The 57,671-nt window shown below is 42.9% G+C and carries 46 protein-coding genes and 1 pseudogene (1 of these 47 only partly in view); 28 read left to right on the top strand and 19 right to left on the bottom strand.

What is annotated here, in order from left to right; translation table 11 throughout:
- From PREMU_RS12415 to PREMU_RS12385, 7 genes are all read left to right on the top strand, one after another.
- Window positions 1–568 carry the 3' portion of a DUF3822 family protein gene (locus PREMU_RS12415; RefSeq protein ID WP_007575792.1) on the top strand. The gene continues 233 nt to the left of window position 1, outside the view, so the window shows 568 of its 801 coding nt (coding positions 234–801); the start codon falls outside the window, past its left edge; its stop codon occupies window positions 566–568.
- Entirely contained in the window at window positions 565–1,095 is a 531-nt protein-coding gene (gene rsmD, locus PREMU_RS12410; protein ID WP_007575790.1) for a 16S rRNA (guanine(966)-N(2))-methyltransferase RsmD, read from the top strand. The genes PREMU_RS12415 and rsmD overlap by 4 nt, the downstream gene beginning before the upstream one ends.
- A complete protein-coding gene (locus PREMU_RS12405; RefSeq protein ID WP_007575788.1) occupies window positions 1,092–2,528 on the top strand; it encodes an ATP-dependent DNA helicase in 1,437 nt (478 codons plus the stop codon). Before rsmD ends, PREMU_RS12405 begins: the two co-directional genes overlap by 4 nt.
- Window positions 2,529–2,689: 161 nt before the next feature.
- The gene (locus PREMU_RS12400; RefSeq protein ID WP_007575786.1) at window positions 2,690–3,574 is read left to right on the top strand and encodes an electron transfer flavoprotein subunit beta/FixA family protein; all 885 of its coding nucleotides are present in this window, start codon (window positions 2,690–2,692) and stop codon (window positions 3,572–3,574) included.
- A gap of 30 nt (window positions 3,575–3,604) precedes the next feature.
- Window positions 3,605–4,627, top strand: coding sequence for an electron transfer flavoprotein subunit alpha/FixB family protein (locus tag PREMU_RS12395; RefSeq protein WP_007575785.1), 1,023 nt, complete (start codon window positions 3,605–3,607; stop codon window positions 4,625–4,627).
- A 26-nt stretch (window positions 4,628–4,653) separates the two neighbouring features.
- Window positions 4,654–6,348, top strand: a complete 1,695-nt coding sequence (locus tag PREMU_RS12390; protein ID WP_007575784.1) for an acyl-CoA dehydrogenase family protein — start codon at window positions 4,654–4,656, stop codon at window positions 6,346–6,348.
- A gap of 183 nt (window positions 6,349–6,531) precedes the next feature.
- On the top strand, window positions 6,532–8,790 hold the full coding sequence (locus PREMU_RS12385; protein ID WP_007575783.1) for an AAA family ATPase: 2,259 nt from the start codon (window positions 6,532–6,534) through the stop codon (window positions 8,788–8,790).
- Window positions 8,791–9,333: 543 nt separating this feature from the next.
- Here the strand turns inward: PREMU_RS12385 and PREMU_RS12380 are convergent.
- Window positions 9,334–9,534, bottom strand: a complete 201-nt coding sequence (locus PREMU_RS12380) for a helix-turn-helix transcriptional regulator (protein WP_007575782.1) — start codon at window positions 9,532–9,534, stop codon at window positions 9,334–9,336.
- 1,135 nt (window positions 9,535–10,669) lie between these two features.
- Here PREMU_RS12380 and PREMU_RS12370 point away from each other — a divergent pair.
- The 5 genes from PREMU_RS12370 (at window position 10,670) to PREMU_RS12355 (ending at window position 19,615) form a co-directional block, all read left to right on the top strand.
- Window positions 10,670–11,962, top strand: a complete 1,293-nt coding sequence (locus PREMU_RS12370; RefSeq protein ID WP_007575780.1) for an ATP-binding protein — start codon at window positions 10,670–10,672, stop codon at window positions 11,960–11,962.
- A gap of 232 nt (window positions 11,963–12,194) precedes the next feature.
- The gene (locus tag PREMU_RS15160; protein WP_156804019.1) at window positions 12,195–12,347 is read left to right on the top strand and encodes a hypothetical protein; all 153 of its coding nucleotides are present in this window, start codon (window positions 12,195–12,197) and stop codon (window positions 12,345–12,347) included.
- Window positions 12,348–12,371: 24 nt separating this feature from the next.
- Window positions 12,372–12,998, top strand: coding sequence for a hypothetical protein (locus PREMU_RS12365; RefSeq protein WP_007575773.1), 627 nt, complete (start codon window positions 12,372–12,374; stop codon window positions 12,996–12,998).
- Between the two features lie 22 nt (window positions 12,999–13,020).
- A complete protein-coding gene (locus tag PREMU_RS12360) occupies window positions 13,021–16,350 on the top strand; it encodes a helicase-related protein (protein ID WP_007575771.1) in 3,330 nt (1,109 codons plus the stop codon).
- A gap of 10 nt (window positions 16,351–16,360) precedes the next feature.
- On the top strand, window positions 16,361–19,615 hold the full coding sequence (locus PREMU_RS12355) for an Eco57I restriction-modification methylase domain-containing protein (protein WP_007575769.1): 3,255 nt from the start codon (window positions 16,361–16,363) through the stop codon (window positions 19,613–19,615).
- Between the two features lie 51 nt (window positions 19,616–19,666).
- Here the strand turns inward: PREMU_RS12355 and PREMU_RS12350 are convergent, their stop codons facing one another.
- Window positions 19,667–20,923, bottom strand: a complete 1,257-nt coding sequence (locus PREMU_RS12350) for an ATP-binding protein (RefSeq protein WP_007575766.1) — start codon at window positions 20,921–20,923, stop codon at window positions 19,667–19,669.
- A 203-nt stretch (window positions 20,924–21,126) separates the two neighbouring features.
- On the opposite strand from PREMU_RS12350, the gene PREMU_RS12345 reads away from it, so the two are divergent.
- Window positions 21,127–21,453: a hypothetical protein gene (locus PREMU_RS12345; protein ID WP_156804018.1), complete on the top strand. Its 327-nt coding sequence runs from the start codon at window positions 21,127–21,129 to the stop codon at window positions 21,451–21,453.
- Here the strand turns inward: PREMU_RS12345 and PREMU_RS12340 are convergent.
- The 6 genes from PREMU_RS12340 to PREMU_RS12315 form a co-directional block, all read right to left on the bottom strand.
- Complete coding sequence (locus tag PREMU_RS12340) at window positions 21,446–22,297, bottom strand: TaqI-like C-terminal specificity domain-containing protein (protein ID WP_244863887.1); 852 nt, start codon at window positions 22,295–22,297, stop codon at window positions 21,446–21,448. The two genes, PREMU_RS12345 and PREMU_RS12340, sit on opposite strands and share 8 nt — an antisense overlap.
- A 62-nt stretch (window positions 22,298–22,359) precedes the next feature.
- Window positions 22,360–22,971, bottom strand: coding sequence for a master DNA invertase Mpi family serine-type recombinase (locus PREMU_RS12335; RefSeq protein ID WP_007575760.1), 612 nt, complete (start codon window positions 22,969–22,971; stop codon window positions 22,360–22,362).
- 227 nt (window positions 22,972–23,198) lie between these two features.
- Window positions 23,199–25,139, bottom strand: a complete 1,941-nt coding sequence (gene dnaK, locus PREMU_RS12330) for a molecular chaperone DnaK (protein WP_007575759.1) — start codon at window positions 25,137–25,139, stop codon at window positions 23,199–23,201.
- Window positions 25,140–25,278: 139 nt separating this feature from the next.
- Entirely contained in the window at window positions 25,279–27,807 is a 2,529-nt protein-coding gene (locus PREMU_RS12325) for an alpha-L-arabinofuranosidase C-terminal domain-containing protein (protein WP_040558435.1), read from the bottom strand.
- 270 nt (window positions 27,808–28,077) lie between these two features.
- Window positions 28,078–28,707, bottom strand: a complete 630-nt coding sequence (locus tag PREMU_RS12320) for a BamJ family beta-barrel-assembly machinery protein (protein WP_007575757.1) — start codon at window positions 28,705–28,707, stop codon at window positions 28,078–28,080.
- 32 nt (window positions 28,708–28,739) lie between these two features.
- Window positions 28,740–30,299 carry a glycine--tRNA ligase gene (locus PREMU_RS12315; RefSeq protein ID WP_007575756.1) on the bottom strand — a complete coding sequence of 520 codons (1,560 nt, stop codon included), beginning with the start codon at window positions 30,297–30,299 and terminating at the stop codon, window positions 28,740–28,742.
- A gap of 457 nt (window positions 30,300–30,756) precedes the next feature.
- Here PREMU_RS12315 and PREMU_RS12310 point away from each other — a divergent pair, with 457 nt between their 5' ends.
- From PREMU_RS12310 to PREMU_RS12300, 3 genes are all read left to right on the top strand, one after another.
- Window positions 30,757–31,599 (top strand): LytTR family DNA-binding domain-containing protein, encoded by an 843-nt coding sequence (locus tag PREMU_RS12310; protein WP_007575755.1) that lies wholly within the window; start codon window positions 30,757–30,759, stop codon window positions 31,597–31,599.
- Window positions 31,600–31,720: 121 nt separating this feature from the next.
- Window positions 31,721–33,781, top strand: coding sequence for a TonB-dependent receptor (locus PREMU_RS12305; protein ID WP_007575754.1), 2,061 nt, complete (start codon window positions 31,721–31,723; stop codon window positions 33,779–33,781).
- On the top strand, window positions 33,762–34,280 hold the full coding sequence (locus PREMU_RS12300; RefSeq protein ID WP_007575753.1) for a hypothetical protein: 519 nt from the start codon (window positions 33,762–33,764) through the stop codon (window positions 34,278–34,280). The genes PREMU_RS12305 and PREMU_RS12300 overlap by 20 nt, the downstream gene beginning before the upstream one ends.
- Window positions 34,281–34,900: 620 nt before the next feature.
- Here PREMU_RS12300 and PREMU_RS15155 read toward each other — a convergent pair.
- The 3 genes and pseudogenes from PREMU_RS15155 to PREMU_RS12275 all read right to left on the bottom strand — a co-directional run.
- Window positions 34,901–35,298: pseudogene (locus PREMU_RS15155) on the bottom strand (group II intron maturase-specific domain-containing protein); the annotation flags it as partial.
- Between the two features lie 167 nt (window positions 35,299–35,465).
- The gene (locus PREMU_RS14290) at window positions 35,466–36,101 is read right to left on the bottom strand and encodes a hypothetical protein (protein WP_156804015.1); all 636 of its coding nucleotides are present in this window, start codon (window positions 36,099–36,101) and stop codon (window positions 35,466–35,468) included.
- Between the two features lie 208 nt (window positions 36,102–36,309).
- Window positions 36,310–36,519 carry a hypothetical protein gene (locus PREMU_RS12275; protein ID WP_156804014.1) on the bottom strand — a complete coding sequence of 70 codons (210 nt, stop codon included), beginning with the start codon at window positions 36,517–36,519 and terminating at the stop codon, window positions 36,310–36,312.
- Window positions 36,520–36,810: 291 nt separating this feature from the next.
- Between PREMU_RS12275 and PREMU_RS12270 the strand changes: the two genes are divergently transcribed.
- The gene (locus PREMU_RS12270; protein ID WP_007575749.1) at window positions 36,811–37,890 is read left to right on the top strand and encodes a sensor histidine kinase; all 1,080 of its coding nucleotides are present in this window, start codon (window positions 36,811–36,813) and stop codon (window positions 37,888–37,890) included.
- Window positions 37,887–38,639 carry a LytR/AlgR family response regulator transcription factor gene (locus PREMU_RS12265; RefSeq protein WP_007575747.1) on the top strand — a complete coding sequence of 251 codons (753 nt, stop codon included), beginning with the start codon at window positions 37,887–37,889 and terminating at the stop codon, window positions 38,637–38,639. The genes PREMU_RS12270 and PREMU_RS12265 overlap by 4 nt, the downstream gene beginning before the upstream one ends.
- Before the next feature lie 240 nt (window positions 38,640–38,879).
- Here the strand turns inward: PREMU_RS12265 and PREMU_RS12260 are convergent, their stop codons facing one another.
- The 6 genes from PREMU_RS12260 to PREMU_RS12235 all read right to left on the bottom strand — a co-directional run bounded on the left by PREMU_RS12260 (window position 38,880) and on the right by PREMU_RS12235 (window position 44,567).
- Window positions 38,880–39,371 (bottom strand): ferritin, encoded by a 492-nt coding sequence (locus tag PREMU_RS12260; RefSeq protein WP_007575746.1) that lies wholly within the window; start codon window positions 39,369–39,371, stop codon window positions 38,880–38,882.
- Window positions 39,372–39,396: 25 nt separating this feature from the next.
- Window positions 39,397–39,999: a nitroreductase family protein gene (locus PREMU_RS12255; RefSeq protein WP_007575744.1), complete on the bottom strand. Its 603-nt coding sequence runs from the start codon at window positions 39,997–39,999 to the stop codon at window positions 39,397–39,399.
- A 44-nt stretch (window positions 40,000–40,043) separates the two neighbouring features.
- The gene (locus PREMU_RS12250) at window positions 40,044–40,373 is read right to left on the bottom strand and encodes a cupin domain-containing protein (protein ID WP_007575743.1); all 330 of its coding nucleotides are present in this window, start codon (window positions 40,371–40,373) and stop codon (window positions 40,044–40,046) included.
- Window positions 40,374–40,575: 202 nt separating this feature from the next.
- Window positions 40,576–42,810, bottom strand: a complete 2,235-nt coding sequence (locus tag PREMU_RS12245) for a peptidase associated domain and porin domain-containing protein (RefSeq protein WP_223918611.1) — start codon at window positions 42,808–42,810, stop codon at window positions 40,576–40,578.
- A 74-nt stretch (window positions 42,811–42,884) separates the two neighbouring features.
- Window positions 42,885–44,222: a radical SAM/SPASM domain-containing protein gene (locus PREMU_RS12240; RefSeq protein WP_007575739.1), complete on the bottom strand. Its 1,338-nt coding sequence runs from the start codon at window positions 44,220–44,222 to the stop codon at window positions 42,885–42,887.
- A 60-nt stretch (window positions 44,223–44,282) separates the two neighbouring features.
- Window positions 44,283–44,567 (bottom strand): hypothetical protein, encoded by a 285-nt coding sequence (locus PREMU_RS12235; RefSeq protein WP_007575737.1) that lies wholly within the window; start codon window positions 44,565–44,567, stop codon window positions 44,283–44,285.
- A gap of 340 nt (window positions 44,568–44,907) precedes the next feature.
- On the opposite strand from PREMU_RS12235, the gene PREMU_RS14285 reads away from it, so the two are divergent.
- The 6 genes from PREMU_RS14285 to PREMU_RS12210 all read left to right on the top strand — a co-directional run bounded on the left by PREMU_RS14285 (window position 44,908) and on the right by PREMU_RS12210 (window position 50,855).
- Window positions 44,908–45,372, top strand: a complete 465-nt coding sequence (locus PREMU_RS14285) for a transposase (protein ID WP_050796436.1) — start codon at window positions 44,908–44,910, stop codon at window positions 45,370–45,372.
- Window positions 45,372–45,794, top strand: a complete 423-nt coding sequence (locus tag PREMU_RS12225; protein WP_050796435.1) for a transposase — start codon at window positions 45,372–45,374, stop codon at window positions 45,792–45,794. Before PREMU_RS14285 ends, PREMU_RS12225 begins: the two co-directional genes overlap by 1 nt.
- 143 nt (window positions 45,795–45,937) lie before the next feature.
- Complete coding sequence (locus tag PREMU_RS12220) at window positions 45,938–48,568, top strand: TonB-dependent receptor (protein WP_007575735.1); 2,631 nt, start codon at window positions 45,938–45,940, stop codon at window positions 48,566–48,568.
- Window positions 48,569–48,628: 60 nt separating this feature from the next.
- Window positions 48,629–48,865, top strand: coding sequence for a TIGR04149 family rSAM-modified RiPP (locus PREMU_RS14705; protein WP_223918612.1), 237 nt, complete (start codon window positions 48,629–48,631; stop codon window positions 48,863–48,865).
- 87 nt (window positions 48,866–48,952) lie between these two features.
- Complete coding sequence (locus PREMU_RS12215; RefSeq protein WP_007575732.1) at window positions 48,953–49,792, top strand: GLPGLI family protein; 840 nt, start codon at window positions 48,953–48,955, stop codon at window positions 49,790–49,792.
- Window position 49,793: 1 nt separating this feature from the next.
- Window positions 49,794–50,855 (top strand): radical SAM peptide maturase, encoded by a 1,062-nt coding sequence (locus tag PREMU_RS12210; protein ID WP_223918613.1) that lies wholly within the window; start codon window positions 49,794–49,796, stop codon window positions 50,853–50,855.
- On the opposite strand, the gene PREMU_RS12205 is transcribed toward PREMU_RS12210, so the two are convergent.
- Complete coding sequence (locus tag PREMU_RS12205) at window positions 50,849–51,799, bottom strand: IS1595-like element ISPrmu1 family transposase (protein WP_007575731.1); 951 nt, start codon at window positions 51,797–51,799, stop codon at window positions 50,849–50,851. The two genes, PREMU_RS12210 and PREMU_RS12205, sit on opposite strands and share 7 nt — an antisense overlap.
- Before the next feature lie 326 nt (window positions 51,800–52,125).
- Between PREMU_RS12205 and PREMU_RS12200 the strand changes: the two genes are divergently transcribed.
- From PREMU_RS12200 to PREMU_RS12185, 4 genes are read left to right on the top strand one after another with little or no spacing between them, the layout of a single operon-like run.
- A complete protein-coding gene (locus tag PREMU_RS12200) occupies window positions 52,126–53,343 on the top strand; it encodes a hypothetical protein (RefSeq protein WP_007575730.1) in 1,218 nt (405 codons plus the stop codon).
- Window positions 53,334–54,392, top strand: a complete 1,059-nt coding sequence (locus PREMU_RS12195) for a hypothetical protein (RefSeq protein WP_007575729.1) — start codon at window positions 53,334–53,336, stop codon at window positions 54,390–54,392. Before PREMU_RS12200 ends, PREMU_RS12195 begins: the two co-directional genes overlap by 10 nt.
- Before the next feature lie 3 nt (window positions 54,393–54,395).
- Window positions 54,396–56,573, top strand: coding sequence for a peptidase domain-containing ABC transporter (locus PREMU_RS12190; RefSeq protein ID WP_007575728.1), 2,178 nt, complete (start codon window positions 54,396–54,398; stop codon window positions 56,571–56,573).
- A 1-nt stretch (window position 56,574) separates the two neighbouring features.
- The gene (locus tag PREMU_RS12185; RefSeq protein ID WP_007575727.1) at window positions 56,575–57,048 is read left to right on the top strand and encodes a hypothetical protein; all 474 of its coding nucleotides are present in this window, start codon (window positions 56,575–56,577) and stop codon (window positions 57,046–57,048) included.
- A 206-nt stretch (window positions 57,049–57,254) separates the two neighbouring features.
- Here PREMU_RS12185 and PREMU_RS12180 read toward each other — a convergent pair.
- On the bottom strand, window positions 57,255–57,671 hold a 417-nt coding region (locus tag PREMU_RS12180), incomplete at its 5' end, for a group II intron maturase-specific domain-containing protein (RefSeq protein ID WP_040558418.1).

Here is a 57,671-nt window from a genome sequence, read left to right as displayed (position 1 = left end):
CCCTTTGGATGAATATAAAGAGAGTGACAACGAGACACTCTACATGCATTCATTCCCCTCAACAGAGGGGAGCATCGTCCTTAGCAATGTATTGCCCGACTTGAATGCTGTAGCCTTGTTTGCTGTCAACCGTGATTTAAAACTTGTCATTGAAGACCATTACGAAAACGTGAGATACCTCCACCTCATGCAACCGGTGTGGGACTACCTCCATCGCAGAAGCTTTCTGGGAAACCGCCGGAAACTGTATGCGTATTTTCATGATGAGGCACTGGAGATATTCAGCTTCGAACGTAACCACTTCATATTTTTCAACCGTTTCAATGCGCGCTCTCTAAAGGACATGACCTATTTTATACTCTTCGTTTGGAAGCAATTAGCCCTTGACCAACTGCATGATGAACTCTTTCTGGTCGGAGCCATTCCCGATAAAGAGAACTTGCTCAAGGCTCTTCGCATTTATGTCCAGATGGTAGCAGTAATCGGCACCTCAGCAAGTTTCAACAATGCGCCACTGACACAAGAGAAGGGAATTACGTTTGACATGATAACCGCACTACTTGCATGAGAATCATTACCGGACAATATAAGGGACGGCATTTCTCCATCCCCCGGACATTTAAGGCGCGTCCTACCACAGACTTTGCCAAAGAAAGCATCTTTAATGTCCTTAACGGCTATCTCGATTTCGATGGCATCGCAGCCCTCGATCTGTTCGCAGGAACTGGAAGTATCTCGCTCGAGATGCTTTCACGCGGTTGTAGACCCGTGGTGAGCGTAGAAGGAAACAGAGAACATGCCGCATTCATCACACAGTGCATGAAAAAGATAGGCACCACCGATCATATACTCATCCGAGGGGACGCCTTCCGTTTCCTGAAGAAATGTCACGAGCAGTTCAACTTTGTTTTTGCAGATCCACCCTATGCATTGGATGCTCTTGATACTATCCCCAGTCTCATCTTCCAATATCAGTTATTGAAACCGGAAGGCGTTTTAGTGCTTGAGCATGGCAAAAACTACAACTTCTCTGAGGAACCACACTTCATTGAGCACCGGAGCTATGGGAGCGTCAACTTCTCATTATTTAGATGAAAACACACGAATTTGTTGACCGCATCATTGGCAACTTCGGCTTCACTCCGACTATCGACCAACAGAATGCTCTCAACATCTTCGCCCGTTTCCTTGCGGATCGTACCCATAATGTGGTAATGGTGATGAGAGGGTCTGCCGGCACGGGGAAGACATCTCTTGCCTCAGCTATGGTCTATACGTTGCATTCCCTTGGGCAAAAACTTGTACTCATGGCACCAACAGGCCGTGCCGCTAAAGTATTCTCCCTTGATAGCGGGATATCCGCCTCAACTATCCATCGGACCATCTATCGCGAAAGGAGTTTTACGGGTATCAATGGAAGTTTTGAACTCAACTTCAACGTTCATAAAAACACACTATTTGTCGTCGATGAGGCATCGATGATCGGCAATGGCACTGCTGGCGAGTCTGGATTTGGCTCCGGCAGTGTACTCTATGATTTGTTGCGCTTCGTCTATAACGGAAACAACTGCAGACTTATGCTCATAGGTGATAAAGCTCAGCTGCCGCCCGTGGGCGAAGAGGAGGCTGCGGCACTGTCGGCCCAAGAGTTGGAAAGTTATGGCCTTCATGTCTATCAATGCGACCTCGACACAGTACTCCGACAAGGCCAGCACTCCGGAATCCTTTTTAATGCGACCATTATCCGCAAAATGATCACTCACAACGAACTGACACAATTACCCAAGATACGTTTTACCGGATTTGCAGATATTGTCCTTCTGACAGGCAATGAGCTCATTGAAAGTCTTGCTTCGAGCTATAGCCAAGTAGGAACTGACGAAACCATTGTCATCACGCACTCAAATAAAAGGGCCAATATCTACAATCAAGGCATCCGCAACACTATTCTTGACCGAGAAGAGGCACTTTGCCAAGGTGACATGTTGATGGTAGTGAAAAACAAATACATTAGTAATGAGAACCGTGAGGCGAATGCTTCCAAAGAAATCTTTATTGCCAATGGCGATCGTTGTATGGTACGACGCGTAAGCCATTTCATGGATCTATATGGTTTTCATTTTGCGGATGCCACGCTTCTGTTCCCCGACTTTGATAATTACGAACTCGATACCAAACTTATATTGGATACACTCACCAGCGAAGCTCCTTCATTGTCCAGAGGCCAAAATGAGCAGCTGTTCAATGCCGTGATGGAGGATTATCAAGATATCTCCAGCAAGCTCGACCGCATGAAAGCACTCAGGAAGAACAAGTACTTTAATGCTTTGCAGGTGAAGTTCGCCTATGCGGTCACCTGTCATAAAGCCCAGGGCGGACAGTGGCGCCATGTCTACCTCGACCAGGGATTCATGACCAACGACATGCTGACACCCGATTATATCCACTGGCTCTACACTGCGTTTACAAGAGCAAAGGAGAAACTTTTTCTTGTCAATTGGCCCAGGACACAGATTGAAGACCCATAGACTTGTTCTTCAACCAGTTTATGCACAATACACCATTATTTGTGCAAAAAGGGACTGTTTTCATGCCTTTTCTTTGGTAGGGAAGTAAAAATATAGTAATTTTGCCTCGTCTTTTAAGGCGTAACTCATAGAGTATAACACAATTATATTATAAAGATTACATGAAATTGAACATTGTAGTACTTGCCAAGCAAGTACCCGACACGCGCAATGTCGGTAAGGATGCCATGACAGCAGAGGGCACGGTGAACCGTGCGGCGCTGCCTGCCATCTTCAACCCTGAAGACCTCAACGCGTTGGAGCAGGCACTACGCCTGAAAGATCAGGATCCGGAGAACGTACACGTAGGTGTTGTCACGATGGGTCCTCCCCGTGCCGGCGAGATCCTGCGTCAAAGTCTCTACCGTGGCGCTGATGAGGGTTGGCTGCTTACTGACCGCAAAAGCGCGGGAGCCGATACCCTCGCCACGGCTTACTTCCTTTCCAAGGCTATCGAGAAGATCAACAAGGACATCTTCCATGTCGACCTCGTCATCGGTGGCCGTCAGGCTATCGACGGTGATACGGCACAGGTCGGACCTCAGGTAGCCCAGAAGCTCGGTCTCAATCAGGTGACCTATGCAGAAGAGATTAAAGAAATCAAGGACGGCAAGGCTACAATCATGCGTCATATTGATGGCGGCGTGGAGACCGTTGTGGCTCCGCTGCCGGTGATGGTAACCGTGAACGGCACGGCAGCTCCCGCACGCCCCTGCAATGCCAAGCGCGTGATGAAATACAAATATGCTACCTGCCCCATGGAGCGCAAAGGTGACGAGCCTTGGACGGCACTCTATGAGACACGTCCCTATCTCACACTGGGCCAGTGGAGTATTGCCGACTGTGGTGCCGACTGCGAACAGTGCGGTCTGGCAGGATCGCCCACAAAGGTGAAGGCAGTGAAGAACATTGTCTTCCAAGCAAAGGAGAGCAAACAGCTTACTGCTTCTGACAACGATGTAGAGAGCCTCGTGAAAGAATTGTTGGAAGAGAATATTATAGGATAATTTAGAAGTTCAGAAGTTCTTTATATAAAAATGAACAACGTATTTGTATATTGCGAAATAGAGGGCACCACCGTTCAGGAAGTGTCACAGGAACTGCTCACCAAGGGCCGTAAGCTCGCCGATACCCTCGGTGTGGAACTTGAGGCCGTTGTGGCAGGCACCGGTATTAAAGGCAAGGTGGAAGACCAGATCCTGCCTTATGGTGTCGATAAACTCTTTGTTTTCGACGGTGAGGGCCTTTCCCCTTACACGTCTGCACCCCATACAGATCTTATTGTCAATCTCTTCAAGGAAGAGAAGCCGCAGATCGCTCTCATGGGCGCCACAGTCATCGGACGCGACCTCGGCCCCCGTGTGTCGTCCTCACTGACCTCAGGGCTCACTGCCGACTGCACACAGCTCGAGATCGGCGACTACGACGACAAGAAGACCGGCAAGCACTACGAGAACCTGCTCTATCAGATCCGTCCTGCCTTCGGCGGCAACATTGTGGCAACGATCGTCAACCCCGACCATCGTCCGCAGATGGCTACCGTGCGCTCCGGCGTCATGCAGAAAGCGCTTTATGAAGGCAAAGCCAAAGGAGAGGTCGTCTACCCGAATCCTAAGAAGTATATTAATCCTCTGTCTTACGCCGTTCAGGTTATTGACCGTCACGTGGAGGCAGCCAAGAACAACCTTAAGAGCGCCCCCATTGTTGTGGCAGGTGGCTATGGCATGGGATCTAAAGAGGGCTTTGGCATGCTTTTCCAGCTCGCCAAAGAACTTCACGGTGAGGTTGGCGCAAGCCGTGCTGCAGTGGATGCAGGATGGGTTGACCACGACCGCCAAGTTGGACAAACAGGTGTCACTGTTCATCCGAAAGTCTATATAGCCTGTGGTATCAGCGGACAGATCCAGCACATCGCCGGCATGCAGGATGCAGGTATCATCATCTCTGTCAACAGTGATCCGGATGCTCCCATCAACCAGATCGCCGACTATGTCATTACTGGCACCGTAGAAGAGGTCGTACCGAAACTCATCAAGTATTACAAACAGAATTCTAAGTAAAATAGAAGTTCAGAACTTCTTTTATTATGATTGAAGCAAAGAAATTACAATATTATCTCGACTCGCCTCTGATGAAGCGCATTGTCGAGCTCAAGGAACGCGATTTCACCGACAAGGATCAGTTTGACTATGCTCCCGTTTCCTATGAGGATGCCATTGAGAACTACAAGCGCGTCGTTGATATCACCGACGAAGTGGCACAGAATATCATCGAGCCCAACTCAGAGAGTGTGGACCTCGAAGGCCCGCATCTCGAGAACAACCGCATGGTCTATGCCTCCAAGACCTATGAGAACCTGGACGCTACCCGTAAAGCCGGCTTATGGGGGGTCACTATGCCGCGCCAATTTGGCGGACTGAATCTCCCTATGACTGTCTTCTCCATGCTGTCAGAACTGGTGTCGGCAGCTGATAGCGGTTTCCAGAATATCTGGTCACTGCAAAGCTGCATCGACACGCTCTATGAGTTCGGTACACCTGAGCAGCAGGCAAAATACATTCCCCGCATCTGTGCCGGAGAGACCATGTCGATGGATCTCACTGAGCCCGATGCAGGTTCTGACCTTCAGCATGTTATGCTTAAGGCGACACAGGATGCCGACGGCACCTGGAGACTGAATGGAGTGAAGCGTTTCATTACCAATGGCGATTCAGACATACACCTCGTTCTTGCACGCTCTGAAGAAGGAACGCGCGACGGGCGTGGCCTCTCAATGTTCATCTACGACAAACGCGACGGCGGCGTGGACGTGCGCCACATCGAGAACAAGCTTGGCATCCATGGCTCCCCTACGTGCGAGCTTGTCTATAAAAACGCTAAGGCAGAGCTCTGTGGTGAGCGGCGTCTCGGCCTCATCAAGTATGTGATGAGCCTGATGAACGGTGCCCGTCTCGGCATCGCTGCCCAGAGCGTAGGCCTCCAGCAAGAGGCATACGACCAGGCCTTGGCTTATGCCCGCGAGCGCAAACAGTTTGGAGAAGCTATCGTCAACTTCCCCGCTGTCTACGACATGCTCTCACGCACAAAGGCCAAGCTTGATGCCAGCCGCGCCATCCTCTACCAGACATCGCGCTATGTCGATATCTACAAGACGCTCGGAGATATCTCGCGCGAACGTAAGCTCACTGCCGATGAGCGCAAGGAAATGAAACAGTACAGCCGTCTGGCCGACGCTTTCACTCCTCTGGGCAAGGGCATGACTTCAGAGTACGCCAACCAGGCTGCCTACGACTGCGTGAGCGTGCACGGCGGTTCCGGATTCATCATGGAATACAAGGCGCAGCGCCTGCTCCGCGACGCCCGTATCTTCTCCATCTATGAGGGTACGACACAGCTGCAGGTAGTGGCAGCCGTCCGTTACATCACGAACGGTACATACCTGAATATCATGAAAGAGATGCTGACCGATGAGGTTTCCGAAGCTGTCGAACCGCTTCGTGGCCGAATTGTCAAGTGTGTGGATCTCTACACTGAAGCTGTGGAGAAAGTCAAAGCTGACGAGAATCAGGAGGAGCATGACTTCCTGGCACGCCGTCTCTACAATATGACAGGCGACATCATTCTCTCGCTTCTGCTCCTCCGTGACGCCACAAAGGACGCCGGGGAGTTCGAGAAGAGTGCCAACGTCTTTGTCCGCATGGCTGAGGAAGAGTGCATTGGCTCGCACGCATACATTATGAATTTCAAGGCAGATGACTTGAAGAACTTCGTCGCAGAGTAAGCAAGTCGAAACACGTTATCATAGACTTACTATAAAAATCACACTGGCTTTCTGCCAGTGTGGTTTTTTGTTAGTTACAATTCATTTATCTGACAGAGTAGAAAGCGCATCATAAAATAAACACTCCCATAAGTATGATGTATGCAAAGTTTTCCTTAATTTTGTAGGAAAATACGGGCATACATGGAGACGAATAGAGAACTACGGGAAGCATGGGAGTTTATAGAGCATACCGGCACCAGCATCTTCCTTACTGGAAAGGCTGGTACAGGGAAGACCACCTTTCTGAAGACTATCAAAGAAAAATCTTCGAAGCGCATGATTGTCGTGGCACCAACAGGTGTGGCGGCCATCAACGCCGGTGGTGTAACCATCCACTCTTTTTTCCAGTTGCCCTTCACTCCGTATATTCCTGGTGCAACCATTCGTGACCGCTATGACTTCTCCAAGGCAAAGCGCCGTATCATCGCCTCACTGGACATGGTAGTGATTGACGAGATCAGTATGGTACGCGCCGACCTGCTGGATGCTGTCGATACGGTGCTGCGCCGTTTCCGTGACGCTTCACAGCCTTTTGGTGGCGTGCAGCTCTTGATGATAGGTGATTTGCAACAGCTCACGCCCGTGGTGCCGCCACAGGAGGAACACATCCTCAGCCAATATTACGACACACCCTATTTCTTCGGAAGCAAGGCACTGAGGCAGATCAATTATGTCACTATCCAGCTCACACACGTCTACCGGCAGCATGACCCCACATTTATCAATATCCTAAACCACGTACGCGATGGCAAGCCGACATCGGAAGATTTAAATAAGCTCAACTCACGCTGCAATCCCACCTTCATTCCCAAACGGGAAGACGGGTATATCCGCCTCACCACGCACAATCGTATGGCTGACAGCTACAATGAGAGCGAACTCTTGAAACTCCCCGGGCAGCGCTACAGCTTCCATGCCGAAGTGAAGGGAGAGTTTCCAGCCGCCAGCTATCCGGCTGAAGAAATCCTACTGCTGAAGTTGGGAGCGCAGGTGATGTTTATCAAAAACGATCCTTCCGTCAAACATCAATATTTTAATGGCAAGATAGGCCATATTGTAGCCATTGATGCGAAGTCCATCTCCGTGAAGTGTCCAGGCGACAGTGAAACCATCAATGTGGAGCAAGATGAATGGGAAAATACCAAATACGCCATCAATCCAGAGAAGAAGACCATAGAGCCACAAGTAGCAGGTACCTTCAAGCAGTATCCTCTGCGATTGGCATGGGCCATCACCATTCACAAGAGCCAGGGTTTGACGTTCGAGCATGCCATCATCGATGCCGGCTTTTCGTTTGCCTCTGGACAAGTCTATGTGGCGTTGAGCCGCTGCAAAAGCCTTGAAGGCATGGTACTCGCCTCACGCATCGGTGCCAGCAGCATCTTCAACGATCCACGCGTGGCCAACTACATCTCACACCAACAGCAAATGACAGAGGAAAGCATCAGCCGACTACCTTCACTCAAGGAGGACTATTTCAAAGAGCAACTCCTCGATATGTTCAATTTCAATCTCCTCTTTAGTGCCGAGCAGATGCTTAACCGCACCATGATAGAATATTTCAGGACCTTCCCACGACTATGCGACTATCATCGCACAGTGATGGAGACTGTCAAGAAGAAAGTCATTGACGTGGCCTACAAATGGCTCAGTGTCATCCGGAAAACCATGACTGAAAACCTCCATACAGAGACTTTTCTAAGACGCGTACAAAGTTCAGCTGACTATTTCGCGGCAGCACTGAAGGAGCAAATTCCCGACTTGCTCGAAAAGACAAAGATGGTAAAAGGAAAGAACAAGCAAGGAATGGAACAGCTTGAAGAACGCTATAAAGAGTTCTGGCTGCAATATCTCTCCAAAGAGAAAATGCTGGATGTAATGGCAGAAAGCCCGTTCAGTGTGGCCGCGTATCTTCACAAGAAACAGGAAGCCTTACTGGATGCTATGGATACCATTGACCCCGCCAACAAACGACCACGCTATAAGTTCAAGAGCACTGTTGAGAACCCATATGCCGAAGAGCCCGATCCTGAAAGAATACAGGAAAATCGTCTACGAAAGACGCAGAAGACGCAAAAAAATAAAGATTCGCAGAAGCACACGACGAAGAAAGGAGAGTCGGCCAATGTATCTATAACCATGTTCAACAGTGGATTGCAACCAGATCAGATAGCTAAGGAGCGCGGACTTGCAGCCAGTACAATCATGGGGCATCTCGCCCAAGGTGTCAAGACGGGCAAGTTAAGTGCTGACAAGATTATTCCAGCCGAACACGTACGCGCCATCCGTCATGCTTTCTCACAGTTTGAGGAGTATGCTGCCGTTGATGAAATCCTCGCCAAGTGTCCTAAAAGCATCTCCAAAGAAGAGGTCTACTTCATGCTAAACAGCATGAAATAGATATTGACTAAAGCTTTCCGCCCCCCCTATTTTATTGTTTCAACCTTAGCTCTAAAGAAAAGGCAATTATAATCATATTGTCTCACGTAGTGAAATGGGGAACTCATTTCAAGACCGGCAAGGAGCGCTGGATCTTGAATGGAATAAATTCAGAAACCATCAAGGACTGCTATAAAACTATACACGCAGCATCTCTCTGCAAGTCACCTATAACTTCAATGCCAAGCGTAGCAAGTATAAGGGGACAGGTGCCGGAAATGAGGAGAAGAGCCGACTGACTGTATCTGAAAGACAGGACGGCACCCCATTGATGGCTCGGGTATCAGTGCAGGGTAGGGCCCTGTGCCCTACCTCAAACAATGTCTCAACCGATGAAATCATTATCTGAGGTAGGGCACAGGGCCCTACCCTGCACTGAAGAATGTTGCAACCAATGGAAAGAAAATGTTTTTAGCAGAAAAACAGTCCCTCGTAAATGTGCATTTTAGAGCAGTAAAGAAGGAGACAAAGGAAACGCAGAGCACACGGATCAGCATTCCTGTCTTAATCCGTTTCTTCCAACATAAAGATGTCTTCCACAGGTTTACCAAACACCCGTGCTATCTTAAGACTCAATACCGTGGATGGAATGTATTTGTCACTTTCTATTGCCACGATGGTCTGGCGGGAGACCCCTATCCTCGCGGCAAGGTCTGCCTGAGTCATCCTGACAATTGCTCTCTCCACCCTTACACTATTCTTCATTGTTATGCCTCCTTGACCTATAAAGCAAATACCTGAACCTCACGATAAAAATGATCAATGTTGATATCATGAATACCTCCATCAGCACCAAATAGGTTATTCCAAAGACAAACCAGGTGGAGATGATCACCAGAATAGTTTGTACACGAAGTGCCCACACAAGCGATGACAGGCGCAAATGCTCAATGTACTCGTCCTCCTGTCTCTCGCTTGCAAACGCAATCATGTACAACGAGACGAGTAGCAGACAAATGGTGATTTCGTTGAGCATACCGGTTCTTGTCCAGCTTATGATATGGTTAGCGCTAAACAGTTCTATACCAATATTCAACGTACGGAATGAGACACTGTCATCGTCAATGAACGATGTACCACAGAGTTGCAAAATACCCAAGATCAACATTGGGATGAAGATGCACCAACCAATTGCTGCGCACCTATTCGGAAGTAAATAATGCTGTTTCATAATTGATGTGTTATTTAGTGATACATTATATCTGCTTTTGTTTGCAAAAGTAATGAATACTTTTCATTATGTCAAGTTTCTAATACACAAAGAATGCTACACTTAACAATATTTATCTCCAACGAGTCTATGGGCAACAGCTCTATCATTTATCTGAGGCCGTCAAATCAGAGATGATGGGAGACCACGTCCTCTTTCATCTTGAAAGTGTTGATGATATTCCGAGAATCCTCTGCCACATTCTAAAACGGAAAAGAGGTGCAAATCATTGATTTACACCTCTTTTCTTATTAAATCTTATCAAGTATTTATCTTGTCTTACTTAACCTCCTCGAAATGCACACCACTTATAAACAAGCCGTTTGCGTGAGCGTGCTACAAATGTACTGCAATTATGGGGATAAGCAACGATAAGCAAACAGGCACTCAACGAGTGCAAAGGTAGTATTTTTTACTTGTAAATACCAAACGTATTACCGCAAAAACTACAAATAAAATACAGCGAAAACTACAAATGAAATGCCACAAAAGTTAGTTGCAGATTACCACAAAAGTTAGTTGCAAAACAGCACAATTCATAGAACTAAATATACACAAATATTAGTTTTTGCTTGCAAATATAACTGAATATCACTAACTTTGCACACATAATAAAAATACGGCTATAACATGAGTTATTCACATAGAATTGCGGACATTCAACTGGCAGAGCGTCTTGAGGCTTTTGGGGCAGTACTTATAGAGGGACCTAAGTGGTGCGGCAAGACAACAACAGCAGAGCAAATGAGTAAAAGCGTCATAAAGATGCAGGATACGGAGATGCAGGAAGAATACGCTGCAACCGCTGCTTCAAAACCATCCTTGCTGTTGTTGGGTGAAACACCTCGCCTTATAGATGAATGGCAGGACGCTCCTGTACTTTGGGATGCTGTGCGCACAATGGTGGACAAGCGTCAGGTTCCAGGACAATTCATTCTTACCGGATCTACTGTTGTTGGCAGAAGTAAGATTCATCATTCTGGTACGGGTAGGATATCACGAATGAAGATGTTGCCAATGAGTCTATGGGAATCGGGAGAGTCTAACGGAAAGATTTCACTTAAAGAATTGTTCGATAATAAAGACTTAGATATAGACGGCATTACTTCAAACATGAAGATTGAAGACTTGATTTATGCCGCTTGTCGTGGTGGATGGCCTGCATTTCTTAACATGAAGAGCGACAAGGCGAAGTTGCTGATAGCACGCAACTATGTAGATGCTATCTGTCGGGGCGATATCTCTAGGGTGGATGGCGTACAGAGGGATGAGCGGACTACTCGTGCCATATTACGTTCGTATGCTCGTAACATATCAACATTGGCAAAGAATACGGCTCTGTTAGCTGATGTTACTGTCTCTGGGGATGTTTCACTTTCTATGAGTGCGTTTGAGGATTATGTAACCTCCCTCAACAGATTGTTCGTTATTGACAATATCGAAGCTTGGTGTCCTACCGTCCGAAGCAAGACTGCAATTCGAAGTGGTATAAAACGGGCTTTCGTTGACCCATCCATTGCAATTGCAGCTTTAGGACTTTCTCCGGAAGCATTGATGACGCAGCTCAAGACCTTTGGCTTTATCTTTGAACAGATGTGTGCAAGAGACCTTCGAGCTTATACTCCAGGATTTGGCAATCATCTGTCATATTACCGCGACCGTTACGGACTGGAAGCCGACCTTGTGCTTCATCTTGACGATGGACGCTACGCTCTGATAGAGTGCAAACTTGGCAGTCGTGAAATAGAAGAAGGAGCGAAACATCTTTTGGGAATAAAACGACTTGTTCAAGAGCACAATAAAAAAGAAAAGCAAATGCCGCTTCGTGAACCAGATTTGATGATTGTTATGACGGGAGGTAGTATGGCTTACACACGTCCAGACGGAGTTAAAGTAATACCGCTTGCATGCTTAAAAGATTAAAAAGTTATGAACGACATAAGTAAAGACAAGGATCATCAAGAGTTTCTTGCTGGCATAAAAGAGTTGGCAAAGGGACTGATGCAGATTCGTGAGCGTGCTGCAATAGAATATGCTCCAGTTGTGGAGGAATTCTGCACAAGGAAACACGCAACAGCCAATGAGGTAGGGCGATGCTTGACTATCTGTTTGAGTTTGCCAATGATGAGCGCATATTGCTTATGTACAAGAAAGTGTGCCGAAGATTCGTCTATATGACTATCCCGACACCATAAGTTATTTTACATCATGGAGTACAGGAAAGAATATGACCGTGAGAGCCTTGTCGGTACTGAATATGAATATCTGCTTCATGAAGATGGTGACTTATATGACGAAGAGTGCGTGAAACAAAACAATAAAACAGAATAATATGGGAACAGCATTACTGGCACTTTGCTTTTGCGCCATGTCGATTAGGTTCATGTATGTTGGTGCTGCGTTGTCGTTGATGGCAGTGCCAATCATGAGCCATTATATTACAGGGCTGAACAATATTGTGGACGAGCTACGCTATCAAGCCGTGCTTGTCTTCATCGTTGCCATATGTTGCTATTACTTCGTCATGGCAAATATGGTAAAGTACAATGTCATGAAGAAAAAGGTGGCGGTGCTTGAAGATACTGTGGAGAAGTTGGAGTCAGAACGTGCTGCTGCCATGTCGCAAGCTGTGGATGAGGAAAGGAAACGCAAGATACAGGAAACTCTCGGTTGGTTTGCGGAAAAAATAAGCACATTCAGCAAAGAGGAACAAGAGGCTATCAATGCCTGTGCCATAACTTTTGCCGAGCGTGACCAGATAGTAATACCACAAGTGGAAATTGCCGTCAATACCAAGTGTAGTCAAGCTGACCTCATGTCTTATGCCAGTTCCGCTTTCTTCAAAAAAATAGGCAAGAGGCGGAAGGACATTGCGCAATTTCTTAGTATTGTATTCAAAGCATATTTCCCAGGTGGAGAAAGTTTCGTGTATAAGAAGATGCCAGGAGTAAAACAATAATGAACCTAATTAGAACCACAACATGAACGAAACAACTAATAATATACAACCGACAAATTCCAATTTCTTTACGAATAGGAATGGTAACACTCTTATGAAAGAGTTTGAGGGTGTGTTACAGCACAACAATCATATCAAGAATCTTGATGCAGTAGTGGGCTTTCTGCGTGCATCAGGCTATTTTTCCTTGCGCCCATTCTTGGACAATATCAATAAGGTGCGGGTTCTTATTGGCATTGATGTTGACAAGTACATAGCTCAAGCTGCAACGCAGGGGAAAATGTTCCTTGGAGCAGAAGAAGAGGTGAAAGAAGATTGCCTGCGCAAAATCCGCAAAGACATAGAGCATTCCAACTATTCAAAGGAAGTGGAGAATGGCATGCTTCAGATGGTTCAGGATCTTATAGATGGCAAACTTGAACTTCGTGCTCACCCTTCAAAGAGAATACATGCAAAGTTGTATGTCCTGTATCCCGATGATTTCAACCAGTATTCACAGGGTATAGCCATAACTGGTTCAAGCAATTTGTCTGGTAATGGACTTGGTATTTCACAAGACAAACAATACGAATTCAATGTCAAGCTTGACAGATTTGATGATGTTAAATTTGCCAAGGATGAATTTGAATTGTTATGGAAAGAGGCGGACGGATGCGAAATAACTGCTGAAGAGATAAAGGCATCCATTGACAGAACTTATTTAAAGGGAGATGTTGCACCATACGATTTGTACATCAAAATGCTTATGGAATATTTCTCCGACCGTGTATTAGCTACAGATGACAATAATCCGTTTGATATGCCTGAGGGGTATACCAAGTATGACTATCAGATGGATGCTGTCATGGAGGGCTATCAAAAGCTCATCAAATATGACGGATTTTTCCTCGCGGATGTCGTAGGTCTTGGCAAGACCGTCATTGCGACCATGATTGCAAAGAAGTTCGTAATAGAAAACGGGCGGGACAAGACTAAAATACTGGTAGTATATCCTCCGGCTGTGGAACAGAACTGGAAAGCCACCTTCAAAGACTTTGGAATAGACAAATATGCCAAATTTATTTCCAATGGAAGTTTGGCAAAGGTTCTTGACGAGGAGAACTATAACTATTGGAATGCGGATGAATACGATTTGATATTGGTGGACGAGGCTCATAAGTTTCGTTCACACACCACCGCTGCCTTTGAACAACTACAGGAAATTTGCAAGATGCCACGTATAGAACATGGCAATATTCCTGGCTATAAGAAAAAGGTGATGCTCATATCAGCGACTCCGATGAATAACACTCCTGCGGACATCTATAATGAAATTCAGCTTTTTCAAGATCCCCGCCGTTGTACGATAGACGGCGTGGCCAACTTGACTGCGTTTTTCTCTCCTCTGATCAAAGAATTTCAACAACTAAGAAAAGACCCGAATTTCGATGTCACACAGTTCAAAAAGTTGGCAGAACATGTGCGTGACCGTGTCATCAAACCATTGACCGTCCGACGTACAAGAACTGACATTGAAAGCGTCGCTCGTTATAACAAAGACGTAAACGGATTCCCTAAGGTTGAACGTCCTATTGAGAACAGATATGAGCTGAATGAGCATTTGGCCAATCTTTTTGAAAGCGCGATGGAGACGCTTGACAAGAAGTTGAGCTATGCCCGTTACCAGGCTATTGCCTATTTGAAACCCGAAGCAGCAAACGGCCTGTACGACAATGCCGAACTGATAAGCCGCAGCCTGGCCGGGATCCGTAAGAATGGTTTGGTAAAGCGGCTTGAAAGCAGTTTCTATGCCTTCCAAATATCGTTGAACAATTTCCGTCAGGCCAACCAGAACATGATTGACATGTTCAGTCGTGATAAGGTTTTCATTGCACCCGACCTTGACATAAACAACTTGTTGGAGGCAGGTTTGTCTGACGAGGAAATAGAAGAAAAACTGAATGCTAAAGCAGAGGAGAATCCAAAGAACTCTGTATTTAAGGCAGAAGATTTTGATCCTGAGTATATTGAGCTGTTGCATCAAGACCAAGAAATACTTGAGAAACTGTACAAGGAATGGGAGGGGATAACTGATGAAGACGATTCCAAGTTTGCAAAATTCAACGAACTGCTGAAGCATGAGTTGTTCAAGACCGACCGTAACCCTGAGCAAAAGCTGGTGGTGTTCTCAGAGTCTGTTGATACGGTAAAATACCTCGAACGGCGCATCAATCGCAAGGATGTGTTGGTCATCTCTGCTGACAACCGAAGCAAACTGTTCAAGACGATTCGTGAGAATTTTGATGCAAATTATAAAACAAAGCTAAATAAATACAATATTATCCTCACAACCGACGTTTTAGCAGAAGGAGTAAACTTACACAGAGCCAACGTGATAGTCAACTACGATACGCCTTGGAACAGTACACGACTTATGCAGCGCATTGGTCGTGTGAACCGTATAGGTTCATCATCAAAGCACATATACAACTATGTATTCTATCCATCGCGTGAAGGTAATAGGGAAATCAATCTGAACCAGATAGCTTTGAGTAAGATACAAACGTTCCATTCAACATTTGGTGAGGACAACCAAATCTATTCGCAGGAAGAAATTCTTGACCGGGACCTTACCAAATTGTTTGATGAGGGGATGAGCCGTCAAAAGGAAGACCATAACCAGGAATTGCCTTTCTATGAGGAGTTGAGAACTCTTTACATGACCAATCGCAGGGAGTACAATCGCATAGAGAAGTTGTCATTGCGCAGCAGGACCGGGCGTGACGCAAGACAGGTTGATGGCGTGACACTGTCCGGAGACACGCTCGTGTTTCTCAAAACGAACTTCCGTAAGGTGTTCTTCCTCGTGTCTGAAACCGCCCGGGAATTGTCGGTGCTTGATGCACTTAAGTATTTCAAGGCAAATAAAGATGAGCAGCCCGTTGAGCGCATAGAACAACATTACAAGCATATCAATATGGCATTGCAAAAATTTCGTGCCATACAAGATGAGGAAATGTGCGACCAGGAAAATGCGCAAGATGCGCAAAAGTCTCTTGGTGCACAAGTCACAACCGCAGTCAGTTTGCTTAATCTTTTTATCCGCGAAATAGATGATCCTGATGTACGCATAAAAGTTAGTCAATTAAAAACTCTGGCAGAACGAGGTGTTATCACATATATCCCCAAACGTTTGCAACGCATACAGAAGGATCTTACCCGCAGTGGCAAGAACAAGTTGTCGCCGGCTGACGCGCTGAATGAGATAATCGATATGGCAAAGAAATACGCTCCCTATTTCGTCGCTCAAGAAGCTCAGATGAACGAGCAAGAAACAGATGCAGAGATCATTCTGTCCGAATCGTTTAAATAGAACATACGCAATGGATTACAAGGGAATAATAGAATCAAGATACAACAGGGAGGCGTGGCAGCGGTTGCTTCATGATATCTTCCTTAACAAAGTGGTCTTTAGAACTCCATACGAAGTGAAAGTAAATAGCCGCTTTGCCAAGGAAGCTCTCAAACTTGGCACTGTCACGTTGTCAGACGAACAGCAATTAGCTATCTATGAAGTTGAATTATCGGATAAGGTAGATATAGAACGCAACAAGCGTGGAATTCGGGATATGCTCACTGCCGATTGGCGACGCATGGGCTATGCAGGTGCGTTCATGTTCTGTTATCGCAAAAACGAGAGCGTGTTGCGTTTCTCTTATGTCAGTGAGACATGGGGATTCAACAAGAAGGGTGACTATGAGAAGCTTTCAACTAATACAAAGCGATACACCTATCTTCTTGGAGAAGGTCGCGGATGCCGTACCGCCATTGAGCAGTTTCATGCGCTGAAGGATAGTAAACAGTCTTTAAGCGATGTTACGGCAGCCTTCTCTGTCGAAGCGCTTACCAAGCAATTCTATAAAGATTTGTTTGACTGGTACCAATGGGCCGTGGACCCTGCATCGGGCGTGTATTTTCCGAACAACACATCAACGGAAGATGATGATCGTGAGGATATTGAAACAAAGATTATCCGCATGATAACCCGAATCATGTTCGTGTGGTTTATCAAGCAGAAAGACCTTGTGCCAGACAAAATCTTTGATGTGGATTTCCTCGAAACGATATTGAAAGACTTTGACCCTGAAAGCAAGGAGATTGGCAACTACTACAATGCCATCCTTCAGAACTTGTTCTTTGCCACACTAAACCGTGCCATAGAGGATGAGCAGGGCAACAAGCGCCGTTTTGCAACCAATGTGAAGAAAGACATCAAGACGCTTTATCGCTATCCCGAAATGTTCAAGATCAGTGAGGATGAAGTGATAAAGATGTTCTCGGAGGTTCCTTTCCTCAATGGTGGTCTCTTTGAATGTCTTGACAAGACCAAGACAATTGACGGAGTGGAGCAGGCCTACAATGATGACGGTTTCAGCCGTAACGACAAGAAGTTTGCCGACGGACGCTACCGCAACCGTGCTGTAGTGCCGAATATCCTTTTCTTTGATGAGGAGAAAGGTTTAATATCAATACTCAGCCGCTATAATTTCACTATTGAAGAAAACTCTCCAGAAGAGCAACAGGTGGCACTTGATCCGGAACTGCTTGGTAAGGTTTTTGAAAACCTGTTGGGCGCCTATAACCCGGAGACAAGAGAAACGGCACGCAATCAAAGTGGCTCGTTCTATACACCACGTGAAATCGTCAACTATATGGTTGATGAGAGTCTTATTTCTTATTTGGGCAACACCGCTTTTGTACGCTCGCTGTTCTCACCCGAGTTCAGTTACGACAAGACAAAAACGGATGAATACAAAATTGTTGCAGACAAACTGAAAGCCATAAAGATACTCGACCCTGCCTGTGGTTCGGGAGCATTCCCTATGGGATTGCTCAATCGCATGATAGATATTCTTAGTCATATTTCTCCCGGGGAGAATACTTATGACTTGAAGCTGTCTATCATCGAGAACTGTATCTATGGTAGTGACATTCAGAGTATTGCAGTCCAAATCACGAAGTTACGTTTCTTCATCTCGCTTATCTGCAATTGTGAGAAAGATGCAAACAAGCCCAATTTTGGCATTCCCACATTGCCTAACCTCGAAACAAAGTTTGTCGCTGCAAACTCTTTGATTGCCAAAAAGCAACAGCCAAGCCATAACCTGTTTGAGAATCCAGAGATAAAGCCAACGAAACAGGCCTTGACGGAAATCCGCCATGAGCATTTTGCAGCCAAGACGGCAAACCGCAAAAGCACATTGCGGCAAAAAGATAAAGAACTTCGCGAGAAACTTGCTCGTCTGTTGGCTGAAGATAATGACTTTGCCCCTGCTGATGCTAAGCAGCTTGCAGAATGGAATCTATACGACCAAAATGCCGTTGCCGGCTTCTTCGACCCAGAATGGATGTTTGGAGTCAGCGATGGCTTTGACATTGTTATAGGCAATCCGCCGTACATCCAATTGCAGAATAATGGTGGTGAATTGGCACAATTGTATGCAGGCTGTAACTACAAAACCTTTGCGCGCACAGGCGATATATATTGCCTATTCTACGAACGTGGCTATCAGTTACTGAAGCCCAATGGCCATCTTTGCTATATCACGTCAAACAAGTGGATGCGTGCTGGCTATGGTGAAAAGACTCGCGACTTCTTCGCCAAGAACACCAATCCCATGCTCTTGATAGATTTTGCCGGCGTGAAAATCTTTGAGAGTGCAACAGTGGATACAAATATCCTGCTCTTTGCCAAAGCCTCCAATGAGCATAAGACATGGTGTGCTGTTACCAACAAGCAAAACAAGGATAGCGTGAAGAATTTGAGCGATTTCGTGCAGCAGAGTGGTGCAATATGTGAGTTTAATAATAGCGATAGCTGGGTAATATTGTCTCCAATAGGGCAGAGCATCAAGCGAAAGATTGAGGCTGTTGGGACACCTCTCAAAGATTGGGACATAAACATATATCGTGGTGTACTTACTGGTTACAACGAGGCTTTCATTATCTCAACAGAAAAGCGAGATGAAATATTAGCCAACTGCAAGTCCGAGGATGAGCGCAAACGAACGGCTGAACTTATACGACCGATTCTGCGTGGCAGGGATATCAAAAGGTATGGATATAACTGGGCAAACCTGTGGCTTATCAATACTCATAATGGCATTCGTGGTAAGTTGGAACGTATTCATATTGAGGATTATCCTGCTGTAAAAGCTCATCTTGACCAGTATTGGGATAAAATTTCAAAGAGAGCCGACAAAGGAGAAACGCCATATAACCTCAGGAATTGCACTTATTTGGAGGATTTTTATAAGCCAAAATTATTTTATGCAGACATTACTCAGCATTTAAGCTTTTGTATGTGTGAAGATGTGATGTTTTGCAATAATACAACTTATTTCATTGCTACAGAAGACCTTAGTGTCTTGAAACATCTCAATAGATATTTGAATACATCTCTTGTTGATTGGTACTACAGAACATTGTCAGTTCAACTTGGGGAAAAGGCTGTTAGGATGTTTTCAATTTATGTATTAGAAATACCTATACCACCGATTGCTAAAGAAAACGATTTTTATAAAGTATTCAATCTTACACCTTCAGAAATCGCTTTCATAAAAAACAGACAAGTGTAGATGTTTATGGCGGACAATAAGAAAATTTGTCCACCATAAAAATCCAATACATTAGAACCTAAGTAGCCATTTCCATAAAGGAATGAGTTCTATATGAAAGCCATCTTTTTCAACGATGCTTTCTTCTTCCATGGTGACAACCATCATTTTGCTGATCGGCTGAACCGAGTGCAGTTTTATCAGGGCATCTGTTTCACGCTTAAACGTTTCAGCATCTGTCATGGAATAGGACACCTGCACAGCCAATTCTTCTTCCGGGACAACAAAGTCCACTTCTGCATTCTTGCTGTTCCAAAAATAGCAATCATCGCCATATTTGCGTCTGAGTGTTATCGCTACAATATTTTCAAGTAAGGATGTGTTGGCGTCAACAAGAAAAAGATGAAGCAAACCATTATCCGTGAAATAATATTTGCGGTTAGACTCCTTGTCTTGTAACTTGCCATACAGATTCTCGTAAGGCAATATGAGCCAGGTTTCAGTCATATAGTCTACATAATCTATCGCTGCATCGGTACTTAATTTCTTACCTGTACTACTGACAATGCTTGCAAGTCTGTTATATGAAAGAGGTTGCTTTACACTCTCAGCCATTTTGCGTATCATCACACGCAATGCGTAATCATTGCGAATCCTGTATCTTGCTACCAAGTCGCCAAAGAATATCTTGCTAAAAAGATTGCTCATCCACGAACGAGGTTCTTTCATACCTACGGTTTCGGGCAAACCCCCATGTTGGAAATAACTATTTGCCAACTTCACAATCTGTTTGCCGAATGTAAATATTGCATTCTTTTCATGTATGTCAATACCACTGGCCTTCAAATATTCTTGCAAAGAATAAGGATATACTTCATGTATCATGTATCTGCCACCAAGCGTGGTCGCAATCTCACTACTCAGCATCTTCGCATTGCTGCCAGTGATGTATACTTGATATTTTTGGTCGGCTAATCTGCGGGCAAACTTCTCCCACCTATTCACCAATTGTATTTCGTCCAAAAAGAATATAGGACGAGAATCATACATCTCTTCATAGCACGTTTTTATCAAGTCAAGGTCTTTGACTTCCAAAGAATCTATTCGGTCATCCTCAAAATTGAAATACAATATTTCTTCTTTCTTATGTCCTTGTGCTATCAATTGCGCTATACGCTGGAACATCAAGTATGATTTTCCTGCGTGTCTCAAGCCTACAAATACATAATTAAGTCCGTCCACAAGCTCCACGTCACGAGGAATGAGTTCCACTTGCGACACGAAGTCTTGGTATTCTGAAATGAGCACTTTTATTAAGTCTTTCGTCATATACTTCTTATGTTAATGCTTAATTTGCTACAAAGATACATATTTTGTCGTTTACATACGACAAAATTTATATAAAAATATCGTTTATATACGACAAAACAACCATAAACAGATTTTAAGTCTCTTAAATGGAGGATTTTTATAAGCCAAAAATGCTATGGAAGAGAGTTGGTTCTATTCTTCGATTTTGCTACAATGACAATATGACTTTAGGACTTGATAGCACATGCTTTGCTACAGGTGAGAATATTGAATTTATATGTTGCGTGTTAAACTCTCCGATGGGACATTATTTACTCAAAGATGCTCCAAAGACTGGTACTGGAGATTTACTTGTTAGCGTACAGGCTATTGAACCAATACAAATTCCTTTAATTGGGACTGAAACAAACATGGAGTTTAAGGAACTCTTAGAGGAACTTATTAAAGGAGATTCACTTGCAAAAGAAAAAGAGATAAGTTGTAAAGTTTTTAAACTATACAACTTGTCTCTTGATGAACAGAACTATATAGAAGAGAATTTTACTTAATCTCTACATAGCCAATGACTTTACGCTCTTCTGTAGTCAGATTATACAAATCGAACAACAAGGTATCGATAGATTTCGTTTGTTCTATTGTATAATCTGATTGAACAGAATTGACAATCTTTCTGAATTTTTCATTTTGTTCTAATGACACCTGTTTGACAGGTATCTTATCGAAGAAGATTTTGCTTAACTCTCTTGTACCTCCCTGTAATTCAGGAAAAGAATCGCGGAAGCAATATTTGAATAGAGAAGAATTCAAGAAAGCTGTTAAGTATGCCATATTTTGTCCTGTAATAATAAAGCATTTTTGATTGGTCAGAAAGTTGGCTTCATCATATACAAAAGGCATATACTTGGTCATATTGGGATAAATGATTTTTGGCTTATAAAAATCCTCCCAATAGCTGATGCTATCTTGAGTTTCAAACCATTTGTTGTTGGTCTTCTTACGAGCCTTAATCTTTTTACCATTCACGTTGTGCACCTTGCCTGTTTGCTCTAATCTTTCAATGCCAAACGAAAGGAGATAATTCTTCACTGCCGGATACTGTTCTATGTCGTAATGGCGCGAAGGGAATGTGGCTATCAGATACCATCCAGCCCAATTATATCCGTACCTCTTGATATCCCTGCCTCGCAGAATCGGTCGTATAAGTTCATCCGTCCGCTTGCGCTCGTCCCCAGGCTGACAGTTGCGAAGGATTTCTTTTCTTTTCTCGGTAGAGATTATGAAAGCCTCATTACAGCCAGTCTTAATCCCATAATTTATTTGGATGTCCCAATCTTTGAGAGGTGTCCCAACAGCCTCAATCTTTCGCTTGATGCTTTGTTCTATTGGTGACAATATTACCCAACTATCACTGTTTGTAAACGCACAAATGAAACCACTCTGCTGCACGAAATCGCTCAGTTCTGTTCAGACAAAAATTGCTTGATATAGCGGTCAAGCGTATTTCTGTCAACTTTACACAATTTCGCGATTTTTCGCTTAGAAACTTTTGCTTTAAGAAGTTCTTGGATTAGGGTAGCTTTACCATGCAATTTATATTTCTCTGGAGCACTTTTCCGTCCTTTCGGTCTGCCAAGCACGACACCCTCAGCCTTCTTGCGAGCCAACGCCTCTTTAGTTCGTTGGCTGATAAGGTTACGTTCTATCTCGGCAGACAATCCGAAAGCAAAGGCGAGAACTTTGCTTTGGATGTCATCGCCAAGGCGATAGTTGTCCTTGATAGTCCAAACACGGCACTCCTTTGTCATGCAGATATTCAGGATTTCCATAATCATGAACAAGTTGCGGCCAAGACGGGAAAGCTCTGCGCAAATGATGAGGTCATCCTTTTGCACACGCTTCAGAAGTTTTCCCAGCTCTCGTTTGTTATACGATTTCGTTCCACTGATGGTTTCTTCAATCCATCCATCAATCACAAGTTTGTTGCGCTCGCAGAATTTATTAATCTCAAAACGCTGGTTCTCTACTGTTTGTTTGTCGCTGCTTACTCTAATGTAACCGTAAATCATAATTTTCTATTCGAATAGTTTTATTAGTTGAGAAGCTAAATATGCTCTCATTAAATATGAAAACGGAAGCATTGTTAATAAAGCCAGTATAAGATTGCTGCAAATAAGCGATAAACAAGCACATAACAAAGGCATAAGAACCCTGAACCCTATAAACGCAAAAAGCGTGCAACTCATTGAGCTGCACGCTTTTGCTTATTGTTTATTATGTGTTTTCTTTTCGGCACTTACTTCACTTCCTCGAAGTCGGCATCCTGAATATTGTCATCCTTAGAGCCACTTTGTTGGCCCGCACCGGTACCGGTATTAGCTCCGCCTTGGGAGCCCTGGGCACCTGTTTGAGCACCACCTTGAGGACCAGCCTGACCATACATTTGGGCACTGGCGGCCTGAACAGCAGTGTTAAGAGCAGCAGTGGCCGTGTCAATAGCTGCCACGTCACCGGCCTTGTGAGCATCCTTGAGCTGCTGGAGAGCCTGCTCGATAGCCGGTTTCTTGTCAGCCGGGATCTTATCGCTGTTATCCTTGAGGAAGTTCTCGGTAGTGAAGATCATGGAGTCGGCCTGATTAAGCTTGTCTACTTTCTCGCGCTCAGCCTTGTCGGCAGCAGCGTTCTGTTCAGCCTCAGCCTTCATACGCTTGATCTCATCGTCGCTCAGACCACTTGAAGCCTCAATGCGGATCTTCTGTTCCTTTCCGGTAGCCTTATCCTTAGCGGATACGTTCAGGATACCATTGGCATCGATATCGAAAGTGACCTCAATCTGAGGAACACCGCGACGGGCGGGAGCAATACCCTCAAGGTTGAACTGACCGATACTCTTGTTCTGGGCAGCCATCGGGCGCTCACCCTGCAGCACGTGAATGGTTACGGCAGTCTGATTGTCGACAGCGGTAGAGAATACCTCGCTCTTCTTGCAGGGAATAGTCGTGTTAGCATCGATGAGCTTCGTCATGACGCCGCCCATCGTCTCGATGCCGAGAGTCAGCGGAGTGACGTCCAGCAGGACGATGTCGCCGGCACCCTTCTCGTTGTTCAGGATAGCACCCTGGATAGCTGCACCCACAGCGACGACCTCATCAGGGTTCACACCTTTTGAAGGCTCCTTGCCGAAATAGTTCTTCACCAATGTCTGCACAGCAGGGATACGGCTCGAACCGCCCACAAGGATCACCTCATCGATATCGGATGTTGAGAGCTTGGCATCGCGCACGGCATTCTGGCACGGCACAAGGCACTTCTGAATCAGGTCATGGCACAGCTGCTCAAACTGAGCACGCGTCAACGTCTTTACCAGATGCTTTGGCACACCGCCCTCAGCAGAGATATAAGGAAGGTTAATCTCGGTCGAAGTAGTAGACGAGAGTTCAATCTTCGCTTTTTCGGCAGCCTCCTTCAAGCGCTGCATGGCCATCGGGTCCTTGCGAAGGTCGACGCCCTCATCAGCTTTGAAGCCGTCCGCCAGCCAGTCAATAATCTTCTGGTCGAAGTCATCACCCCCCAAGTGTGTGTCACCATTAGTAGCAAGCACTTCGAATACACCGCCACCGAACTCCAGGATAGAGATATCGAATGTACCGCCACCAAGGTCGAACACAGCGATCTTCATGTCCTTGTTGGCCTTGTCCACGCCATAGGCGAGGGCGGCAGCCGTAGGCTCATTGACGATACGACGGACGTTCAGACCGGCGATAGCACCGGCTTCCTTAGTGGCCTGACGCTGAGAGTCGGAGAAGTAAGCCGGCACTGTGATGACAGCATCCGTCACTTCCTGGCCGAGATAATCCTCGGCAGTCTTCTTCATCTTCTGCAGAATCATGGCCGAGATCTCCTGTGGTGTGTAAGGATGTGCGGCACCCTCGATCTGCACCTTAGGATAGCCGTTATCGTTGATGACGTTGTAAGGCACACGCTCTGCCTCCATCCTGCTCTGCTCATAGGTCTCACCCATGAAACGCTTGATGGAATATACGGTATTCTTCGGGTTCGTGATGGCCTGACGTTTGGCGGGATCGCCCACTTTACGCTCACCGTCTTTCATGAAGCCCACTACAGAAGGAGTGGTACGCTTGCCTTCAGAGTTTGCAATCACTACCGGCTCGTTGCCCTCAAATACGGCTACGCAACTGTTGGTAGTACCTAAGTCGATTCCAATAATCTTTCCCATAATAGTATGTATTTTTATTTATTATCGCTGTTAATGTTGCTTGGACTGAATGTAAATGTCCGCACTCCCTTGAACAAACGATATGCCAATGACAGGATCGTTGCATACGACTGACACAATGGCACAAATTCAGGACCTGCTATTTACGGATTACTACGGCGCAGTAGGCTGGAAGTGTGACTTTTTGACCTTCCACCATTACCTTCAAAGGTATCACATGCTTGCTGTCCGGCTTACCGCCAAAGCCCTCAGCCGCTGTGCCGTCAGCTATTGACAATCCTTTGATACTGACTGTCAAGGCTTGTGGCAGGGCATTGATAAGCTTGACAATGGTCTTGTCATCAACATCTTTCACAACACTGGCACTGACACGATAGCCCACGGACGCAGGCAGATCAAGAGACGAACTGACATATTTATCGCCGCCATTGTTGCCCCAAAGCTTCTGCGTCTCATAGCTGGGCGTGAGCATAGTGATACTGTCACGGTTGAAATAAATCATGTCAGGATTCCAGTTTTGGTGCCTCTCATGACAGAGCAACGGCGCGTAGCTCGCCATCTCTACCACATCTCCATTGCGCTCCAGCGAGCAGAGGTGCAGCGCCTCCACGAGAGCATTCTCCACTGTGCGCCCTTGCGAGGCCCACTCTCCGAGATACACTTTGGGTGCCTGACGGTCGTAGCTGTCGTAATAGTCCTGATTGCGCAAGAACCATCCGGGTGACTCATAATAGTGTTCGTCCACCATATCGACAATGCGCTTGTTATCTTTGGCAAACTTCCATCCCTCCACATAGTCGGCTGAAGGGTCATGAAATGGCCCCACAGTGCCAATAACCTTAATCTGAGGATATTTATCCTTCACGGCACTGGCAATCATCTTGAACCGCTCCTCAAAGACCGTGGAAATGATGTCCTCGTTTCCGATGCCTATCATCTTCAGGTTGAACGGCGTAGGATGGCCGGCATCGGCGCGCATCTTCGCCCACTTCGACGTGGCAGGATCACCGTTGGCCCACTCTATCATGTTAAGGATTTCCTGACAGTAAGTGGACATGTCTTTCATCGGTATGCCACCCTGCTGGCCCGCGTAGCCGTCCTTGTCGGCGGCCGAATTCTGACATGGCACACCAGCAGCCAACACCGGCAGAGGCTCAGCGCCAATGTCTTCACAGAACTGGAAATACTCATAAAAACCGAGGCCGCGCGTCTGATGATAGCCCCAGATGTTCTTTGCCGGCTTGCGATCCTGCCAAGGTCCGACACTCTCGTTCCAGTGATAGATGTTGCTGAGTCCCTGTCCATGGCTCATGCAGCCACCAGGGAAGCGCATGAACTTAGGGTGCAAGGCCGCAATGGCCTCGGCAAGGTCACGTCGCAGTCCATGCCCTTTATAAGTGTCGTGCGGGAAGAGGCTCACCATGTCCACGTCCACTTGTCCGTCTTTCAGCAGTGTCAGTGCCAGACGCATGTCACCCGCAAGCGATTTCTTGTCCACCGTCAGCGAGAAGGCATAGCGTTGCCAGCCTTTGCCCTGCAGCTTCACCTTTTCCTTGGCCAACACCTCACCACTGTTGCCCACGAGCATCACAAGTATCTGGTTCCTGACGCCTTCGGGCTGGCGCAAGAAAAGTGAGCAATCAAACTGCTGCAAGGGCGCCGCTTTCATGCCGTCCCATCCACTATTATATAAGGTGTCAGTCTTTTCCAACACAGCATAATGCGGGTTGAGGGCCGACAGCGGATTGGAAGTCCGGATGACGATAGGACGATTGGAAGTCCATGCTGTCTGCGACTGCCATCCCTCATGATCGTCTGAGGAATATTCGAAGTCGCGGTTCTGTACCATCTCAGCATACAGCCCGCCGTCTGCCGCATAGTTGATATCCTCAAAAAAGACTCCGACAAGCTTATCGGAAATGCGCTTGGTCTTTGCCTCGTCTACCGTAAGCGTGGCATTCACATGTGTGTCCAGCGAGGCAAAGCGTGCAGCGTCGTCCTTCATGCGTTCAGCATAGCGGGCCTGGTCGTTGCGCAAGGCCTCGAAATAGTTGAGAAGATAGTTGAGGTGTACCTTCGGCACCTCAAACTGATTACCCACAAACTGCCTGCCCGCCACGGTGGCAGTGTCCATGAGCCAAGCGTCGTCGCTGATGGAGCTGGGCTCGGTGGCCTCATCAAAATGGCGGAAATCCTTATCGGCCTTGACATATCTCCGTGATCCGTCCTTGGTCTTGAAATAGATGTCGAAAGTGCCGTTGTCCATCTGAAACATCACAGGCGCAAGGATTCCCTGCTCGCACATTCGCGGATAATCCTGTGGTCGCCAGGTGACAAGATCCTCACTATAGGCCGCTGCCATACATGGAGCGGAGCTGTTGACGGAGAAGAGCAGCCGCCAGGTACCGTCGGCGGCATGCAGCACATAGGGTGTGTACATCCGTTTCTCGGTTCCCCAGGGACCGTAGTCGGAGCCACAGACCTGTCCTATGTCGTGCCATTGCTCCTGATTAGTGAGATAGGCTATGTGGAGTCCGGCGTGTTCCCCCGGACTGTAAACGAAAATTTGGCAAGTGGTGTCCTTGCCTGCCACCTCAAAGGCGGGCTTAGTCTGCGCGCCTGCCGCCAGCGAGCAGGTAAGGGCGAACAGCAATAGAGTTTTTTTCATTGTTTCATCAATAAGTCTTTAGTAAGAATATGAAAAAAGCATGCAAAAGCAGCCTGATAATATGTAAACAGGAATCGTATTCCCACTACAGTGTAAAGGCAATGCGATTACAGTGTAAAGGCAATGCGATTACAGTGTAAAGGCAATGCGATTACAGTGTAAAGGCAATGCGTGTACGACGTAAAGGCAATGCGATTACGCCGTACACGCTCCTGCTAAATGAACTTATAGAAATGGTCTTTCTCAGGTTGGGCGGCCACCTTCAAGACCTTACTTGAATTTCGGCAGGCTTTCTCCGGCTCGGGCATACGCCAGGAGCTGGATGCGGAAGCGCAAGACCGACCATCCGGGGATGCTATTAGCACCCGACTCACCATAGCCTAAGGTCCATGGGACATAGACCTCCCACACGTCGCCGATATGCATATGCTGCAGGGCTGTGGCAAAGCCCGTCGTGCGCGTGCTCACCTTAAAGTCAGCCACACCATCGTTGTTGATCGTGTCGAAGACATAGCCGTCGGTGTAGCTCTTGGAAGGCAACAGCCGCCCACTGTAGCGTACACGCACTGAATCACTGAAAAGCGGGCATCCGGAGCCGCTACCAGCTGTCTGCACGTTAGCAATGATGAAGTCGGTGTCAGGCGACTTCAAACTGTCTGCTATGGAATAGCTCTTAAAGATCTTCCAAGAGGCATCGCCACCATTGACCTTTGTCTGCGTCTCGGCATAGAGCTTGTCCCAATAGGAGAGGTTTGTGTTCTTCCAGTTGGCAAACTCCTCCACCGTGTTGTCAGACTCGGAGCAAGAGGCCGTTAGAAGCAAAAAGGCCAAAAGGCAGAAAGGTAAAAAAACGATTACCTTTCTACACTTTCCTTCCACTGTATCTTTTATCTTCCTCATTATTACATTTTTACTTTTATCCTTTTTACCCTTTACAGGTCCTTTATCTCTTTGGCAAGTTTCTTGAGCAAAGAGGTGCTGCTGACCCGATCCTCGATGATGGCGCGCAACTCGTTGATGTTGACTCGCTCCTGCTCCATGCTGTCGCGGTGGCGCAGGGTGACAGTGTTATCCTCCAGTGTCTGTCCATCAACGGTGACACAGTAAGGCGTGCCGATGGCATCCTCACGACGATAGCGCTTGCCGATAGAGTCTTTGGCGTCGATGTGAGTGGTGAAATGGAATTTGAGATCGTCCTGAATCTCCTGTGCTTTCTCGGGCAGACCATCCTTGTTGACGAGTGGCAGCACAGCGCATTTGATAGGAGCCAGCGCCTCGGGCAGGGAGAGCACCACACGCGAGGAGCCATTCTCAAGCTGCTGCTCCTGATAAGCGTGGCACATGACAGAGAGGAACATGCGGTCCACACCGATAGAGGTCTCCACGTCGTAGGGCACGTAGCTCTCGTTTTTGTCGGGGTCGAAGTAGCGCATCTTCGTACCGCTGAACTTCTCGTGCTGCGAAAGATCGTAGTTGGTACGGCTGTGTATACCCTCCACTTCCTTGAAGCCGAAAGGCATCCTGAACTCTATGTCGGTGGCGGCATTGGCATAGAAAGCGAGCTTCTCGTGGTCGTGGAAGCGATAGTTTTCATCGCCCATGCCGAGTGCCTCATGCCAGGCCAGGCGCGCTTTTTTCCAATACTCGAACCACCGCATCTCAGTGCCCGGCTGGCAGAAAAACTGCATTTCCATCTGCTCGAACTCGCGCATACGGAAAACAAACTGACGGGCCACAATCTCATTACGGAAAGCCTTGCCGATCTGCGCAATGCCAAACGGCAGCTTCTGACGCGTGGTACGCTGTACGTTAAGGAAGTTAACGAAGATGCCCTGTGCCGTCTCCGGACGCAGATAGATCTTATTGGTAGCGCCTGCTGTGGAGCCTATCTCGGTGGAGAACATGAGATTGAACTGGCGCACGTCGGTCCAGTTCTTCGTGCCGCTGATAGGGTCCACGATGCCTTCATCGAGGATGATCTGCCTCAACTCCTCAAGATCGGGCCCCTGCATGGCCTTGGTATAACGTTCATGCAACGCGTCACGCTTCTTCTGATGTTCGAGCACGCGGGGATTGGTCTCGCGAAATTTGGCCTCGTCGAAGGCGTCGCCAAACTTCTTGGCGGCCTTCTTTACCTCCTTGTCAATCTTCTCGTCATATTTAGCTATCTGGTCCTCAATGAGGTTATCAGCGCGGTAGCGCTTCTTTGAGTCGCGGTTGTCGATGAGAGGATCGTTGAAAGCGTCGACATGACCACTGGCCTTCCACACGGTGGGGTTCATAAAAATGCCGGCATCGATGCCCACAATGTTGTTGTGGAGCAACACCATGGAGTCCCACCAATATTTCTTGATGTTGTTTTTCAGCTCCACGCCGTTGGGGCCGTAGTCGTAAACGGCGGCCAGGCCTTCAGGATAGATTTCTGAACTGGGGAATACGAAGCCATATTCCTTACAATGGCTTACAATCTTCTTGAATACATCTTCTGCCATGATATTTCTTAGCTATGAATATACATTTGCCGCAAAGTTACTGCTTTTTTTACCGAATATGGCCGTTATCCGCGTTAATTTTGCCTTTCATGTGACAGAATTTGCGATAAAAGCGTAACGATGAAAGAAAAAGGGAGCCGTATTGTTTCAAGCGGGCAGTTAGAGTTTCACGCCCTTATTCATCTTTGCAGATACGTCCTTCCGCGCCTTCCCATGCCCCACAAGGGGCCATCTTCGTACAGCCTAAAATTTGGTCTTGTTATCTTCTCTGCCTTATTTTTATTATATAAACTTACTTAAATAATCGTTTATTTTGTAGGCTTTATTAATAATAGATTGTAATTTTACCAAAGAGTTTCTTATCTTCAACGGAATAATAGCATGTCAGCTACTCTTTATCTTCGGCAAAATAGCCATTTCATTGAAGATAAAAGGATGAGGCAGCATAGAAAAAGAGATGAAATATATACACTTAATAAAAACATACTTTTCTCGTCCCTATCCCTTGGGTGAGAGCGACAACTGGCTAAAGCTATCGTTAATTGCCGGTGCCGTAGTTTTCTTCGTCCTGTATCTGCTGCGCCCTTTCGGACTTGCCACTTATCATGGTAACGTGTTGCAAGTATCCGTTTTCTTTACTCTACTTGGCGTGATACTGACCTGGCTTTATGGTAGATTTGTCTTCCGTCCATGGAACAAATTTGTAAAAGTGTGGAGAATAGGACATGAGAGTTTGGCTATCCTACTGCTGATCATCACAATAGGCATCGGCAACAGTGTGCTGGACAGCATCATTTTCGGCGGCCCCTATTCGCTGCGCCTCTTTGTGTCTTACCTTTATGTCACGCTTCTGATCAGCATTCCCATCACGTTAGTCAATGTCTCATTAGGCTATCAGCAACGGCTGCGTTCTCGGCTGGCAGAGCTTCTTCCTAAGGAAACAGAAGACCAGACTGCGGCGATGCTGACCTTTCACGACCATGCGGTATGCAATGACGACTTCATACTTCCTGCTCGCGCGTTCCTTTATGCTGAGGCTCAGAAGAACTTCGTAGACATCTATTATCTCCATGAGGGAAAAGTGGAGAAGCGGCAGTTGCGTTCTACGCTGGCTGCCATTCTTGAGGATGCACATCAGGACTACATCTTCCAGTGTCATCGCTCGTTTATCGTCAATCTCAACCACATCACGGACGCCAAAGGCAATTCTAACGGCTATCAACTCACCATGGCTGACAGCCACCATATAGTGCCAGTATCGCGCAGCTACGTGCCGAAACTTAAGTCATTTATCCGATAAGCGGCTTAGCCATTCATCCCAAAAGATAGTCATTCAGCTTGACACATAGTTGTTTATCCCGCAACTTCGTTGTCTGTCCTGAATATTTGCAAGCGTCTGTTTGATGCCGTAACTTTGCGGTATGAAACAAACAATTCTCATACTTCCGTTCTTGCTTGTCGCTGTCAATTTACAGGCTCAGCGCACCATTTCCGGCAAGGTGACTGATGGTCATCATGCCATTGTTAATGCCAACGTGTTTGTCAAAGGCACAATGGATGGCACACTTACCGACTCTCTCGGCATCTTCTCCTTCAACAGTGAGAAAGGAGACACCCTTGTCGTCAGCTGTATGGGTTATGATGACAAGTATTTGAGAATAGGGACTGCACACGACAGCCTTCATGTCCTCCTCCGTTCACACACTGCATCCATTGATGAAGTCGTAGTGACAGGCAGCCGCTTCAGCTTTGGCAGTGCCAATGGATTGAAACGGATGGGGGCCTTGGATATTGTGGCTGACGGAGCCAGTTGTGGTGATATCGTCGCAGCACTGCAAAGTCTGCCCGGAACACAGAAAGTGGGTGAAGACGGAAAGCTCTACGTTCGCGGTGGCAGCAGCGAGGAGTGTCAGACCTATATCAATGGCATGCACGTGCTGCAGCCCTATACCACTACGGCACCCAACAATTCCTCACGAGGGCGTTTCTCTCCTTTTCTATTCAAAGGCATCGACTTCTCTCTTGGCGGTTATGAGGCTGAGTACGACCAGGCACTGTCATCGGTCTTGCCGATGGAGACGACCGACCAGTCGACCAGTGACAAGTTAGGCGTCAGCGCCTCACTCATTGACTGGAACATTGGAGGCACACGGGCTTTTGATGCCGGAAGCCTGTCAATGAACATGAGTTATCTTGACCTGGGACTTTATCATCGGATCTTCCCTGACCGTCAAGACTGGCAACAGCCTTACCGACAGCTCTCTGGAGAGATGCAGTGGAAGATGCAGCCGACAACCTCGACGGTATCAAAGACCTATCTCGGCTACGACCATACCTCACTCATCTTGAACACCGACGGAAGGAGACTAAGCCTTGGTGAGAACAATATCTATTTCAACAGTGTAATGAAAGGTGTGCTGAAAGGCAGGGTCAACTGGTTTGCAGGCATGGCGCTCAGCGGCTATTGGCAGGACATTGACGAAGCAATGATGGTTGGAGACCACTTTACCCATAACAGCAGTGAGGTTCATCTGAAAGCCAAGATCAGCAAGACCTTCTCATCCCGCCTGAAGATGACCGCTGGGACAGAAGACTTCATCCGGCACTATAATGTCGGGTATCAGGCACCGACAGTCATGGATTTCCATACTCACCGTTCTTTTCATCTTCCGGCATTTTTCACAGAAGCGCTGTACCGCGTGTCATCTACGCTCTTTGCCAATGCCTCCTGTCGCTTGGGCTACAACAGCCAGAATCATCAATGGACTTTCCTTCCACGAGTGCAGGCCCATTATCATCCGTCGGCGTCCCTACAGGTTTCTCTGTCGGCAGGACGATACAGCCAGACGGCTGTCGACACCATTTTGGCACGGAGCGCAACAGCATTGCCTGTGACAGTTGCCGACCACTATATCGCCACGCTTGTCCAGCAGTTTAAAAATACCACCATTCGTCTGGAGGCTTATACCAAACGCTACCATCATCTTCCTACTTGGGAGGGACAAGCCTATACAGCCGACGGCACAGGATGGAGCAGGGGGTTCGATGTGTTTATTGACGACCAATCTCTGCTGCCCAACCTTTCCACGATGGTCAGCTACAGTTACAACAACGCGCGCAGACGCTGGCTCGACGAAACATCAGAGTGCCGTCCCGCCTTCTCCTCTCTCCACAATCTCCGCCTCTCAGTAAAATATGGCTTAGGTAGATTCTCGCTCGGACTCACCGAATCGTTTGCTTCCTCGCGCATCGTCCGTGGACGCGCCACACCCAACTATAACAGCTTAAATGCCTCAGTATCCTATCTTCCCTGCCGCCGCATCATCATCTACTCATCCTTGAGCAATCTGCTTGGCCGTGACAACGTCTATGGCTATGGCAATGATGGCAGCTCCATCAGGAGTAGCAGTAAGAGGTTTTTCTATCTTGGTATATTCATTTCACTTAAAAGTAATAAAGCTTATGACATCTCAAACTTTTAGTTCACGCAGGGATACAAGTCTCCTCCGTGCCGTTCTCGCCGTCTTTCTGATGGTTGTCAGTACATTAAGCCTTCATGCCCAACAGGAACAGCCCACGCTGGAGCAGCGGCTTGCAGGCCTGAAACGCTTAGAGGCCATGCAGCCCGACAGCATCGGGCCTAAGTATCAGCAGGGCATGTTGATACTCTCTGAGGTGGTGACGCATCCCTCCGACCAGCGGGCAGCATCCTTGTTAGAAGAGAGCCAGCGCGTCATCAGCCGCATTGAGGCTCTTCCGTTGAAGGCTCCATCTGCCCAGTCGGACCTTGCCACACTGAAAGGCTTCTACTATACCTGCCTCATTGTCACTAATCCGCAGCAAAACGGACAACGCTACTATCGTGACGCACTCGACAACTTCGCGCTGGCTTTACGCCTCAACCCCAACAACAAGACGGCCCGCCAACTGCAGGCACAGTTTATGGAAGGAATGAACAAGGCCATGACGGGGAAACATTGAGGTTTGGGGAAAAGTACTCTCGCGCCGAAGCCCTGCATAACAAACTTGGTATAACGGGATGTGAACGCTGCCGGTTCGTAACTCGTTCAAGAGGCAGTACGGAGACTGTTGACTACACCACGGAGATGAAACAGATTCAGACGGACATGGCAAAACTGCTACAAGAGGAAGTCGAAAGCCACAGAGCAGTGGAAGTTTTCTTGAAGAAGTTAGGCTATTCTCTCGCCTGAACCGTTCATCATATCACGGCCTTCGGAGGCCCGTCTTCAATAAATTTCAGTTAGAGCATTAGTGCAGGGTGGCCCCCCGTGGGCCACCTCAAGCCATGTTCGACTACTTTATTCAGTGCAGGGTGGCCCCCCGTGGGCCACCTCAAGCCATGTTCGACCACTTTATCATCGGTTATGACGTCTTTTTAGGTAGGGCACAGGGAAAGTTACGGTGTGGCCTTAACTTTTTTATCCAACGTTATGACGTCTTTTTAGGTAGGGCACAGGGCCCTACCCTGCACTACGATGAATGGCTGGCGATCGCTAAAATGTAAATCCTTTTGGCAAAATCGAGTAGGAGGTAAACACTAATCGTAGGTGCTACCTTCTACTTTCGTGTTTACCGACCTCTCACACCACTGTACGTGCCGTTCGGCATACGGCGGTTCCTCTTTTATGGTAACCATTTGGCATATTCATCAGACAGGCAAGTATACCCCCGCACTCCTAAGATTCTGGTTAGACATTGTACTATGCAGTATTGGACTGCCCGCTATCCTCCAATAACCTAAACGTGTATTACCCCATTGGTAAGCCTTGTATTGGTCAATGCCACATTTTTCAAGGTTCCTCACCTTTGTTCGAGGTTTCTTCCATGACTTCCATATACACATGCGTATTCGTCTGCGCAACCATTCGTCTGTTCTTGCTACCAACTGTTTCATAACGCTCAGCTCGCACTTCCCTTTAAACGAGTAGCCAGGGTACTTCACACCTCGGACATAGGAGATAACTGTCTTTTCCCTGTTGCGCCATGCTATGCAGAGGGAAAATGCTTGCCATAACAAGAGTCTGTACACATTGCTAAAATTACTTTCTTCATTTTCCTTTGTTTTTTGGTTTAACTTAAAAATTTCGAAGAAAATGAAGATGTGCCAAGTTTGGAAGTTCTTGGCACATCTTTGTTTTAGATAACTTAATATAACTTGAAATTAATGTCAAGTTTTATTGTCTGATTGAGTTTGGAACTATTGATGAATGTACCAGAAAGTCTGCCATCAATGCCAGACCAAACACGACCTGGATAATCCCACGTCACCCCATTATGTTTCTCGGATTTAGAGTCTGGTGTAACCGTAAAATAATTCCATTCGGCAGAAATCTGAGAATGCTCCGTAGGAGTGTAAGTAACAGATTTTTCTGTTCTTAGATTCTTTACGGTAATATAGCATTTGTCCTTTGTTTGAACAGATGTAGGGGCATTGTTAGGGGACGCAATCATACTATTAGTCCTTGAAATATTATCAAGATGAAGGCAAAGGGTAACAACAGAATCTGGTGTATCTACAAGTTTTACTTTCCAGTCAAACATAGAAACCTTCTCTTCATTTTCTCTGACAATAAAATTATAATCAGATTTTGTAGAAGAAACCAAGGCATTAATATCATTCATTGAGATTTCTGTGTCGTTCAACTTTCCCTTAACATAACTCTGATGATATATGACTTCTTCCGGCTCGTCATCTTTTGAGCAAGAAGCCAATACCATTAGCATAAAGAATGCCCATATAAGCATCCTGTAGTTTTTACTCTTCAACACTTTCTTTACCATAATCATAGTCTGCTATTTGAAAGATCCCATGTTCCAGTAAGATATAGATCTTTAGAAGAAACATCTACCCATTTTCCCATAAGGTCTTCTGGGGTAGTAGCGTACCACCACTTGCTATGACGGAATCCTGTATGGTGTTGTTTGGTAACATGAAATTTACTAATGTAGAATAAATCAGAGCCTTTTACAGAAATTGTTTTAGTTTCGGTCATATCTCTACTATCTCATCTTTCACAAATGGATAAAACACATCATAATCCTTGTCATACTGCCTTACAGCTTCATTCTTTAAAAAAGATCTCAAAGTTCCATCCTTAGCAACAGCAACAGATAAGACTTTTGCAAAAGCTTTTTGAGCATCAGCCTCACTAAGCGTTGATTCATTCACAGAGTTCTTTACAGCAACTTCTTCTCCCATGCTGTCATCTGACTCGCAGGAAGATAGTGAGCACATTAGTGCTACAATGCACAGAAATGCAAAAAAGATCTTCTTAAAAATAAATTCCATTTTATATTTTCTGATTAAACATTGAAGATATCAAGTGCAAAATTATAATGTTATTTTTGTCCGTGCAAGCCCAATCATCATGAGTCGGAGAAATTGGGGCATGAATCCCTATAAATCACAGATGAACCTGATCTAACTACCCTATGGATGAACCTGATCTAACTACCCTATGAATGATTCATAAGCAAAAATAGCGGATTCATGGGAGATTTTTCGTCATTCATGGCTCTTGCTATTGTCTATCTCGCAAAAAAAATACTAAATTTGCAAGCGAAAATGAGTAATATGAAGAAATATCATGGTTTTATAAAGAATTGGTTCATCATATCCATCGCCACATGCATCTTTTCCTACTTGCTATGGGCATTGATGGACTTTGATATGTTCGTGGGTACAGGCATTACTATTAAAGACCTGTGCTTCGACATTGCATATTGTTCTTTTTACGCATTGTTTTCTTTATGGGTTTCCAATGTCTTGGGTAACATCTTTGTAAAAGGCAACATAAGCTATCCTCGCTTTGCCACTCATATACTTCTATTACTGATAGTCAACTTTACTTGGGCTGTTGCATTTGAAAACATATTCGATACTCTCTGGCATTCAGGGAACGAAGTTTATTGGGACAGATTATACGTCTTTGGATTAATCGCCACGTTGTTGACCATGGTAAATGCCTGCCTATATTATTGTTCCATCCTCATCAAAAAAGAGAAAGAAAACGTAGTGCTTACCAACAATCTCTTGCGTCAGCAAACAAATCCACATTTCATATTCAACAGTATCAACACATTGGCTGACTTGATAGAGGAGAATCCTGTACAGGCAGAAAATTTCACTCTGAAATTCTCCGAAATCTATAGACATGTAGTCACACATTTGGATGATGAGACAGTGCCTGTACATGAAGAGATTCATTTCGTGAAGAACTATTGTGAACTTCAAGAGATAAGTTCGCCTCATACCATACATGTAGAAGTCGCTGAAGAAATAGAAAGGTGCAAGGACAAAACCTTGCCTTTGGCTATACAAATGATGGTGGAGAATGCGATAAAGCATAACTGCCATACAAAGGATAGCCCGCTTTCCATCTCGATATATCGTCAAGATGAATATATCATCGTTAGAAATGTATTGAATCCGATAAAGAGTTCTTTACCTACAACACAAAAGGGATTGACAAACTTGCGTCTGCGTTATAGTCAATTAGGAAAGGAAATAATCGTTATCAACAATCATAAATATTTTGAAGTCAAACTTCCTATCTTATCAAAATCATGAAAGTTTTAATCATTGAAGACGAAGAGCGTGGCTTTTCAAGACTGAAACGCCTCTTGCAAAACATAGACAACTCTCTGGAAATACAAGGACCGCTTACCACAATGAAAGCGGTCATCGACTATCTGCAAAATCCGCATGACGAGGATGTAATCTTTGCGGACATAAGACTGGGCGACGGTGATGTATTCGAGGCTTTCTTGGAGATAGCACCGACTTCGCCTGTTATATTCACCACAGCTTATAATGAGTATGCCTTGGAGGCATTCAAGAGCAACGGCATCGCCTATCTTCAGAAGCCGATATTGCCCAAAGAATTAGAAAAAGCCCTGGCAAAGGCTAAATCCATGTGCAACAAAGTCATTGATTATTCAGCTCTGATGGAGAAAATGGGGATAGCAACTGGCAAGAAATGGAGAGACTATTTCCTTGTGCATATCTATGATGGCTTCAAACTTGTCAAGACGGCAGACATTAGTTATTTCTTCTCGGAGAATGGTGGCGTTAGGGCATACCTTAGTGATGGTAATTCTGTAACCATCAACCAATCTCTGAATGACTTGGAGCAGCAATTAAATCCCAATTTGTTCTTCCGTGTTAGCCGACAATATATGGTAAATGTCGAAAGTATTGACAAACTTACCAATTTCTCCAAATACAAAATGACCGTTAGCCTTCATAGATTCCCTGATTTGCGAATTGTGGTCAGCAAAGACAAAATCACGCAATTGAAGAATTGGCTCGACAGATGATAACAAGAATAGGCTTGATAGGTTTTATCTCTATCAGAGTAGGTATGAGAATGGCAGATTTGTCGGGGATGAAGGATTTCAGGGAATTGCGTATCTGATAATGTTTATGCTCTATAAAACAGAGCGATGATAAATTTATCGGTTTAGTCTATGACACAGTTCAGATGACATCCTCACTGTTAACGGATGGTTTCCTATGTGGAAGCCATCCGTTAGCTATTATATTGAGGATATCTTTAACTACTCTTCTTTGCGAGCACCGAGAATATCATCGATATTGGCCACGGTATGACCATCACGGTGACGGAAGAGATTCAATATATCACGTACACTCTTTTCCTCCTCAACCTGCTCGTCAACAAAGGTATCAATAAAGTTTACCGATGCACGATCCTTTTCTTCCTCTGCTTTCTCTGCAAGCTGATAGATGAGGTCGGAGACCTTCTTCTCATGATCCATCGTTGTTTCAAAGATTTGTTTCGGATCCTTGAAGTCTGTCTGAGGAGCATCGATAGCACCTACATGCGCTTCTCCTCCACGGTTGAGTACAAAATCAGCCATACGAAGAGCATGATTCTTTTCCTCAGCACTCTGCTTTGTCATCCAGCTGGCAAAGCCATTCCAGCCTTCTTTACGGAACCAGAAAGCCATCTCAAGATAGAGATTTGATGAATACAGCTCCTGTGTGATCTGCGCATTGAACGCATCCTGCATTTTCTTTGAAATATCCATAGTCGAATTTATTAAATTTTATTTTTTACTTGAAAACCTTTACCCTCTCCTCAAGCGGCTTAAAAGACTTCGCTCCAGGCTCATTGACAGGGACGCCAAAAGGCATTTGAGCGTTGAGATGCCAGGATGAAGGTATCCCAAACTCCTTGGCCACCGCCTCGTCAATAATAGGATTATAATGCTGAAGTGAGGCTCCGAATCCTACCTCCTCAAGTGCCGTCCAGATAGCAAACTGATGCATACCACCAGAAGTGTAGGAATGTATCGGCATATTAGCTGCATACTCCGGATACTGCTTCTGCAATCCCTCTACTACATCCCAGTCCTCATAGAAAAGGACCGTACCGTAGCCACTGGCAAATAGATTGTCGATCTTCTTGCCCATAGCAACGAACCGCTCATCACCAATCTTCTTACGAAGTACACCCTCCACGATATTCCAGAACCGCTTGTGACTTTCGCCAAGAAGCAAGACAATCCTTGCCGACTGACTGTTGAAAGCCGACGGGCCATATTTAACTACGGTGTTGACGATCTCTTCTATTTTGTCATCTGTGACAGGTGAATAGTTTTTGAATGAGTAGTAAGAACGCCGGTTTTTTACTGCCTCAAGAAATGTCTTGCTCATAATTCTATTTGTTAGGAGGGTGAATACTCCGTTTCTATTCAGCATTATGCTGCGATGACTGACAGCAATACCGTGAAACGCTTGTTAGCGTGCAGACTGTGTTTGGCATTAGCTGGTACGATGAGCAGTTGGCCCTCATGTGGGTTGTATACCTTTCCTTCAATTGTCACCTCTGCCTCGCCTTCGAGGACATAGAGGGTAGCCTGATAAGGGACACTATGCTCCTTGATGTCTGTACCAGCATCGGCAGCCTTCAACTCGACGGCACCACCTTTGACGAACGTTACCACTTTCTCAACCACTTCTCCCGCCTTATAATTGATCAAACTCTTGATGTCGAATACTTTCTTTGTCTCAATTCCTTTTGTATCCATAATCGTAAATTTTAAATTGTTATTAACTACCGACCATAATGCAAAGACTATTCCAATCTATCTTCTATGATTCTAAAAGTAACATATGTTATCAACTACAACCCTCGAGAATGACAATTAGTCGCTTTAATTAGGGTTAAAGGACGAGACCGTCAATGTAGGATGATCACCAACCTTATCAACCCAAAAAGCGGAAGAACCCTTATTTTTCTCCTCGAATTATACTGCTCTCAGTAGTTGTAGATTGGTTAAGTTTGGGTTGTCGCTCATGATAGTTTTTGCCAAATGAAAGGTTTAGGGTCACGTTCAGGCGGATGAGATTACGGGTCTCGTTGAGATACTCGTATCTATGGTATGGGGCAACAGCCGAGAAGTTCTCCATAGCAGCTATGTGTTTCTTTGTAAACAGATTGAGAACATCTGCTAAGACTCTCAGCTTGTTGGATTGGTAGCCAATAGACAGCATCTGACCATCCTCATACCGATACAATGTCTCTCCCCAATAGCGGTCCTGCACACTCTTGCGTATTGACCATCGGAGAGTATACCGCTGATAGTAGACAGAGAGCTGCCCGCCATAGTAGGGAATGCTGTAATGGTGGGTATAATCGTTTCCATGAGAAATGTAATGCTTCACTCCGGCAAACACGTTGTATGAAATATGGCTATTCCATAGTTGTCCACCGTTACTCAATTCGGCTGTATAGTTTTGGAAGCTTGAGTGGTTTTCTTGTGTTCTGATGATTCGGTTGCCGTCAACGTAAGAATACTCCATAATCGGGTGAAGTGAGTAGGTATGGTTCAGATACAAGGTCCATTCCATGTTTTTCATTCTATGGCTGCCAACTAATGCATTATAAATATCCATTTGGGATCTCAGATCTGGATTACCCTTTTGAGTTTGGATAAAGTCAATTCTCTGACTATACTCAGACAATGCTGCCAGGCCTGGCATGATGTTGGTAACATAGCCTTGGTATCGCAATTCCCAATGTGGCGATACGGTGTATCTGAGAAAGACAGAAGGCCGTATGGTCAGAGGGCTCTGCTTTGTGTCTGCTACTTGCGTTTCCTGTTGGTTCGCGCCTAAGGATAATCGGCTATAAAGCTTTTTCCAACTTCGTCCCCATTGCGCGTAAGCATACAAATTGCTTAAGCGCATAAACTGATGATTGCTTGAGAAGCTACTTGCAGAGTAAGCAAAATCACTGGATATGAATTGTTGCTTGAAATCGATGCCCAAAGTGAGCGTCCCCCAATTTTCCTTTGCCTCATATATGGCAGAAAGTCCATAGCCCTTCTGTTTCTCCTTATTGTTGGAGACGAAGCTATGGTCTTCGTTCTTACCATTAGTTTCCACGTATTGACGATTGAATTTGCCATCTGTATATTGTCCCGCCACATTCAGATAGAGTAGTTGATTGTTGGCTACAGGCATCTGCCAATAGACTTGCAGGTAAGGCGAAAAAGAAGAAGAGTTGGCATTGTCTTTTGCAGTGCCGGAAAAGCCGGTTGCCGAGATAAGGCTGCTCCATTCCTTGAAGGGAGCGTTTTTAATTCCCGTACCCATAGACAGATTGAATTGCCGCTCATCCCTTTGCCAATTGTAGGTGAGATGAATATCGTGGTTATCATATTCAAATTTTCCCGGCAACCCATGCTCACAACGTTCCAACGTATCATTAGGCAGGTTGAAAGTCTCCTCGTATACTCTACTGAGATGATGCCAATTGCGATAGGCAAGACTGTAATCGATGGAGAGCTGACTGTTTTTCCTGTTGAGCTTCATCGACACATAGTCTTCGCCAAAGGCTGTTGCCATGCCTTGCCAGAGCGAGGTGTAAAGACGTCCGCCGGCATCATCGCTACGTGTGATAAAATCGAGTACAACATCCGCATTGCCATATCGCACTTCGGGCGCGTCATGATAATCTATACGCTTAATGACTAAAGGAGAAATCGAACTCACTTCAGTTACTGAGGCTTCTCGACCGTTAATCAATACCTTCACAGTGCCACCACCATTCATCGTAATTTGCTTAGATAAAGGGTCGACCGATATACGCGACAAGTTCATTTTATCCAGCATAATCAAGGCATCGGTACTGTTTTGACGATGAAAATCTGTTGGGAAAATCCGCTTCACTCCATCTCTGACTGTAACATTACTACCTTTGACCGACACTTCACCAAGCATTATATTTTTCGGTAATAGCATTACCGTTCCCAAGACCATTTCCGTCTTTATGGTGTCGACCTTTATTGTGTCAGATTGATAACCTAAATGTGAAATGACGATGGAAAGGGGTAGACTCATACTATCGACGGCCAGGACAAATCTGCCATTACTGCAGTCTGCCTGCGACTTTGCAATAACCTTGCCTGATGAGTGAAGCAACAGCACCATAGCCTTCAAGGGTACGTGTTGATCGTTCACAACGGTACCGGTAATTCTATGTTGGGCAACACACAATGTACTATTAAGGAGTAAGAATATCAGAAATTTTCTCATTATATCCCCGTATGACATGAGTTACATAGAGATTCTATGTGAAGCGAAATGCATTTTTCTAACACACCAGGATCCTTATATAAAGAACAGATATCGAAATTTCCATTTTCAAACAAATTCTTTAATCGATAGTATGCGCACCCTCCCATACATATTGGCAGAATGGAGCATTTCTTGCACAAAGAATCCTCAAAGCAATTAGCAGCTAACATATACTTTCTTATTAACTCTTTATTTGAGAAATCATTATCTGCGACATTGCCAATTACTTTACTTTCGTCACCCAATTCATTCCAACACTTATACATCTCTCCTCGTGGTCCAATAAGAAAAGAATTTAGATGTGTAGCTGAACAACCTTTTCCTTGTAGAATTGGATAGAAATTTACAGAATCACCAAGATTATAAAACAACTCCCGTATGTCAGAATGTAATAGCGACTGGCATCCCATGCACCGATTTTCCTTATCCTCAATTCTTAAGATACCTGGGTATACGAATAGATTATGGTGCTTACCCCACTTTTCAATTATTTTTTTTCTAATAGTAGGAAAATCATTAACATTGTCTTTATCTAAATTAACCCTAATTGATATATTTGTATTAGGAAGAGCTTCAAGGACGATGCCAATATTCCTTATAATACGATCGTACGTTCCACTATTATTCCTTTTTAGTTTTCTCAGTCTGTTGTGCCTTGACCGTATTCCATCCAATGTGATTTGAATTGAATCTAGAGGGAATGTTCTAAAAAGATCAATTACTTTTTCATTTATAAGATATCCATTTGTAACAAGAAAGTGATGGGCAATTTGCGAATTAGGAAAATTACTCCTAATCTTGTATAAAATATCTTGTATGATATTTAAAGCTAATAAAGGCTCTCCACCATACCATGTCAAGTATAACTGCTTAAGATTTTCATATTTAGCAATAAACTTTACAATGTTTGATATGGTTTGTTCAGACATCTTACAAATGGGCTTATTCTCTTCAAAGCAATAGGGACAATTAAAATTGCATTGACTTGTTGGCGCTAATGTTAGAATCAACTTGCTGTTAGAAAAACTTTCTAACAAATAGTCCATCTTTATTCTACGAAGGTAATCTTCTTCTTTATTAAGAGTCGTGATAGCCCCTAAAGACTGTAAATTGTCTATTACATCTTTAGGCATATCAATAATTTTGTCTGGGTTATTAGTACAATCCAATAATAGCGCTGCTAAATCGTTGCTAATTTTATGAAGAGAATTATTTGTTGAAATGTACAAAAAAGCATTGTGAAAGCCTTTTACAGATAAAATCTTACAGAATCTCGAAACATAAAATTTATCCATAATCTTTATTTAGAAATATCCTTGAACCAACAAGCATGTTGTTTCAAGGATACATGTTAGTCATCCGAACTGTAGTTTTTTTTGAGCAGGAGCAGTGGAGGTCATCGGATTAGTTTTGACAAGATTGCTGTTTGCTAAGCCGCAGGTACAATCCTGTCCTACAGCTTTGTTGTTGTTCGCAGAACCACATGTACAATCACTCCCTGGCTGCTGTTCTTCATTGCTATTCGCAGAACCACAACAACAATCAATCATAGGAGTATATCCTCCTTGAAGCGTTTGCATCATATTAGAGTCGATAAGTTCAACTCCCTGAATTACAGTTTTTAAATTTAATTTCTTCATAATACAATTACTTTATATCGTTCTTTATACATTTATTGGTGGCGGAAATGTGAACCTCGTATAATTAAAGTAAACTTTACAGGATAGATCTCATATGATATGATAGAGACATTTACTTTCTTAGCGTTTCAAAATTAAGATATTATTTGTACACCACCAAATGTTCTTGACTTTTTAATACAAATTTAACACTGTATAACTATTTAATCCGTGACGAGTAACAACTCAGTCTTTTTAGGCATGACAAAGTCGAGTTTGGCGCAAAATTGGTGCAAGCATCTGCGAGGGCTATACCTTTATCGATCATCACAGTTGGGAAGCATACAACGAATACACTGATATGAAACTTCAGCTCGAGCTTTATAGGAAGCGCTTCGGCTATCTTCCTGCAACTCTTCTTGCTGACAAGATATATATGAATACAGCAAACAGGAAACCTCTGAAGGATATGGAAATCAGAACATACAGCAAGCCTCTTGGGAGGCCGCTCAAAGAAGAACATCCTCCGGAATATTACACGGACATGGCCAAGACCATAGGGGATAGGAACGAAATCGAATGCTCCTTCGGTACCGGCAAGAGAATATACAGAGCCGACAACATACGAGCCAAGCTTCCGGACACAGCAAGATGCTGGACAAGAATGTGTTTCTTTGTCAAAAACGTGATGAAGTTCCTTAGGGAACTTTGTCTCGCAATTTTCAGAAAACTCGTATTTTGGCTTCATCTTCTTCATTTCGAATTAAGCATACCAATGGATCTTGTAGTCCTCAAGGACTGCTTGATTTTTTTCAGTGGACACTAATGAAAGGTACACGATGGATGCTTTTATCGAAATCGTTAGACAAATTTGATGAAGATTCAAAGAAGAGATTTGATAGTATTCTACGAACTAACGAGCCTTTGTTTAAAGCCTATTATCTAAAAGAAGATATCGGACAAATTTGGACGCAGGAGAACAAAGATGAAGCTGAAAAACAATCGGAATATTGGTGCGCAAGAGCTAAAGAGACAAAACTTCCAGCAATGGTAAAAGTCGCAAATACACTGATGGCTAAACGGACTGGAATACTAGCTTGGTATGATTGCAGAGTTACCAATGCAGTGTTAGAAGGAACAAATAACAAAATAAAGGTTCTAAAAAGAAAAGGGTATGGCTATAGGGATAATGAATACTTCGATCTGCTGTTATTAGGGTTAAAGGACGAGACCGTCGATGTAGGATGATCACCAACCTTATCAACCTAAAAAGCGGAAGAATCAAATTTTTGAAATAAAAAATTGAAATTTTCTTATTTTAAACAATATATATTTGTATATTTGCAGCATGATAGTCAAAAGAACATCGTCCGTCAGATAAACTTTGAGTTATGAATAAAGATAATATTAAGAAGTTTACAACATTTATACTGCTGTTTCTTCTCCGCTCATGTTTTGAGGTACAAGGACAAACAAAGACTACTCTTATAACAGGAGTAGTTAAAACGGAATCGGGTGACTTCGTGCCACATTCCACTATTTTTTTCTCCAAGGCTAAACAAAAAAATCGTATTCTTGCTGCTGGACAATCTAACTCAAAAGGCGAATTTCAAATTGCACTATCTGTACCAGACGATAGTATAGCATTGCATGTTACACATATTAACATTGAACCTTTAACAATTTTGTGCAAGAATACATCGCAAAAAATAGACGTGATTGTTCAAGAACGTGTTAATCAATTGGAAGATATTGTAGTAAAGTCTCCGAAAGTATATGCAAATGGAGACACTATCAATTATAGTGTTTCTGCATTCCAACATGCAAATGATTTGTCAATTGGGCAAGTTCTTCAACGGCTACCTGGCATAACTGTTTCTAATATCGGTCAAATCTCTTATAAAGGAATGCCTATCAAGAACTTCTATATAGAGGGATTGGATTTGATGAAAGGTAGATATGGGATTGCAACCAACAATATAGACCCTAATAGCATTAGTACAGTACAAGTGCTAGAAAATCACCAAGATATTAAGGCTCTGAAAGATTTGAAACCTGAAGAACGGGCTTCCATCAACCTAAAACTCAAAAGTGGGGTAAAAGAAATTTTTAATCTCATTGCTACGTTAGGTGCAGGATTAGAAAATAAAGTCCTATGGGATAATGAGTTAGTCGCTACTTATTTTAAGCGCAACAGCCAATTGTTGGCTACCTATAAGGGAAATAATTCGGGAAATGATTTGGAAATAGAATTAAGATCATTTGACGAAAGTGGAACAAGGTATAAAACGACAGCTTTATCAGAAATGACAATGCCTAGTACTCCTGGCATCGGAAAACGTTATTATTATTTTAATCAATCACATACAGCTACTTTTAATCATGTAAGTCGGATTGGTTCAAATGGTGAATTAGGATTGAATATTGCTTTTTTGAATGATAGAGATAAGAGGTATCTTCAGGCAATCTCAACCACCTATTTAGCCAATGGGAAACAAAATATTATTAATGAAAGCATTGATGGATTACAACATAAACATATTGGCTTTGGTACCATTACCTATGTGCTTAACAATAATCACTATTATGTAAAAGAACAGCTAAAATCAGAATGGACTTCAACAAATGGTCATAGCGATGTTAAAATAGGAGATAAAGTTAGTCAATTCAGTAAGATGAATAACTATGCGCTTCAAAACACGCTTCATTTTACCTATCGTACAAGTAATAATCGCGGAATAGATTTTTTTTCAAAAATTAATTTCGAAAATCGACCACATCATTTGTCCGTTTCATCAAATTTCTTTTCAGAGATATTATCAGATGATTACATGTTCCAGCAAATAAACCGTTCGAATATTTCAACTGAAAACAAATTGGATTTATTATCCGTTTTAGTTTTGGGACATTTGACAGTCCATCCATTCGTCCTGTTTAATTTTTCTGTTGACAAATTGAGTAGCTCACTGCAACAATATCAAAATAATATTTCATTGAATACGACAAACGTTGGTATGGGATTTACGGCTAATTATAAATTTGGGAAAACCTATTTTGATTTTTTTCTATCTGGAGCATACCGTTTATATAGTTTAAGAGATTTACAGATTGGTCTGTCATCTCTAAAACAAAAAATTGTAACAGAGCCAAGTCTTTCTATCAGGTATGTAATCAATGGTTTTAATGAACTGAAGTTTGGATTTGGTATGAATTATGCCAATCCTTCTATTGAAACACTTTATGGAAATTATATTTTGACCAATTATAGACAACTCTCAATTTATGAAAGTAACGACCTATTTTATGCCCAAATTAATATGACAAACCTTACCTACAACTACAAGAACATTGTTTCTATGTGGTTTGCGGGGATTGATTTGACATGGGTTAACTATCATCCAGATGTATTATATGGAACAACTTATGATGGTATGTCAGAAAAAATAACAAGTAGGTCAACAGACGATGTCTCAAACTCGTATTCGGTCATTTTGCGAAGTAGTAAGGGATTCGACTGGAGAAAAACAAAATTAACTGTAGAAGCGAAATACACGCATTTTGATAGTCCATTGCTTCAGCAAGAACAGATTTTGCGGTATTCCGGAAATTCATATGCTACGAATCTCTCTCTTAACAGTAGTCCGTTTAACTGGGTGTCAGTAGCCTATTCAAGTGGACTTTACATTTCTAAGTCAAAAATGCAATTTGGAAGTTCTATACCCACCATTAAAACCCTAAGTAGTAATTTTACTGCGGGTTTTTATTTACCAAAAGGTATAAACCTCAGAATGAAAGCCGTTCACTATTACAACAGTCTTAATAGTAAGGATAAATCTTTCTTTCTTGGTGATATAGATATAAATTACATGATTAGGCGTTGGTATTTTTCATTGGCTTTTGATAACATCTTCAATCGCAAAATGTATGTGAACTCAACATCATCCGATTTACGTGAAAATATGACATTTTACCCCATTCGTCCACGCACATTCATATTTCGTGTAAGATATAGAATATTATAATAAGCAATACACTTCGGTGTATATTTTCCATATATTATTAACAATTTTAATTCTTAAACAATGGATGTACCAAAATTCCAGTCTTTAGCACGAAGTGCTATGAATGAGAGGGAGATGAGATCCCTTTCTGGAGGTAATGTCTGTGGATGCGCATGCAGAAGTAATTCCACTATGGACAATGGTTCTGCAAACCACGCCTGGAAACCTCAACTCGAAGGGAGCAACTATGTCAGGAATGACATACTTCTTAGACGAGGTGGTTGTGACTGCTTCGCATGCAGCTACAGAAGAGCCTAATTTTGAGGTTTGTGAATAATCACAACAAATTACCCCTTTGGGTTCGACAATCACTTAAAGATTACTGAACCCTTAACTGAAAATAAAATGAAAAAAGGATTATTATTAATAATAATTTGCCTTATATCCAAGCTTGTCTATGCACAGTTTCCACCTGCGCCACAAATATTGGATAAGAAACTTTGTGTAGATACTGCATATATAGAACTCCTATATTCATTTAAATTTAAGAATCTTGCAGGACAAAAAGATTTTACAGAGGACATAAGAAAAATACAGATTGGAAATCATATTGTAAAGGACTTTAGTCAAATTGTATTCCATTATGATTCACTTGCAACAGAGCGTACTAAAAAAGGTCTGCAAACACAAAACATTCCCACACAAACATATCCTTGTGAATTATATAGTGATGTGGAAAATCATTTGCGAGAAGAGAAATATCGTCTGATGTTAAATGCAGGTGTACTTTGCTATGATTCTCATTGGATAACACCCGAATGGCAGTTTATGCCCGATGATACAATACGTTTATCTAACTATTTGTGTAATAGAGCACGAATTAATTATGCAGGAAGAAACTACACTGCATGGTATGCATTGGATATCCCTATTTCCTATGGACCATTTAAATTTTGGGGTCTGCCGGGGTTAATTATAAAAATTGAAGAGGAGAGTGGCTTGTTCATATGGGAGTTATATAAAATGAATAAGGTTCATTCGCCCATTTATAAATATAAATACGACAAGGAGCAAAATTGCACAGAAAGGTCAGCAAAACGCACAATTGATAAGATGATGTCTTCACCTATATCATTTTTACAGTCCGTTGGAACAAAAATGATGGTAAGGCGCAGTGATGGGAGTTTTGGTGCGCCATCACAAAATAACCAACAGGAAGTATATCAACCCATAGAATTAAAATAAAATGGTAGAGTTATCTGCAGACAATATTTTAGAGTATTTGGCGAATACACCGCAAATTACCTTTGAAATTACGGAACGATGTAATTTGTCATGCATATATTGTGGATATGGAAAACTATATTCCAATAGAGGCGAAAGAAAAAATAGAGATCTTCCAATAGCTAAGGCTATATGTTTTTTGGAATATCTTAAGAATTTATGGGTCTTGGGGAATGATACTCAAGGCGATAGCTATATCACTATCAGTTTTTATGGAGGAGAACCTTTGCTTAACATCGAATCCATAAAGCGGATAATTGCCTACATAGAAAGCAATCTTTATGGGTATAAGAAAAAATTTATCTACTCAATGACAACAAACGCAATATTATTGTCTAAGCACATAGATTATCTGGTAGAAAAGCAATTTAAGTTGCTTATAAGTCTTGATGGTGATGAACAAGGTTCATCTCTCCGCATTTTTCACAATGGAATGCCTGCATTTAACAAAATAATTTCGGAAGTTGATTATGTGTCACATAAATATCCCAAATATTTCGATACAAATGTGGAGTTTAATTCTGTTTTAAGTACAAAAACCACAGTTGAAGAAATTATTGACTTCATTGAGCAACGTTATGGAAAGAAACCTACTATTTCCGAAATTAATCCCGAGGGTGTCAATCCTAAAGAAAAATATCTTTTTGAGTCTATTCATCGAAAGAAATGGTCTGGTACAGCTATAACTAAGGTTCAGAACAAGAATTCTTATGATTTTCTTACCCATCCGTATTTTGAACGAGCTGCAAGATATATACTAATGCACTCACCATATGTTTACATGGATTATAATGAACTCCTGTTTAATAATCAAAATCGTAGAAAAGAGTTACCTACTGGTACATGCTTTCCTTTTGTTAAGAAAGTTTTTATAACCGTTTCTGGGCAAATTATGCCATGCGAAAGAATAAGTTATACTTATGCCTTAGGAACTGTTTATGAAAATGCTGTTTCGATAGACTTTAAGGCAATAGCAGATAAGTACAATAAATATATGAATATCCGCAATCATCCAGATCAGTAGATTCTATGCTTGAAACTCGTCCTATAAGTGCATGCGCAAAGCTCAAGCCTGTCGAACAGATGAAATCCGAAATATCTTCGGTTGAACTTATAGCAGAACTCGTTAAGGTAGAGCTGCAGAAAGTCCCCCTTGATGTCATGATACGTGTCAAGAATACTCCTCTTTGCATTGCTTATGGATATGTGTACCCATGGAAGCACCTTGCCGACCATGGTCTTGTCCCTCATCTTATATGCTTTATGCTTAGCGACAATTTTGTTCGCTGTAAGTGCCGCGTAAGACTTCGTGGCATCTGTGGTAGCATTAGCCCCGGCATCTATGGAATTCTTTATTTTGTCTTCCTCCGTAGCCGCTTTCAAGTCCGGTATAACCTCCATCTTGATATGACCGACCCGTTTCCCGGTGCTGTACTTTTTCATTGGTGTGTTTGTGGGAACAGAACTTTCCGCCATGACAAGCACGGCCGTCTTCCGTTGGCTTCCATGTCCACGCTTGAGAGAATGCCATTTTTCACTGTCAGGCGTCTCCGTGGAGAAGAATCCTTCATCAAGTTCCACTTGGTCAAACAGCCTGTAGAGACTGTCACGCTTACCCATCACGTCACGCAGCTTATGCATCATTTCCCAGACGGGTTGGTAGCGTTTCCTTCCAAGCTGGCGCTGTACCTCCAAAGCGGATATGGCCCGCTTCGTACTTACTATCAGAAACATTGCCACGAACCAATCGAAAATCGGCAGATTACTGCCTTGCATCACTGTGCCGGAACGGAGGGTAACCTCATGACCGCAATCCATACATGTCCAAGACTTATGACTCGGATTCCAACTGAGGTGCAAACCGCCACATACCGGACAATAAAGAGTATGGCATTCACGAAATTCCTTAAGAGCTTGCTCGCAAGCTTCCTCGTTAGGATAAACTTCATAGAAATCCGTCAAATTCATAATCATTCCTTTCCAATAGTCAAACATAAGCCCGCAATTTTTATACCAAGGATTGGCCAGGCTGTATAAACTTTGCTAATTTGGATGATTGCGGATATTCATTATAAATATTATAACAGAGTTAGACCTGTATGTCAAAAATGTGCCAACAACGAAGGGTGCTTAAGTTGCATGTTCTCAAATGGCCAACTTGAGTCATCACACTCAATATGTTCTTATTTTATGTCCTCTAAAGATGCTAAGAACATGAAGAATGAAATTGGTCAATTTCTGCATAACTATCCCGAAGCTTATTCGTACATTATGAACAATTATGAAGTGATTATATGATTTATATATTGAAAGCTTTCAAATGGGTTGCTATGTCAACAAACGTGTATGTTGATATAATAAAAGATAATAAGATTCTTTTGTATCATACAAAGAGTGGTGTGTACAAGATCTCTTGTAATAGTAGTTTTATTGAACTTGTAAAAAAAATCTACTCACCTAAGAATCTTGGAGTTATTGAATCTAATCAATTGTATTCTATGTATTCTGTTGATGTTGAATGGGCATTAAACAACAAAATTTTTATTCCTATAAATACTATTCAAAAACCGATAGTATTATTACCAATTTTGAATCTTCAGAAAGATATTAGTAAAATTGGCGAAGGTAGTATTGACGACCGTTTAGCAATAATAGGTTCAAAGCAAAATTTTATTTCAGGAATATACATTCGTATATCCAAAATAAATAATATATGTGATACGGAATGTTCAAAATTTCGAGTGGCAGCCTCAAAACAATACCCATGTCCAACTTATAGTCAGCGCATGGATAGAATATCTCCTGAGATTCTATCGCATATTCTTAATTCCTTAAAATATACTTGTGTTTCAGTTGTTGATATAGTCTGTAGCTCTGACTATTTTTCAGTATATAGTAAAGAAGATTTTCTTTATATCCTATCAAAATATAATTATAAATATCGAATTCATTTCTTTATTGATGATTTTGATTTTGCTTTATCTTTATTGAAATTGATTCAATCAATAGAAGTAGAACTTGTTGCTTATGTTGACAAATTCTCAACAGAAGTCAAACCGGAAGTTAAACATTTACTAAATCGAATACTGTATTTGAATTATGGAGAAGATGCCAACAAAGACAACACCAATATCTTACCTGTATACATTGGAGATAGTAATAAGGAAGATAATAATATACGGATAAGGCGAGAAAAGGAAGAAGGCGTCTTTGAACAGAAAGTGTGTTTTAATGATATTTTTAGAAATCAAAAACTTAATTCTAATTTCTTTGGGATTGTTGATGTTGACCCCCAATGTAACATACGTGCTTATGGATCTCAACATATAATTGGTAATGTAACATCTGCTGATTTTTCGTGGACGGACATTGTTGTAAATGAGCTCAAGCAGAATCATTCTTGGAGATTAACCAGAGATATGACAAACTGCAAGGATTGCCCATTACGATATATTTGTCCTCCCATTTCTTCTTATGAAATTTTATCAAATAATACTCAAATATGTGGTTAATCTATAAAAAGAAACGATTATACAGTTTTGTATATATCGTTATGCTGTTTTGTACAAAAGCAAGTGGGAAAGTGCCAACAGTCTCTCAAACAATTACATGGTCATTACTCAAGGTAGATTCTCTTCTTCATATAAAAAACATTCAAGAGATAAAACTCTTACATAATGAGTTGTACATAACCTACGAATTTCCAGGAGGATATGGCGATCAGTTATTAAAAAGTTATAGTATAAGTTGGAATACTCAAACGATGCGCTTTACAAAAGAGTACTACAAGCGTAAAAATGGTACGCATGTGTTTAGTGTTCCAATAACATTTTGGGATGAATATGGAAATATTTTTGTCACAGAACGTAGCAATCCATATATCTACGTGGTAAGAAAAGATACCCTATATAAAAGCGGTGAAGCAATAATTTCTTCAAAGTCAGAGTGCCCATATGAGTTGGTTCTTGAAGTCAAATACCCTTTCATATTATCTAAAGGAAAATATATATTTGTAGGACGACAAGAAAAAAATGGGTATCAAGCTATTTTTAGTTCAACCACCCTAGACAATAAGCAGAGAATAGAAGAACTATGTAAAATTATATATGACAAAAGATACCCATCATGGTTTGTAAATTATGGGATGTTTACCTGTTTCCCATCAGAACAAAAAGGCGCATTTGCATATCAGCTGTTTCCTGCTGTAGAATTCTTTAATTTCAGCAATGGCAATACCAAATTATTCAAGAAAGGATTGAACACTTTTAATCCTAAAACAATTAGTGAAGGTGATATATGGGAATCAAATCCTATTCATTTTAAGTATATTACTTCAAATAAGAAATATGTATATTGTCTTTATTGGGGATTTAGTACACGATGTGCATTGCAAAAGTACAAACAGCACACATTTCGAGCGGAGATTGTAATTCTAGATTGGGATGGGGAAATATATAAGACCTTAACAACCACTCGTAAGATAAATGCTATAGCTGTTAGTGAGGACGGAAAGCATCTCATAGGATTTGATGGTAAAAACTTCCTAATTGCAGCAATTTAAATAATGTTCAGGTTTCCAAATTGTACGCAATACGATAGTATGGACTGTGGTCCATCATGCCTACGTATGATCGCATTATACTATGGAAGAGATGTCTCTTTAGTATATATACGTGAGCTTTGTTGCTCCACCAATCGTGGTGTCTCTATTTTAGGTCTTGATCGTGCCGCTAAGTTAATGGGGTTTGATACTATATGTGCTAAAATAAAATTAGATCAGATTGCAACATCTGTTCCATTGCCGTGCATACTGCATTGGAACAACGAACATTATGTTGTACTATATAAAGTAAAAAAAAGACTGGGGAAAAATTATTATTTTGTATCAGATCCTATTGGTTCCCGTCTTACATATTCCGAAAATGAGTTTATGAATTGTTGGCAGAACAAAGAAGGTCTTGGTGTAGTTTTCTGCATGGAACCAAATCAAAAATTCTTTGACGCAGACAATAGTGAAAAACATCGTGGAATACGTTGGTTTTTTCAGTATATGAAACCATATTATGGAGCAATACTTCAGGTATTAATGGGACTTTTTTTCGGCTCACTCCTTCTGCTTATTTTTCCTTTTTTCACACAAGCTATTGTGGACTATGGCATAGGGAATAAAAATTTGGGATTTATTTGGACTGTTTTAATTGCACAAATACTTTTAATTCTTGGTAGTTCTGCAATAGGATTCATTAGGAACTGGATCTTACTTCATATCGGTATGAGGGTTAATTTAATGATTATTTCTGATTTTATCATAAAACTCACGAAACTTCCTATGTCTTTTTTCGATTCAAAAATGATTGGTGATGTTCTCCAACGAATCAGTGATAATTCAAGAATAAAAGAATTTGTTACAGAAACGAGTCTTTCTATATTATTTTCTCTTCTAAATATTATTATACTAAGTGTCATTGTGTTTATTTACAATATTTGGATATTTCTAATTTTTGCTATTGGCAGTCTGTTACATGTTGGATGGATATTATTATTTATGAATAAACGTGCGATACTTGACAAGAAAATGTTCGCGCAGACTTCTTCCAGCCAAAGCAATATCATTCAGTTGGTTATGGGGATGCAGGAGATTAAGTTATGTGGATGCGAGAATCAAAAAAGATGGGAATGGGAAGATGTTCAAGCAAAAATATATTCAATTGCAGTTCGTGGTTTATCATTGTTACAATATCAACAGTCGAGAGCAATTTTACTTCTGCAATTAAAGAATGCATTGATTACGGCACTGATAGCTTCTCTAACAATAAAAGGACAAATGACATTAGGAATGATGATGTCAATACAGTATATAATCGGGCAACTTAACAGCCCAATAGAGCAATTAATTCAATTTGTACGAAAATATCAAGATGCGAAACTCAGTCTTGAAAGAATTAATGATGTTTATGAAATAGAAGAAGAAGTCCATAATACTTCAAGATTAATAACGAATATTCCGAATGACTCCATTACCATACATAATGTGTATTTTCGATATGATAAACTTTCAACAAAGTACACTATAGAAGATATTTCTTTACGAATTCCCAAAGGAAAAACGACTGCTATTGTTGGTTTAAGTGGAAGTGGAAAAACGACATTGTTAAAATTGTTATTAGGGTTTTACACTCCAGAAAAAGGTGATATCTTCATTGGTAATCAGAGTTTAAGTAAATATGATATAAGAGAATGGAGGAAAAACTGTGGTGTTGTAATGCAAGAAGGTTATATATTTTCAGACACAATTGCAGCAAACATTGCACCAGGCGTTGATTGTATAAATCAAGAAAGATTAATTGAATGTGCCCATACTGCAAATATATTGGAATATGTGAAAGCATTACCTATGGGATTCAATACGATTATCGGAGGAGATGGTTTGGGGCTTAGTATGGGACAGAAGCAACGAATATTAATCGCTCGTGCACTATACAAAAATCCTAATTATATATTAATGGATGAAGCTACAAATTCGTTGGATGCGACTAATGAATCAGAAATTATGGAAAGAATGAGAAGTTTCTTACACGGTAAAACAGCACTAATTATAGCACATAGATTAAGTACCATACAAAACGCTGATAACATTATTGTAATGGAAAATGGTAGAATAATAGAACAAGGCAAACATTCTGTTCTTATTTCTAAACAAGGCAAATACTATGACTTAATTCGTAACCAATTAAGTTTGTAAAATGAGTGAAAAAAACATCAGCGACAAGAAGAGTACCAACCTTGAAGCTCTTTTAAGTGAACCATTTAACCCACTTATAAGATGGGGATTGCCCATTGTGATTGTATTTCCATCCTTTACAATGTTTTTATATTTGTCAAGAACAACGGTTACCAAATATGTTATACATCCATATAAATGTTACGAAACCCAGCAGAATAATTTAAGAACAATAACGGTATACACCCAACAGCAGTTACCCCAATGGGTGAGCAAACAAAAAAAAGTTGCCGTATGTAGTATCGACTATAGCCAACCTCTAAAAGGAGACATTATTTCTATTTTAAAATATCATAATAAATTTATTATTATGGTAAGAATAGAGAATAGACAAAATATTGTTGCAGATAGTTACTATTTGGTCTTTTCAAAAGAGCAATCTTATTTTAGTGCAATATTTGCAACTTTAAAGACATCTAATATAATTCATAAATAATTTCGACCTGTACGGTTGAAAAATTGATTTCTGACTGAGCAAATAATTCCCCACTTTTTCCGTTATAACTAAAAATTATAAAGTCATAAAAGACATGGGAAAGTCAAAAATACGGTTTTATGCCAAGATAACGACCCCTGATGGCCGTGAAAATCGAGTAGGAGGAAAACGAAGTAGTTTTCTTCCTACTTTCGTTTTCCGACCTCTCACACCACCGTACATGCGGTCCCGCATACGGCGGTTCCTATTTTGGGGTGCCATTCGAGATACGTCCCCATTAAAGTAGCATACCCTGCTGCACGTAGATTGTTGTTACTTATTGCAGTTGCTAAAATAGGACTATTAGCTATATGCCAATAACCCTTACGAGTATTACCCCATTCGTATGCTTGGTATTTATTAATACCACATCTAATGAGGTTTGCCACTTTTGTCTTGACTTTCTTCCAAGCTTTCCATATACACATGCGTATTCTACGTCTTAACCATTCGTCTGTTTCAAGCAAGAGACGCTTCATATTGGCAAGGTGATAATAGCCAACCCACCCTCTTGCGTATTCTTTCAGCTTTTGCTTTCTCTGGGCATATCCCCATCCATTGCTGCGACTTGTCAGTTCTTTCAA

Origin of the sequence: Hallella multisaccharivorax DSM 17128, from assembly GCF_000218235.1 — a bacterium.
Classification (GTDB): Bacteria; Bacteroidota; Bacteroidia; order Bacteroidales; family Bacteroidaceae; genus Prevotella; species Prevotella multisaccharivorax.
The sequence above is the reverse complement of the archived record's forward strand: the minus strand, read 5'-3'. Positions and strand labels throughout refer to the sequence as shown.

Coding starts and splice junctions, on each gene's coding strand:
- rsmD (WP_007575790.1), top strand. CDS start 565: ATGAGAATCATTACCGGACAATATAAGGGACGGCATTTCTCCATCCCC.
- PREMU_RS12405 (WP_007575788.1), top strand. CDS start 1,092: ATGAAAACACACGAATTTGTTGACCGCATCATTGGCAACTTCGGCTTC.
- PREMU_RS12400 (WP_007575786.1), top strand. CDS start 2,690: ATGAAATTGAACATTGTAGTACTTGCCAAGCAAGTACCCGACACGCGC.
- PREMU_RS12395 (WP_007575785.1), top strand. CDS start 3,605: ATGAACAACGTATTTGTATATTGCGAAATAGAGGGCACCACCGTTCAG.
- PREMU_RS12390 (WP_007575784.1), top strand. CDS start 4,654: ATGATTGAAGCAAAGAAATTACAATATTATCTCGACTCGCCTCTGATG.
- PREMU_RS12385 (WP_007575783.1), top strand. CDS start 6,532: ATGGAGACGAATAGAGAACTACGGGAAGCATGGGAGTTTATAGAGCAT.
- PREMU_RS12380 (WP_007575782.1), bottom strand. CDS start 9,534: ATGAAGAATAGTGTAAGGGTGGAGAGAGCAATTGTCAGGATGACTCAG.
- PREMU_RS12370 (WP_007575780.1), top strand. CDS start 10,670: ATGAGTTATTCACATAGAATTGCGGACATTCAACTGGCAGAGCGTCTT.
- PREMU_RS12365 (WP_007575773.1), top strand. CDS start 12,372: ATGGGAACAGCATTACTGGCACTTTGCTTTTGCGCCATGTCGATTAGG.
- PREMU_RS12360 (WP_007575771.1), top strand. CDS start 13,021: ATGAACGAAACAACTAATAATATACAACCGACAAATTCCAATTTCTTT.
- PREMU_RS12355 (WP_007575769.1), top strand. CDS start 16,361: ATGGATTACAAGGGAATAATAGAATCAAGATACAACAGGGAGGCGTGG.
- PREMU_RS12350 (WP_007575766.1), bottom strand. CDS start 20,923: ATGACGAAAGACTTAATAAAAGTGCTCATTTCAGAATACCAAGACTTC.
- PREMU_RS12345 (WP_156804018.1), top strand. CDS start 21,127: ATGACTTTAGGACTTGATAGCACATGCTTTGCTACAGGTGAGAATATT.
- PREMU_RS12335 (WP_007575760.1), bottom strand. CDS start 22,971: ATGATTTACGGTTACATTAGAGTAAGCAGCGACAAACAAACAGTAGAG.
- dnaK (WP_007575759.1), bottom strand. CDS start 25,139: ATGGGAAAGATTATTGGAATCGACTTAGGTACTACCAACAGTTGCGTA.
- PREMU_RS12325 (WP_040558435.1), bottom strand. CDS start 27,807: ATGAAAAAAACTCTATTGCTGTTCGCCCTTACCTGCTCGCTGGCGGCA.
- PREMU_RS12320 (WP_007575757.1), bottom strand. CDS start 28,707: ATGAGGAAGATAAAAGATACAGTGGAAGGAAAGTGTAGAAAGGTAATC.
- PREMU_RS12315 (WP_007575756.1), bottom strand. CDS start 30,299: ATGGCAGAAGATGTATTCAAGAAGATTGTAAGCCATTGTAAGGAATAT.
- PREMU_RS12310 (WP_007575755.1), top strand. CDS start 30,757: ATGAAATATATACACTTAATAAAAACATACTTTTCTCGTCCCTATCCC.
- PREMU_RS12305 (WP_007575754.1), top strand. CDS start 31,721: ATGAAACAAACAATTCTCATACTTCCGTTCTTGCTTGTCGCTGTCAAT.
- PREMU_RS12300 (WP_007575753.1), top strand. CDS start 33,762: ATGACATCTCAAACTTTTAGTTCACGCAGGGATACAAGTCTCCTCCGT.
- PREMU_RS14290 (WP_156804015.1), bottom strand. CDS start 36,101: ATGGTAAAGAAAGTGTTGAAGAGTAAAAACTACAGGATGCTTATATGG.
- PREMU_RS12275 (WP_156804014.1), bottom strand. CDS start 36,519: ATGGGAGAAGAAGTTGCTGTAAAGAACTCTGTGAATGAATCAACGCTT.
- PREMU_RS12270 (WP_007575749.1), top strand. CDS start 36,811: ATGGGAGATTTTTCGTCATTCATGGCTCTTGCTATTGTCTATCTCGCA.
- PREMU_RS12265 (WP_007575747.1), top strand. CDS start 37,887: ATGAAAGTTTTAATCATTGAAGACGAAGAGCGTGGCTTTTCAAGACTG.
- PREMU_RS12260 (WP_007575746.1), bottom strand. CDS start 39,371: ATGGATATTTCAAAGAAAATGCAGGATGCGTTCAATGCGCAGATCACA.
- PREMU_RS12255 (WP_007575744.1), bottom strand. CDS start 39,999: ATGAGCAAGACATTTCTTGAGGCAGTAAAAAACCGGCGTTCTTACTAC.
- PREMU_RS12250 (WP_007575743.1), bottom strand. CDS start 40,373: ATGGATACAAAAGGAATTGAGACAAAGAAAGTATTCGACATCAAGAGT.
- PREMU_RS12240 (WP_007575739.1), bottom strand. CDS start 44,222: ATGGATAAATTTTATGTTTCGAGATTCTGTAAGATTTTATCTGTAAAA.
- PREMU_RS12235 (WP_007575737.1), bottom strand. CDS start 44,567: ATGAAGAAATTAAATTTAAAAACTGTAATTCAGGGAGTTGAACTTATC.
- PREMU_RS14285 (WP_050796436.1), top strand. CDS start 44,908: ATGAAACTTCAGCTCGAGCTTTATAGGAAGCGCTTCGGCTATCTTCCT.
- PREMU_RS12225 (WP_050796435.1), top strand. CDS start 45,372: ATGAAAGGTACACGATGGATGCTTTTATCGAAATCGTTAGACAAATTT.
- PREMU_RS12220 (WP_007575735.1), top strand. CDS start 45,938: ATGAATAAAGATAATATTAAGAAGTTTACAACATTTATACTGCTGTTT.
- PREMU_RS14705 (WP_223918612.1), top strand. CDS start 48,629: ATGGATGTACCAAAATTCCAGTCTTTAGCACGAAGTGCTATGAATGAG.
- PREMU_RS12215 (WP_007575732.1), top strand. CDS start 48,953: ATGAAAAAAGGATTATTATTAATAATAATTTGCCTTATATCCAAGCTT.
- PREMU_RS12210 (WP_223918613.1), top strand. CDS start 49,794: ATGGTAGAGTTATCTGCAGACAATATTTTAGAGTATTTGGCGAATACA.
- PREMU_RS12205 (WP_007575731.1), bottom strand. CDS start 51,799: ATGAATTTGACGGATTTCTATGAAGTTTATCCTAACGAGGAAGCTTGC.
- PREMU_RS12200 (WP_007575730.1), top strand. CDS start 52,126: ATGATTTATATATTGAAAGCTTTCAAATGGGTTGCTATGTCAACAAAC.
- PREMU_RS12195 (WP_007575729.1), top strand. CDS start 53,334: ATGTGGTTAATCTATAAAAAGAAACGATTATACAGTTTTGTATATATC.
- PREMU_RS12190 (WP_007575728.1), top strand. CDS start 54,396: ATGTTCAGGTTTCCAAATTGTACGCAATACGATAGTATGGACTGTGGT.
- PREMU_RS12185 (WP_007575727.1), top strand. CDS start 56,575: ATGAGTGAAAAAAACATCAGCGACAAGAAGAGTACCAACCTTGAAGCT.